The sequence below is a fragment of the Paenarthrobacter sp. CAP02 genome, from assembly GCF_040137855.1.
Taxonomy (GTDB): domain Bacteria; phylum Actinomycetota; class Actinomycetes; order Actinomycetales; family Micrococcaceae; genus Arthrobacter.
Window position 1 is genome coordinate 57,030 of sequence record NZ_JBEEII010000012.1, and the last position, 57,160, is coordinate 114,189.

At 63.0% G+C, this 57,160-nt stretch carries 57 protein-coding genes (2 of these 57 only partly in view); 33 read left to right on the plus strand and 24 right to left on the minus strand.

The genetic code is table 11. The features are described from left to right. The 18 genes from ABHM97_RS18465 to dnaE form a co-directional block, all read left to right on the plus strand. Positions 1-830, plus strand: the final stretch of a protein-coding gene (locus ABHM97_RS18465) for a peptidoglycan D,D-transpeptidase FtsI family protein (protein WP_235520429.1). The gene continues 967 nt to the left of window position 1, outside the view; 830 of the gene's 1,797 nt are visible here — the last part of the coding sequence; its start codon lies beyond the left edge, outside the window; its stop codon occupies positions 828-830. 102 nt (positions 831-932) lie between these two features. Then, on the plus strand, positions 933-2,564 hold the full coding sequence (locus ABHM97_RS18470) for a UDP-N-acetylmuramoyl-L-alanyl-D-glutamate--2,6-diaminopimelate ligase (protein ID WP_235520430.1): 1,632 nt from the start codon (positions 933-935) through the stop codon (positions 2,562-2,564). Between the two features lie 6 nt (positions 2,565-2,570). Beyond that, complete coding sequence (locus ABHM97_RS18475) at positions 2,571-4,061, plus strand: UDP-N-acetylmuramoyl-tripeptide--D-alanyl-D-alanine ligase (RefSeq protein WP_235520431.1); 1,491 nt, start codon at positions 2,571-2,573, stop codon at positions 4,059-4,061. Then, entirely contained in the window at positions 4,058-5,167 is a 1,110-nt protein-coding gene (gene mraY, locus ABHM97_RS18480; protein ID WP_235520432.1) for a phospho-N-acetylmuramoyl-pentapeptide-transferase, read from the plus strand. The genes ABHM97_RS18475 and mraY overlap by 4 nt, the downstream gene beginning before the upstream one ends. Continuing rightward, positions 5,149-6,750, plus strand: a complete 1,602-nt coding sequence (murD, locus tag ABHM97_RS18485) for a UDP-N-acetylmuramoyl-L-alanine--D-glutamate ligase (RefSeq protein WP_235520433.1) — start codon at positions 5,149-5,151, stop codon at positions 6,748-6,750. Before mraY ends, murD begins: the two co-directional genes overlap by 19 nt. A gap of 2 nt (positions 6,751-6,752) precedes the next feature. Then, the gene (ftsW, locus tag ABHM97_RS18490) at positions 6,753-8,054 is read left to right on the plus strand and encodes a putative lipid II flippase FtsW (protein WP_349471782.1); all 1,302 of its coding nucleotides are present in this window, start codon (positions 6,753-6,755) and stop codon (positions 8,052-8,054) included. Between the two features lie 6 nt (positions 8,055-8,060). Next, complete coding sequence (gene murG, locus ABHM97_RS18495; RefSeq protein ID WP_349471783.1) at positions 8,061-9,179, plus strand: undecaprenyldiphospho-muramoylpentapeptide beta-N-acetylglucosaminyltransferase; 1,119 nt, start codon at positions 8,061-8,063, stop codon at positions 9,177-9,179. Further along, positions 9,176-10,546, plus strand: a complete 1,371-nt coding sequence (murC, locus tag ABHM97_RS18500) for a UDP-N-acetylmuramate--L-alanine ligase (RefSeq protein WP_349471784.1) — start codon at positions 9,176-9,178, stop codon at positions 10,544-10,546. Before murG ends, murC begins: the two co-directional genes overlap by 4 nt. Further along, a complete protein-coding gene (locus ABHM97_RS18505; RefSeq protein WP_349471785.1) occupies positions 10,539-11,396 on the plus strand; it encodes a cell division protein FtsQ/DivIB in 858 nt (285 codons plus the stop codon). The genes murC and ABHM97_RS18505 overlap by 8 nt, the downstream gene beginning before the upstream one ends. A 217-nt stretch (positions 11,397-11,613) precedes the next feature. Then, positions 11,614-12,834: a cell division protein FtsZ gene (gene ftsZ, locus ABHM97_RS18510; RefSeq protein WP_235520438.1), complete on the plus strand. Its 1,221-nt coding sequence runs from the start codon at positions 11,614-11,616 to the stop codon at positions 12,832-12,834. Between the two features lie 26 nt (positions 12,835-12,860). Further along, the gene (locus ABHM97_RS18515) at positions 12,861-13,574 is read left to right on the plus strand and encodes a purine nucleoside phosphorylase YfiH/LACC1 family protein (protein ID WP_235520439.1); all 714 of its coding nucleotides are present in this window, start codon (positions 12,861-12,863) and stop codon (positions 13,572-13,574) included. Next, positions 13,567-14,295, plus strand: a complete 729-nt coding sequence (locus ABHM97_RS18520) for a YggS family pyridoxal phosphate-dependent enzyme (protein ID WP_235520440.1) — start codon at positions 13,567-13,569, stop codon at positions 14,293-14,295. The genes ABHM97_RS18515 and ABHM97_RS18520 overlap by 8 nt, the downstream gene beginning before the upstream one ends. An 85-nt stretch (positions 14,296-14,380) precedes the next feature. After that, a complete protein-coding gene (locus tag ABHM97_RS18525; RefSeq protein WP_235520441.1) occupies positions 14,381-14,917 on the plus strand; it encodes a cell division protein SepF in 537 nt (178 codons plus the stop codon). A gap of 130 nt (positions 14,918-15,047) precedes the next feature. After that, positions 15,048-15,335: a YggT family protein gene (locus ABHM97_RS18530; protein ID WP_235520442.1), complete on the plus strand. Its 288-nt coding sequence runs from the start codon at positions 15,048-15,050 to the stop codon at positions 15,333-15,335. Positions 15,336-15,494: 159 nt separating this feature from the next. Next, positions 15,495-16,190 carry a DivIVA domain-containing protein gene (locus ABHM97_RS18535; RefSeq protein ID WP_235520443.1) on the plus strand — a complete coding sequence of 232 codons (696 nt, stop codon included), beginning with the start codon at positions 15,495-15,497 and terminating at the stop codon, positions 16,188-16,190. Positions 16,191-16,289: 99 nt separating this feature from the next. Then, on the plus strand, positions 16,290-16,898 hold the full coding sequence (gene lspA / locus ABHM97_RS18540) for a signal peptidase II (protein ID WP_349471820.1): 609 nt from the start codon (positions 16,290-16,292) through the stop codon (positions 16,896-16,898). Beyond that, positions 16,891-17,817 carry an RluA family pseudouridine synthase gene (locus ABHM97_RS18545; RefSeq protein WP_349471786.1) on the plus strand — a complete coding sequence of 309 codons (927 nt, stop codon included), beginning with the start codon at positions 16,891-16,893 and terminating at the stop codon, positions 17,815-17,817. The genes lspA and ABHM97_RS18545 overlap by 8 nt, the downstream gene beginning before the upstream one ends. Positions 17,818-17,876: 59 nt before the next feature. Beyond that, entirely contained in the window at positions 17,877-21,434 is a 3,558-nt protein-coding gene (gene dnaE, locus ABHM97_RS18550; protein WP_284987256.1) for a DNA polymerase III subunit alpha, read from the plus strand. Positions 21,435-21,454: 20 nt separating this feature from the next. Here the strand turns inward: dnaE and ABHM97_RS18555 are convergent, their stop codons facing one another. Further along, positions 21,455-21,955 carry a flavin reductase family protein gene (locus ABHM97_RS18555; protein WP_349471787.1) on the minus strand — a complete coding sequence of 167 codons (501 nt, stop codon included), beginning with the start codon at positions 21,953-21,955 and terminating at the stop codon, positions 21,455-21,457. A gap of 108 nt (positions 21,956-22,063) precedes the next feature. Between ABHM97_RS18555 and ABHM97_RS18560 the strand changes: the two genes are divergently transcribed. The 3 genes from ABHM97_RS18560 (at position 22,064) to nrdR (ending at position 24,639) form a co-directional block, all read left to right on the plus strand. Beyond that, positions 22,064-22,600, plus strand: a complete 537-nt coding sequence (locus tag ABHM97_RS18560; protein ID WP_349471788.1) for a hypothetical protein — start codon at positions 22,064-22,066, stop codon at positions 22,598-22,600. 4 nt (positions 22,601-22,604) lie between these two features. Next, complete coding sequence (hisD, locus tag ABHM97_RS18565; RefSeq protein WP_349471789.1) at positions 22,605-23,966, plus strand: histidinol dehydrogenase; 1,362 nt, start codon at positions 22,605-22,607, stop codon at positions 23,964-23,966. A gap of 169 nt (positions 23,967-24,135) precedes the next feature. Beyond that, positions 24,136-24,639 (plus strand): transcriptional regulator NrdR, encoded by a 504-nt coding sequence (gene nrdR, locus ABHM97_RS18570; RefSeq protein ID WP_349471790.1) that lies wholly within the window; start codon positions 24,136-24,138, stop codon positions 24,637-24,639. A gap of 78 nt (positions 24,640-24,717) precedes the next feature. Here nrdR and ABHM97_RS18575 read toward each other — a convergent pair whose 3' ends face one another. The 3 genes from ABHM97_RS18575 to map all read right to left on the minus strand — a co-directional run bounded on the left by ABHM97_RS18575 (position 24,718) and on the right by map (position 27,241). Further along, entirely contained in the window at positions 24,718-25,479 is a 762-nt protein-coding gene (locus ABHM97_RS18575; protein WP_349471791.1) for an SDR family oxidoreductase, read from the minus strand. Between the two features lie 6 nt (positions 25,480-25,485). After that, positions 25,486-26,289: a polyphosphate--glucose phosphotransferase gene (gene ppgK, locus ABHM97_RS18580; protein WP_257371333.1), complete on the minus strand. Its 804-nt coding sequence runs from the start codon at positions 26,287-26,289 to the stop codon at positions 25,486-25,488. 73 nt (positions 26,290-26,362) lie between these two features. Beyond that, the gene (gene map, locus ABHM97_RS18585) at positions 26,363-27,241 is read right to left on the minus strand and encodes a type I methionyl aminopeptidase (protein ID WP_349471792.1); all 879 of its coding nucleotides are present in this window, start codon (positions 27,239-27,241) and stop codon (positions 26,363-26,365) included. Between the two features lie 108 nt (positions 27,242-27,349). Between map and ABHM97_RS18590 the strand changes: the two genes are divergently transcribed. Beyond that, positions 27,350-27,514, plus strand: coding sequence for an SPOR domain-containing protein (locus ABHM97_RS18590; RefSeq protein ID WP_235520453.1), 165 nt, complete (start codon positions 27,350-27,352; stop codon positions 27,512-27,514). Here ABHM97_RS18590 and panB read toward each other — a convergent pair. After that, positions 27,511-28,416, minus strand: coding sequence for a 3-methyl-2-oxobutanoate hydroxymethyltransferase (gene panB, locus ABHM97_RS18595; protein ID WP_349471793.1), 906 nt, complete (start codon positions 28,414-28,416; stop codon positions 27,511-27,513). The genes ABHM97_RS18590 and panB overlap by 4 nt on opposite strands. A 191-nt stretch (positions 28,417-28,607) precedes the next feature. Between panB and glnA (ABHM97_RS18600) the strand changes: the two genes are divergently transcribed. Together glnA (ABHM97_RS18600) and ABHM97_RS18605 are read left to right on the plus strand one after the other, a co-directional pair. After that, entirely contained in the window at positions 28,608-29,948 is a 1,341-nt protein-coding gene (gene glnA, locus ABHM97_RS18600) for a type I glutamate--ammonia ligase (protein ID WP_090825698.1), read from the plus strand. A 9-nt stretch (positions 29,949-29,957) separates the two neighbouring features. Next, on the plus strand, positions 29,958-32,969 hold the full coding sequence (locus ABHM97_RS18605; RefSeq protein ID WP_349471794.1) for a bifunctional [glutamine synthetase] adenylyltransferase/[glutamine synthetase]-adenylyl-L-tyrosine phosphorylase: 3,012 nt from the start codon (positions 29,958-29,960) through the stop codon (positions 32,967-32,969). Positions 32,970-32,983: 14 nt separating this feature from the next. Here the strand turns inward: ABHM97_RS18605 and ABHM97_RS18610 are convergent, their stop codons facing one another. Beyond that, a complete protein-coding gene (locus ABHM97_RS18610; protein WP_349471795.1) occupies positions 32,984-34,462 on the minus strand; it encodes an arylsulfatase in 1,479 nt (492 codons plus the stop codon). Positions 34,463-34,522: 60 nt separating this feature from the next. Between ABHM97_RS18610 and ABHM97_RS18615 the strand changes: the two genes are divergently transcribed. From ABHM97_RS18615 to ABHM97_RS18630, 4 genes are all read left to right on the plus strand, one after another. Next, positions 34,523-35,092, plus strand: a complete 570-nt coding sequence (locus ABHM97_RS18615; protein ID WP_235520457.1) for a GNAT family N-acetyltransferase — start codon at positions 34,523-34,525, stop codon at positions 35,090-35,092. A gap of 55 nt (positions 35,093-35,147) precedes the next feature. Further along, positions 35,148-35,363, plus strand: coding sequence for an AsnC family protein (locus tag ABHM97_RS18620; RefSeq protein ID WP_235520458.1), 216 nt, complete (start codon positions 35,148-35,150; stop codon positions 35,361-35,363). 564 nt (positions 35,364-35,927) lie between these two features. Continuing rightward, positions 35,928-36,278 (plus strand): hypothetical protein, encoded by a 351-nt coding sequence (locus ABHM97_RS18625; protein ID WP_349471796.1) that lies wholly within the window; start codon positions 35,928-35,930, stop codon positions 36,276-36,278. A gap of 135 nt (positions 36,279-36,413) precedes the next feature. Beyond that, positions 36,414-36,752: a pyrophosphorylase gene (locus ABHM97_RS18630; protein WP_349471797.1), complete on the plus strand. Its 339-nt coding sequence runs from the start codon at positions 36,414-36,416 to the stop codon at positions 36,750-36,752. Positions 36,753-37,402: 650 nt separating this feature from the next. On the opposite strand, the gene ABHM97_RS18635 is transcribed toward ABHM97_RS18630, so the two are convergent. The 13 genes from ABHM97_RS18635 to ABHM97_RS18695 form a co-directional block, all read right to left on the minus strand. Beyond that, positions 37,403-37,717 carry a hypothetical protein gene (locus ABHM97_RS18635; RefSeq protein WP_349471798.1) on the minus strand — a complete coding sequence of 105 codons (315 nt, stop codon included), beginning with the start codon at positions 37,715-37,717 and terminating at the stop codon, positions 37,403-37,405. Further along, a complete protein-coding gene (locus ABHM97_RS18640) occupies positions 37,714-38,028 on the minus strand; it encodes a hypothetical protein (protein ID WP_349471799.1) in 315 nt (104 codons plus the stop codon). Before ABHM97_RS18640 ends, ABHM97_RS18635 begins: the two co-directional genes overlap by 4 nt. Before the next feature lie 2 nt (positions 38,029-38,030). Further along, a complete protein-coding gene (locus tag ABHM97_RS18645; RefSeq protein ID WP_349471800.1) occupies positions 38,031-38,864 on the minus strand; it encodes a phage major capsid protein in 834 nt (277 codons plus the stop codon). Positions 38,865-38,975: 111 nt separating this feature from the next. After that, positions 38,976-39,161, minus strand: a complete 186-nt coding sequence (locus ABHM97_RS18650) for a hypothetical protein (protein ID WP_349471801.1) — start codon at positions 39,159-39,161, stop codon at positions 38,976-38,978. 11 nt (positions 39,162-39,172) lie between these two features. Further along, positions 39,173-39,658, minus strand: coding sequence for a hypothetical protein (locus ABHM97_RS18655; RefSeq protein ID WP_349471802.1), 486 nt, complete (start codon positions 39,656-39,658; stop codon positions 39,173-39,175). Beyond that, on the minus strand, positions 39,658-40,263 hold the full coding sequence (locus ABHM97_RS18660) for a VG15 protein (RefSeq protein ID WP_349471803.1): 606 nt from the start codon (positions 40,261-40,263) through the stop codon (positions 39,658-39,660). The genes ABHM97_RS18655 and ABHM97_RS18660 overlap by 1 nt, the downstream gene beginning before the upstream one ends. After that, positions 40,260-41,558, minus strand: coding sequence for a phage portal protein (locus ABHM97_RS18665; protein WP_349471804.1), 1,299 nt, complete (start codon positions 41,556-41,558; stop codon positions 40,260-40,262). Before ABHM97_RS18665 ends, ABHM97_RS18660 begins: the two co-directional genes overlap by 4 nt. A gap of 8 nt (positions 41,559-41,566) precedes the next feature. Further along, complete coding sequence (locus ABHM97_RS18670) at positions 41,567-43,027, minus strand: terminase large subunit domain-containing protein (RefSeq protein WP_349471805.1); 1,461 nt, start codon at positions 43,025-43,027, stop codon at positions 41,567-41,569. Positions 43,028-43,445: 418 nt separating this feature from the next. Continuing rightward, on the minus strand, positions 43,446-43,619 hold the full coding sequence (locus ABHM97_RS18675) for a hypothetical protein (protein WP_349471806.1): 174 nt from the start codon (positions 43,617-43,619) through the stop codon (positions 43,446-43,448). Then, the gene (locus tag ABHM97_RS18680; RefSeq protein ID WP_349471807.1) at positions 43,616-44,413 is read right to left on the minus strand and encodes a hypothetical protein; all 798 of its coding nucleotides are present in this window, start codon (positions 44,411-44,413) and stop codon (positions 43,616-43,618) included. The genes ABHM97_RS18675 and ABHM97_RS18680 overlap by 4 nt, the downstream gene beginning before the upstream one ends. 9 nt (positions 44,414-44,422) lie before the next feature. Next, complete coding sequence (locus ABHM97_RS18685) at positions 44,423-44,893, minus strand: hypothetical protein (protein WP_349471808.1); 471 nt, start codon at positions 44,891-44,893, stop codon at positions 44,423-44,425. A gap of 4 nt (positions 44,894-44,897) precedes the next feature. Continuing rightward, positions 44,898-45,146, minus strand: a complete 249-nt coding sequence (locus ABHM97_RS18690; protein WP_349471809.1) for a hypothetical protein — start codon at positions 45,144-45,146, stop codon at positions 44,898-44,900. Next, positions 45,143-45,340 carry a helix-turn-helix domain-containing protein gene (locus tag ABHM97_RS18695; protein ID WP_349471810.1) on the minus strand — a complete coding sequence of 66 codons (198 nt, stop codon included), beginning with the start codon at positions 45,338-45,340 and terminating at the stop codon, positions 45,143-45,145. The genes ABHM97_RS18690 and ABHM97_RS18695 overlap by 4 nt, the downstream gene beginning before the upstream one ends. Positions 45,341-45,437: 97 nt before the next feature. Here ABHM97_RS18695 and ABHM97_RS18700 point away from each other — a divergent pair, with 97 nt between their 5' ends. Beyond that, on the plus strand, positions 45,438-45,998 hold the full coding sequence (locus ABHM97_RS18700) for a helix-turn-helix domain-containing protein (RefSeq protein ID WP_349471811.1): 561 nt from the start codon (positions 45,438-45,440) through the stop codon (positions 45,996-45,998). Further along, the gene (locus ABHM97_RS18705) at positions 45,973-47,061 is read left to right on the plus strand and encodes a site-specific integrase (RefSeq protein ID WP_349471812.1); all 1,089 of its coding nucleotides are present in this window, start codon (positions 45,973-45,975) and stop codon (positions 47,059-47,061) included. Before ABHM97_RS18700 ends, ABHM97_RS18705 begins: the two co-directional genes overlap by 26 nt. On the opposite strand, the gene glnA (ABHM97_RS18710) is transcribed toward ABHM97_RS18705, so the two are convergent. Next, positions 47,058-48,482, minus strand: coding sequence for a type I glutamate--ammonia ligase (glnA, locus tag ABHM97_RS18710; protein WP_211711292.1), 1,425 nt, complete (start codon positions 48,480-48,482; stop codon positions 47,058-47,060). The two genes, ABHM97_RS18705 and glnA (ABHM97_RS18710), sit on opposite strands and share 4 nt — an antisense overlap. 301 nt (positions 48,483-48,783) lie before the next feature. On the opposite strand from glnA (ABHM97_RS18710), the gene ABHM97_RS18715 reads away from it, so the two are divergent. Next, on the plus strand, positions 48,784-49,221 hold the full coding sequence (locus ABHM97_RS18715; protein ID WP_235520461.1) for an RDD family protein: 438 nt from the start codon (positions 48,784-48,786) through the stop codon (positions 49,219-49,221). 94 nt (positions 49,222-49,315) lie between these two features. Here ABHM97_RS18715 and ABHM97_RS18720 read toward each other — a convergent pair whose 3' ends face one another. The 3 genes from ABHM97_RS18720 to lipB form a co-directional block, all read right to left on the minus strand. Continuing rightward, positions 49,316-50,077 (minus strand): DUF4191 domain-containing protein, encoded by a 762-nt coding sequence (locus ABHM97_RS18720; RefSeq protein ID WP_349471813.1) that lies wholly within the window; start codon positions 50,075-50,077, stop codon positions 49,316-49,318. Positions 50,078-50,371: 294 nt separating this feature from the next. Next, the gene (gene lipA / locus ABHM97_RS18725; RefSeq protein ID WP_178995563.1) at positions 50,372-51,379 is read right to left on the minus strand and encodes a lipoyl synthase; all 1,008 of its coding nucleotides are present in this window, start codon (positions 51,377-51,379) and stop codon (positions 50,372-50,374) included. Beyond that, positions 51,376-52,107, minus strand: coding sequence for a lipoyl(octanoyl) transferase LipB (gene lipB, locus ABHM97_RS18730; protein ID WP_255774167.1), 732 nt, complete (start codon positions 52,105-52,107; stop codon positions 51,376-51,378). The genes lipA and lipB overlap by 4 nt, the downstream gene beginning before the upstream one ends. A gap of 78 nt (positions 52,108-52,185) precedes the next feature. On the opposite strand from lipB, the gene ABHM97_RS18735 reads away from it, so the two are divergent. Then, on the plus strand, positions 52,186-53,781 hold the full coding sequence (locus ABHM97_RS18735; protein ID WP_349471814.1) for a serine/threonine protein kinase: 1,596 nt from the start codon (positions 52,186-52,188) through the stop codon (positions 53,779-53,781). 14 nt (positions 53,782-53,795) lie between these two features. Here the strand turns inward: ABHM97_RS18735 and ABHM97_RS18740 are convergent, their stop codons facing one another. After that, on the minus strand, positions 53,796-54,695 hold the full coding sequence (locus tag ABHM97_RS18740; protein WP_349471815.1) for a TIGR01777 family oxidoreductase: 900 nt from the start codon (positions 54,693-54,695) through the stop codon (positions 53,796-53,798). Between the two features lie 85 nt (positions 54,696-54,780). On the opposite strand from ABHM97_RS18740, the gene ABHM97_RS18745 reads away from it, so the two are divergent. Then, positions 54,781-57,160, plus strand: partial view of a S41 family peptidase gene (locus tag ABHM97_RS18745; protein WP_349471816.1) — the 5' portion only. Its footprint extends 1,133 nt past the window's final position; the window shows 2,380 of its 3,513 coding nt (coding positions 1-2,380); the start codon lies at positions 54,781-54,783; the stop codon falls past the right edge of the window.

Here is a 57,160-nt window from a genome sequence, read left to right on the forward strand (position 1 = left end):
CCGCGGCTGTCATCGAAGAGGGCAAGTCCAACCCGCTGGACCATTTCACTATCCCGCCGTCGTACACCATCGATGGCCAGACCTTCACTGACGCGTTCGAGCACGGCACCGAGGAGCGGACATTGGCCGGCATCCTGGGCTGGTCCATGAATACCGGAACCGTGATGGCAGGCAGCCGCCTGACCAAAGAGCAGCGTTATGACTGGCTCAAGAAGTTCGGCGTGGGGGAGCAGACCGACATCGGCCTCCCTGCCGAGGCAACCGGCATCCTCGCCAAGCCGGAGCAGTGGGATGACCGCCAGCAGTACACAGTGCTCTTTGGGCAGGGCGTGTCGCAATCGACGCTGCAGACCGTCCGTGCATACCAGAGCATCGCCAACAACGGCGTCATGCTCCAGCCCAGGCTCATTGACAGCTACATTGCCCCCGGCGGGGAAGAGCACAAGGTTCCCGCCAAGGACCCCCGCCAGGTCGTTTCCAAAGAGACGGCGAAACAGGTTCAGGACATCCTGGAAAGTGCCGTGACCGAGGGCCAGATCAAAGATGCGGCCATCGACGGTTACCGCGTCGGTGCCAAGACGGGAACGTCCCAGGCGCCCCGTGAGGACGGTTTGCCCGGCTTCGATGGTTACACGGCCTCAATGGTGGGTATGGCTCCCATGGAGGATCCCCGTTTCATCGTGGAAGTGGTGCTCCAGCGCCCCAAGGGAAGCATCTATGGCATCACCAACGGGCCGGTGTTCCGTTCCGTTATGGCACAGGTCCTCCGGACGTACAACGTGCCGCCGTCAACGGGCACCCCCGCGCGGCTGCCCCAGTTCGTCAAGTAAGCTTTTTGGGCGTCTGTTTCGGCCAAATATCGATCCACCACTAACGGCCCGGGCGCCGCTGGCCCCCGGCCGGTCGTTCCACGAGCACCAACGGAGAACCACGTGTCAGAGCACAATCAGGCAGATGTCCAAGCCAGCACCCCGGATTCCGGCAGATCGGGCTTCCGGCCCGGGTCCGTTGCTGCGGTGTCCTTGGCCACCATTGCTGAGTCGCTCGGGCTTGCGGCCCCGGACGCCAGCCGTGAGGCCGGCGTGACCGGTATTTCCCTCAATTCGAAGACCGTCGAGGCCGGGGACCTGTACGTTGCCTTGCCGGGTGCCTCGCGGCACGGCGCCGACTTCGTGGCGCAGGCGATCGACGGCGGCGCCGTCGCTGTGGTGACGGACGACGCCGGGGCACGCCAGCTTGCCCTGGCCGGTGAGCAGCCAGTGCCCGTACTGGTCGTCGACCAGCCGCGTACCGTCGTCGGACGCCTGGCTGCACTGATTTACCGTAGCCAGCCCGCCGAGGGTGGTTTCCCCTCCTTGTACGGTGTCACCGGCACCAACGGGAAAACCACCACCACCTACTTCATTAATTCGCTGTTGCGTGCCCTCGGGAAGAAGCCCGGGCTTATCGGCACCATCGAGATCGTCGCCGGCGCAGAGCCTATCCCCAGTCTCCTGACCACGCCCGAATCCACGGACGTCCATGCGCTGCTTGCACTGATGCGCGAACGCGGGCTCGATGCCGCCTCCATGGAAGTTTCATCGCATGCCATCGCCTACCACCGGGTAGACGGAGTGATGTTCGAAGTAGCTGGCTTCACCAACCTCACCCAGGACCATTTGGACCTGCACGGAAGCATGGAAGAGTACTTCCGCACCAAGGCTGAGTTGTTCACCAGCGGCAGGGCCCGACGCGCCGTGGTCACGGTTGACGATGCCTGGGGACGCAAGCTGGCCGATACCGCCGATGTTCCGGTGACCACTCTCTCGGCCAAGGGCGCCGACGCCGACTGGAGCGTTGCGTCCAGCACCGCACGCGGACTCGGCTCGGAATTCGAACTCAGGCACACCGACGGACGTGCCCTGCGCGTCCACACCGGCCTGCCCGGCGGCTTCAATGTGGCCAACGCCGCACTGGCCACCATCATGGTCCTGGAGTCTGGCGTCGACGTGAAGGAGCTTCAGTCTGCCCTGGACTCCCACGATCCTTTCACCGTGGACGTTCCCGGCCGCATGCAGCTCGTCTCCACCGCACCTGCCTCCGTTGTTGATTTTGCCCACAATCCTGATGCCCTTGCCCGTGCCTTGGAAGCGGTTCGCTCGCCCAAGGAGGGATCGCGCGTGATCGTGGTCTTCGGTGCCACAGGCCAGCGGGACCAAGGTAAGAGGCCGACCATGGGCGCCATCGCGGCGCGCCTGGCCGATGTCGTGATTGTCAGCGATGACGATCCCCACGACGAAGATGCGGCGGCAATCCGCGCCGACGTCATGCAGGGCGCCGTGGCGGCACGTGACGCCGAGGGCTTGGCGTGCGAAATCATCGAGTCCTACCCAAGGGATGCTGCCATCCGGTTGGCCGTCGACGAGGCAACAGCGGAAGACACGATCCTTATCGCCGGCCGCGGCCACGAGGTCTGGCAGGAAGTCAAGGGAGTGAACCTGGCGCTGGACGACAGGGTGGAGTTGCGCGCCGCCTTGACATCCAAGGGATTCAGCGTTTCAACAGACCAGCGGATAGAGTCCTAAACCGAGATGATTGCACTTACTGCGGCGGAAATCGCCGACATCACCCATGGCCGCTTGACCGGAGCTCCGGACATCGTGCCCACCTCCGTCGTCACTGATTCACGGGAAGCAACCCCGGGTTCGCTGTACGTTGCCAAGCCCGGCGAGCACGCCGATGGCCACGACTTCGTCGATGCTGCCTTCGAACGCGGCGCCGTCCTTGTCCTTGCCGAACACGAAGTCGCCGGTCCGGACGGAAACCCGATTCCCGCCGTCGTGGTTGAGGACGCGGTCCTTGCGATGGGCGCGTTGGCGGCCGAAGCCGTCCGCCGGATTCGCGCAGCGAGGCAGCAGCGCGGCGAGGAAACCACGGTCATCGGCATCACCGGGTCCGCGGGCAAGACCACCACCAAGGACCTCTTGGCGGGCGTGCTGTCCACTGCGGGACCTACAGTTGCGCCACAGGGTTCCTACAACGGCGAGGTCGGCGTACCGCTGACCGTCTTCTCCGCTGATGAGAACACCCGCTTCCTGGTCATCGAAATGGGCGCCACCGGTATTGGCCACATCAAGTATTTGGCAGACATGGTCAAGCCTGACATTGGCGTTGTCCTGGTGGTCGGCACTGCTCACGCTGGTGAATTCGGCGGCGTGGAAAACATTGCCAAAGCCAAGGGCGAGATGGTGGAGGCCCTCAGCGAGAATGGCACCGCGGTGATCAACCTCGACGACGGCCGCGTTGCCGCCATGCGCTCACGGACGAAAGCCAAGGTCCTGGGTTTCACTGCCTCGCCGGCCACCACCGAAGAGGTGGAGGCCAGGAACGTAGTTGTCAATGACCAGGGCTACCCGGACTTCGACCTCATACTTCCCGACGGCGGCCCCGCCGTTCAGGTGCGCAGCCGGCTGATCGGTGGCCATCACGTGACGAACCTGCTGGCGGCAGCCGCCGCAGCTTTCGCAGCCGGAATTCCGGCCGCTGACATCGCCTCCTCGCTCAGCTCCCAGTCCGCGGCCAGCCGCTGGCGCATGGAACGGACAGAGCGCGAAGACGGCGTCACCATCATCAACGACGCGTACAACGCCAACCCCGAATCCATGCGCGCGGCCCTGCGGACGCTCGCCGACCTTGGACAGGGCAGGAGAACTTGGGCTGTCCTGGGCGCCATGCTCGAGCTGGGGGAGGACTCCATCCGTGAGCATACGGCCGTGGGCACCCAGGTGGTGCGCCTGAACATTTCCAGGCTTGTCGTAGTGGGTCGGGAAGCCCGGGCCCTCTACGTCTCCGCGATCCAGGAAGGGTCCTGGGGGGACGAGTGCTCATTCACCGAAACCGTGGAGGAAGCCTACGAGCTGCTGCGCAACGAGTTGAAACCCGGTGACCTGGTCCTCTTCAAGTCCTCCAATGGGGTGGGCCTGCGGCATTTGGGTGATCGGATAGCATTACCTCCACGGGCCGAGCCCACCGGAGACACCGCGGACGAAGCTTCCGCAAGCGAAGGGAACGAGCTGCTGTGATTGCACTTTTGATCGGCGCCGGCGTCGCCCTCCTGGTCGCCCTCATCGGGACGCCCTTGTTCATCAAGTTCCTTGTGGCCAAGAGCTACGGCCAGTTCATCCGCGACGACGGACCGACATCGCACCACACCAAGCGCGGCACACCCACTATGGGCGGGACCGTGGTGGTGGCTGCTGTCCTCATCAGTTACTTTGCTACCCACCTGGTCATGTGGATGATGAATCCCCGCTCTCCGGGACCATCCGCCTCCGGGCTGCTTCTGCTGTTCCTGATGGTCGGCATGGGCTTTGTGGGCTTCCTCGATGACTACATCAAGATTTCCAACAAGCGGAGCCTGGGCCTCAATGCCCGGGCCAAGCTGATCCTGCAGGCAGCCGTCGGCATCATCTTCGCGATCCTGGTCCTGCAGTTCCCCAACGAAAACGGGCTCCGCCCAGCCTCGACCCAGATCTCCCTGGTGCGGGACATTCCCTGGCTGGACCTTGCCTTCGGTGGCACCGTGGTTGGCGCCATCCTGTTCGTGCTCTGGTCCAACCTGATCATCACCGCTGCCACCAACGGCGTGAACCTCACCGACGGACTCGACGGCCTGGCGGCGGGCGCATCCATCATGGTCTTTGGCGCCTACACCATCATGGGAATCTGGCAAAGCAACCAGGCTTGTGGATCCCCGCGCGAGGCAGGAAGCGGCTGTTACCAGGTTCGCGACCCCATGGACCTGGCCCTGCTGGCTGCCATTCTCAGCGCGGCCCTGGTGGGTTTCCTCTGGTGGAACACGTCACCAGCAAAGATCTTCATGGGAGACACCGGCTCCCTGGCCATTGGCGGAGCCGTTGCAGCCTTCGCCATTCTCTCCCGTACCGAGCTCCTGCTGGCCCTCATCGGCGGCCTCTTCGTGCTGATCACCTTGTCCGTGATCATCCAGGTGGGCTTCTTCAAGCTCAGCGGTGGCAAGCGTGTCTTCAAGATGGCGCCCCTGCAACACCACTTTGAATTGAAGGGCTGGGCCGAAGTGACGGTAGTGGTCCGGTTCTGGATCCTTGCCGGGCTCTTCGTGGCCGCAGGCTTGGGAGTTTTTTACGCTGAATGGGTGGTACTGCTGTGAATGAAAGCCCGGAATCAATCGCGTCCGCCGAAGATTCAGTCGCTGACAGGCTGGACGGACTCACCAGCTGGGACGCCGACTGGAGCGGCCTGCGCGTAGTGGTCACGGGGATTGGCGTGTCAGGCTTCTCAGCCGCCGACACCCTGATCGAGCTCGGCGCGAAAGTGGTGGTGGTTGATGCTGCCACGACAAGCCGTGCAAAAGCCCAGGCCGACACCCTGAAAATCGTGGGTGCCGTCGACGTGCTGTTGGGCGAGGAAGCGGTCAACACCCTTCCCCTGATCGACGGCGAACTTCCCGAGCTTGTTGTGACATCGCCTGGCTGGCGGCCGGACCAGGCCCTCCTGGCCGCGGCCAAGCGCAAGCACATTGCCGTGTGGGGCGATGTTGAGCTTGCCTGGCGCCTGCGCGTCCGGGCGGGACACAAAACAGCCGATTGGCTCGCCATCACCGGCACCAACGGCAAAACGACCACTGTTGGCATGACGGAATCCATGCTTCAAGCAGCCGGGCTGAAGGCCATCGCCGTCGGCAACGTAGGCACCCCGATCCTCGATGCCCTCCGGGATCCCGTGGACTACGATGCCTTCGCGGTCGAGCTCTCCAGTTTTCAGCTGCACTGGAGCCACTCACTGTCACCGGTGGCGAGCGTTTGCCTCAACGTGGCCGAAGACCACGTGGACTGGCATGGTTCGTATGCCTCGTACCTCGCTGATAAGGCCAAAGTGTACGAGAACACCCAGAAAGCTGCCGTCTACAACGCGGAGCAGATCGAAACCGAGCGGATGGTGGAGAATGCGGACGTCGTAGAAGGCTGCCGTGCCATCGGGTTCACCACCAACACCCCGTCGATCAGCATGCTGGGCGTGGTGGATGGTCTCTTGGTGGACCGTGCCTTCATTGCCGAACGCAAGGACTCCGCCGCCGAGCTCGCCGCCATGTCCGATCTCGGTCCGGTGGCTCCGCGCCACATGGTGGCCAACGCCTTGGCCGCCGCCGCGCTGGTCCGCGCGTACGGGGTTGAGCCGGCAGCAGTGAAGCAGGGCCTGGCCAACTACCTGCCGGGCGCCCACCGCATCCAGTTGGTGGCCAAACACAACGACATCCTCTGGATCAACGATTCAAAGGCCACCAATCCGCACGCTGCCTCCGCGGCACTTTCGGCCTTCCAGAACGTCGTGTGGATTGCCGGTGGCCTCTCCAAGGGCGTCAACTATGACGACCTGGTCAAAGAGCATGCACGCCGCCTGAAGGCAGTGGTGCTGATAGGTACCGATACTGAAGCACTGGAAGGCTCCCTGCAGCGACACGCAGCGGATGTCCCCGTGATCGTGCAGCCCAAGGGCGACACTGAAAGGGTGGAGACCGCAGCCGGTAATGCCGCGTCGCCTATCTACGGCGAGGCTGTCATGGCCCAAGCCGTCGCTGCTGCTGCCACTGTTGCAGCGCCAGGCGACACCGTGCTCATGGCACCGGCGGCAGCATCCATGGATCAGTTCTCTTCCTACGCTCACCGTGGCGACGCTTTCGTCCAAGCAGTTCGCGAGCTTGTGGAAGGGCAGGCACCGACCACCGAGGAGTAACAATGGTCAGCACGCCCACCCGCACCCGCGGCAAAGCGCCACGGGACGGGAAACCCGAGGCGTCGCCCGCGTCGGCGAAGAAGCCTTCCGGGCTCCGCCGGCTCCTGCGCAACTTTTGGGACAGCCTCGAGGGCAAGGACAGGGCTCCGAACAGCTTCACCTATTACCTGATCCTCGGTTGCGCCCTGGCACTGACGGCCATCGGTGTCATGATGGTCCTCTCCGCTTCCAGTGTCGAGGCAATTTCCGAAGGCAAGTCACCCTACGCCGATGCCCTGAAGCAGGCCATGTTCGGAGTCCTGGGTGCTTTGGCCATGTACGTCATCTCGCGAACCAACGTGAACTGGATGAAACGGTTGTCATGGTGGGCACTTGGCGCTGTGGTGGTTCTCCTCGCGCTCGTCCAGGTCATGGGCAACAGCGTCAACGGCAATAAGAACTGGATCGACATCGGCGGCGTGACGCTCCAACCCTCCGAGACGGCCAAATTGGTCCTCTGTGTCTGGATCGCCGCCGTGCTGGCCCGCAAGCAGAAGCTCCTGCATCGTTGGTGGCACGTCATCATTCCAGTCGTTCCAGGCGCAGGGCTGGTGATCGCCCTGGTGATGCTCGGAAACGACCTCGGAACGGTGATTGTTATTGCCGCCATCACGGCGGCGGGGCTCTTCTTCGCCGGCGTTCCCGGCAAGATGCTTGCCCTCGCCGGCGCAGTCGGGGTCGCGGGCGCCATCCTGGGGACCGTCAGCAGCGCGAACCGGATCTGTCGTATCACCTCCTGGCTTGGTACTGCCTCCGCCTCCTGCAAGGCCGATTTCGATTTCGACTTCCAATCCACCAACGGCATGTACGGCCTGGCACAAGGAAGTTGGACCGGTCTGGGCCTCGGACAAAGCCGTCAGAAGTACAACTGGCTTCCCGAAGCACACAATGACTTCATCTTCGCCATCATCGGCGAGGAACTGGGCCTGGTGGGCACCATTGTGGTCCTGGTCCTTTTCGCGATCCTTGGCATCGCCATCTTCCGCGTCGTGGTCCGGCAGACGGATCCGTTCCAGCGCACGCTGGCCGGCGGCATCATGGTGTGGCTCCTGGGCCAGGCAAGCATGAACATGGCGGTCGTCACCCAGCTGCTTCCCGTCGTCGGGGTTCCACTGCCGTTCATCTCGTACGGTGGTTCTGCGCTGGTGATGTCCCTATGTGGCGTGGGCGTAGTCTTGTCCTTGGCCCGAAGCCAGTTGCCGCCGCAGCAGCGGCCCCGTTTCCTCCCGCGCCGTTCTCCGAAAACCGCACGAAAGCGTACTTAGCACTTCATGACTCCTGAATCCCTTACTGCCCGCAAGCCCCTTTCCGTTGTCCTGGCCGGCGGCGGAACGGCAGGGCACATCAGCCCCCTGCTGGCTATCGCTGATGCCTTGAGGGACAGGCGACCCGACGCCGCCATCATGACTGTCGGTACGCCGTCGGGCATGGAAACCCGGCTCGTGCCGGCCGCCGGCTACGAGCTGTCAACGATCGACCGGGTCCCGTTTCCGCGGCGTCCTTCCGCTGACCTGCTGAGGCTTCCCGGGCGCATGGGTGCCGCGGTCAAGCAGGCCCGGCGCATCTTGACTGATGCGGACGCGGATGTCCTGGTGGGAGTGGGCGGCTACGTTTGCACACCCATGTACCTGGCAGCCCGGAAACTGGGGATCCCCATAGTCATCCACGAGGCCAACATGAAGGCCGGCTTGGCCAACAAGGTGGGCGCGAGGTTCACCAAATACGTGGCTGTCGCCTTCTCCGGGACCCGCCTCCGGGGCGCACGGCACGTAGGCATGCCCATGCGTCGTGCCATCTCCGGACTCAACCGGGCCGCGGCAGCTCCTGCGGCCAAGGCGTCGTTGGGTTTGGACCCGGTGCAACCGACGTTGATTGTCACCGGTGGGTCATCCGGCGCCCAGAGCATCAACCGTTCCATCGCCGCCTCCTTGCCGGCACTGGCTGCGGCCGGGATCCAGACATTGCACATCACCGGCAACGGCAAGTCGGTATTGGCCGACGACGGCGGTCTCCTCGCCGCTCCCGGCTACCGGCAAGTGGAGTACGTCGACGGGATGGAGAACGTCTATGCCGCTGCCGATGTCCTGTTGGCCCGCGCGGGCGCCGGGACGGTCAGCGAAGTGGCTGCCGTGGGAGTTCCCGCGGTGTTCGTGCCCTTGCCCATCGGGAACGGAGAGCAGGCCTTGAACGCTGCTCCCTTGGTGGACGCCGGGGGAGCCCTCTTGGTTGACGACAAAGACCTGAGTCCGGCGTGGCTGGAAGCGGAACTCATTCCGCTTCTGTCGGACCCAGCACGGCTCAGCGACATGGCCCGCAAGTCCGAGGCCCTTGGTATCAGAAACGCCGATCAGCGCATGGCTGATCTTGTCTTGGAAGCGGTATCCGCATGACCAACAGCATCGCCCCCCTTGAGTCCCTCGGCCGTGTCCACTTCATTGGCATCGGCGGCGTGGGTATGTCCGCCGTGGCCCGGATCATGGTGGCGCGGGGTGTGCCCGTCAGCGGCACGGACGCCAAGGACCTGCCTGTCATGCATGACCTCGCCGCGGCGGGTGCCCGTATTGCAGTGGGCTATGACGCCGGGAACCTGGGCGATGCCCAAACCATCGTGGCCGGTTCGGCAATCCGCGCGGATAACCCTGAACTGGCCGCCGCGAGGGCCGCGGGACTGCCTGTCCTGCACCGGTCCGAGGCGTTGGCAGCCACCATGGCCGGGCACCGCGTGGTCACGGTGGCCGGCACGCATGGCAAGTCCACCACCACCTCCATGATCGCGGTCCTGCTCAAGGAAGCGGGGCTTGACCCCTCTTTCGCCATTGGCGCCAATGTCCCGGCCCTGGGTGTCAATGCCGCCCATGGAGCCTCGGATATCTTCGTGGCGGAGGCCGACGAGTCGGATGGCTCCTTCCTGAATTACCGCCCCCTCATTGCTGTTGTCACCAACGTCGAAGCCGACCATCTGGACCATTACGGCACGCCCGAGGCCGTGTTCGCTTCCTTCGACAATTTTGCCGCGCTCCTGCCGGCCGATGGAGTGCTGCTGGCTTGCGCTGATGACGCCGGTGCCCGCGCCCTGGCGGAACGCACAGCCGCGAAGGGGGCCACCCGCGTTCTCACATATGGAACAGCGGACGACGCCGACATCAGGCTTCACGACGACGGTCCGGGTGCCGTGACGGTAGCGGTTGGCGCCGATACCCACTCGCTGGACCTTCAGGTACCGGGGCGGCACAACGCGCTGAACGCGGCAGCCGCGTTCGCGGTCGCCGTCGAACTTGGTGTGGCCCCCGAAGCAGCGGCAGCTGCACTGGGGCATTTCACCGGAGCCTCGCGAAGGTTCGAACTCAAGGGAGAAGGCAGGGGAGTGCGGGTCTATGACGACTACGCCCACCACCCCACGGAAGTCCGCGCTGCCCTGTCGGCCGCGCGTTCCGTAGCCGGTGGCAGCAAAGTTCACGTCCTCTTCCAGCCGCACCTGTTTTCCCGGACGCGTGAATTCGCCACCGAGTTCGCAGAGGCACTGGCCGCGGCTGACACTGCCCTGGTCCTGGATATCTATCCAGCCCGCGAAGACCCTGTTCCGGGCGTCACCAGCGCATTGATCGCCGATCATTTGACCAACGGCCGCCTTGTGGGGGCCAACGAGGCCGTGGAAGCAGTGGTTGCTGCGGCAGCTGAGGGCGACGTGGTCCTGACGGTAGGGGCGGGCGACGTCACGGCTTACGGGCCAGCGATCGTTGGAGCCCTGGGTGGCTAGCACCCGCAAACCGACGTTCAAGCCCGGGGCGGACTCGCCCGTGGGCAAGAGCGGCGGTCCGCGCAGCGAGGGCCCGGGCGGTGTCATCAGTGCCCAACGGTTCGTCGAGCCTGAAGAAAAAACGTCGGATAACGTCATTGCGTTTCCGGAGCCAAAGGGGAAACGCAAGCGAAGAATCGTGCTGTGGACGGTCTCGCTTGTCGTGGCCTTCGTTGCCGTGCTCATGGCGGCGGCGGTCTTTTCCCCGGCCCTTGCCGTTCGGACCATCACCGTGGACGGCACCACGCTCCTGACACCTGATGCCGTCCAAAAAGCGCTGTCAGGCCTGGACGGCAAACCGCTTCCACAAGTCAACGAGAAGGAAGTCAACGAGCTCCTGAAGCCGTTGATCCAGGTCAGGTCGGCCACCATCGAGGCGCGGCCGCCGTCGGAGTTGTTGGTGCACGTCAACGAACGGGTACCTGTGGCTTTGTTGAAACAGGGTGACAGCTATGTGATGGTCGACGTCGACGGCGTGCAGCTGGGTGCCACCAAGGACCAGGCCGCTGTGGCTTTGCCCTTGATCGACGCTGGCGCCGGCGCAACCAACACGGAGTTGTTCAAGGCGATAGCCGCCGTTTTGGACACACTGCCTCCCGATGTCCTGGCCCGCATGTCCACAGCATCAGCAGCGTCCCCGGATGCGGTTGAACTAAAACTCGTGGACGGAAAGACGGTAGTGTGGGGCAATGCCGAGGACAGGGAACTGAAGGCGAAGGCACTTGAAGCGCTGTTGAAGATGCCTGCGGACCCGAAGGTACCCGTGAGCGTTTACGACGTCAGTGTCCCGCGGCATCCGTTCACCAAATAGAGCAGCACAGGGAAAGTAGACTCGCGCCGGCGGCAGCCTTATTTCACGGCAATGACACGACACGCGCAAGCGGTCATTGCATGTGGGAACCAGAGGAAATACCGTCGCTGTAGAGTTACTTGACATAACTATAACCTTCAACTAGAGGGTTAAGGTCCAAGTATTCAAGTTGGACTCGATCAGTTTCGCTATAGGACACAAGCAAGGGGCACGAAACGTGGCAGCACCGCAGAATTACTTGGCCGTCATCAAGGTCGTCGGCATCGGCGGCGGTGGCGTGAACGCAGTCAACCGCATGATCGAGGTGGGCCTTCGGGGCGTCGAGTTCATCGCCATCAACACCGACGCGCAGGCGCTGCTCATGAGCGACGCCGACGTCAAGCTTGACGTCGGACGCGAACTCACCCGTGGCCTCGGCGCCGGAGCAAACCCTGAGGTCGGCAAGCAGGCCGCAGAAGACCACGCCGACGAGATCGAAGAAGTTCTCCGGGGTGCGGACATGGTCTTCGTCACCGCTGGCGAAGGCGGCGGTACCGGAACCGGTGGCGCCCCTGTCGTCGCGCGCATCGCCCGCTCCCTGGGTGCGCTGACCATTGGCGTGGTGACCAGGCCGTTCACGTTCGAAGGCCGTCGTCGCGCGGGCTCCGCAGAGGCCGGCATCGACGCTCTGCGCGATGAAGTCGACACCCTGATCGTGATCCCCAACGATCGCCTCCTGTCCATCAGCGATCGCAACGTCTCCGTCCTGGACGCTTTCCGTTCCGCGGACCAGGTGCTGCTGTCCGGTGTCCAGGGCATCACCGACCTCATCACCACGCCCGGCCTGATCAACCTTGACTTCGCCGACGTGAAGTCCGTGATGCAGGGCGCAGGTTCAGCCCTCATGGGTATCGGCTCCGCCCGTGGCGAAGACCGTGCTGTCAAGGCCGCGGAACTGGCCATTGCTTCCCCGCTGCTGGAGGCTTCCATCGACGGCGCCCACGGCGTCCTGCTCTCCATCCAGGGCGGCTCGGACCTCGGCCTGTTCGAAATCAACGAGGCCGCCCGCCTGGTCCAGGAAGTGGCCCACCCCGAGGCCAACATCATCTTCGGTGCCGTCATTGACGACGCCCTGGGCGACGAAGCCCGCGTCACTGTCATTGCTGCAGGCTTCGACGACGTCAAGGCAACGTCTCCTTCGATGGACCAGTCGCGCCCGGCCCAGAACCCCGTCCCCGCCGAGCGTCCCGCTGCTCCGAACAGCGCTCCCTCCAGCGCAGCTGCACCGCAGCACGCGACGGCCGGCATCGGTGCCGCAGGATTGGGCAACTGGGGCCAGCAGCGTCCCGCCGCCCTGCCCGCAGACTCAGGTTTCGACGTCGACCTTCCCGCCGTGGTGGAACCGGATCTCACCGGAAGCCGCTCGGATGACCTCGACGTTCCCGACTTCCTGAAGTAAAGCCGCGTCCGGAGAGTCAGTACCTGGTGTTTTGGTGGCGTAATGAAGTACTGCCCGGCGTCTCCGTAGCCTTTACGGACAGGGACGCCGGGAACCTGGCCCTCCACGTCGGGGATGACCCCGGTGAGGTCCTGGACCGGCGGGCCCGCCTCGACCAAGCCGTTGGCTTGGGCGCCGGGCGCTTCCAGTACATGAATCAGGTCCACGGAAACACGGTGGAGTTCATCGAAGTCCCTGGCCAGGGCCCCACCGCGGATGCCATGGTCTCCCGAGGGACTTACGCCCACACGGCACCGCAACCCTTGGCGGTGATGGTTGCAGACTGCGTGCCTGTGGTCCTGGTGGGTGCGGATTCCGGAAACCAGCCCATCATTGCCGCAGCCCACGCGGGGCGTCCAGGTGTCGCCTCGGGCGTTATCCCCGCAACCGTCGCGGAGATGCGCCGGCGGGGAGCTACGAGCATCAGGGCTTGGCTGGGCCCGTCAATCTGCGGTTCCTGCTATGAAGTGCCGGCAGAATTGCGGGCCACCGTGGCCGCTGACGTGCCCGCGGCGTGGGCATCCACGTCATGGGGAACCCCGGCCTTGGATCTTCCAGCCGGAGTGCGCTCCCAATTGGCCGCGGCGAACGTGGCTGTGGAGTATTCGGGGGAGTGCACGTTGGAAAACGACAATCTCTTCTCGTACCGGAGGGACAACCGTACCGGTCGATTCGCAGGTTTGGTGTGGACGCATGACTAGCTCTGACAACGATCCTCGTACCGCGGAACTGGCGGAACGACTGGCCGCCGTGGCGGGCAGGATCGAAACGGCAACCGCGGCCGCCCATCGGACCGATCCGCCGCGGTTGATCGTGGTCACCAAGTTCCATCCCGCCGCGGACGTCCGGCGCCTGGCATCCCTGGGAGTCGCGGATGTCGGCGAAAACCGTGACCAGGAAGCCGCTGCCAAATCAAGTGAGCTGGCTGGCGTTGATGTCCGATGGCACTTTATCGGGCAGCTCCAAAGCAATAAGGCCAAGTCGGTTGTCAAGTACGCGTCGTCCGTCCAATCAATCGACCGCGTCCAACTCGTTGATGCGCTGGCCAAAGCCATGGCGCGCGAACAGGATGGTACGGGCCGCGCGGACCTCGACTGTTTCATCCAGGTCAGCCTGGAGGACGACGCCGGTGCTCACCGTGGCGGTGCCGGCCCGGCCGACGTCGAGGTTCTCGCCGAAAAGATCCAATCAGCCGGCGGCCTGCAGCTCTCCGGCCTGATGGCCGTAGCACCCTTGGGTGCCGATCCCGAGGCGGCCTTCGAAAAGCTCGCAGGGATTTCGGCCGCCCTCACCTCAATCCACCCCGATGCGACGGCCATGTCCGCGGGCATGAGCCAGGACCTGGAAGCCGCAATTAAGTTCGGGGCGACACACCTGAGAATTGGCTCCGATATTCTCGGTTCCCGTCCGGCCGTGGGGTAGCGTCAAAGTATTGGAATGACGGGCCGGGGTTCCGATGTGTCAAGTCATGGCGGCCCGCCTACTGCAGAAACGATAGGAGTGCACCATGGCTGGCGCTCTGCGCAAGACAATGATCTATCTTGGGCTCGCCGACGGCGATGAACACTACGAATCTGAGCAGGCAGCCGCCTCGCACCCCGACGAAGAACGCCCCCAGGCACAGGAACGGGAAGAGCGCCGTGCGCCTGCTCCCGTCCGGGAAGTTGTCCGTGAAATGCCCACTGTTGACGCCGAAGAGGAATACCGCGCACCTGTGACACCCATTAAGCGTGCGGCGTCCAGCCGCGAAGATGCCTCTGGCCTGAGGCAGATCACCACCGTCCATCCCCGCTCGTACAACGACGCCAAAGTCATCGGTGAAAGTTTCAGGGATGGCATCCCCGTCATCATGAACGTGACCGACATGGGCGAAGCGGACGCGAAGCGCCTTGTGGACTTCTCCGCAGGACTGGTCTTTGGCTTGCATGGCAGCATCGAGCGGGTGACCAACAAGGTCTTCCTGCTGTCGCCGTCGTATGTCGAGGTCATCGGAGATGACAAGAAGGCCAGCGAAACGCAGGCCAGCTTCTTCAACCAAAGCTGACAAGAGTCTTTCAAGGATGCCAGGCGGGTCTACCTGCCTGGCATCTGTGTTGCAATAGTAAGGACCGATCGGCGTTGCATACTATGGACCGATCGGCATTCCGGAACAAGTGGGAGATCTGAGCTAACTCGTGGGCATTGTTTTCGGCCTTATCTACATAGTGTTGTTGCTGTTCTTCATTGCCCTGATCATCCGGCTCATCTTCGAGTGGGTGCAGATGTTCGCCCGACAATGGCGGCCCCGGGGTGTGGCGTTGGTTACAGCCCATGTGGTGTACTCCGTAACCGACCCGCCCTTGAGGAGGCTTCGGCGGCTGATTCCGCCCCTGCAAATGGGCGGAATTTCGCTGGATTTGGGCTTTTTGATCCTGATCATTGCGGTCAGCATTGCGATGGCCGTAACCAGCAGCCTGGCCTAGCTGCACCGCGGAACCCCGGACCACCGATGGTCCACAGGCCGCAAATTCTCTCCAATTCAACACGATGGTGTTGAATTGGAGGAACCAGATGATATTTAGGTACCGTAGTTTTGAACGGCCGGAAGGCCTACTGACTAACTAGACCAACGAGGTGACCAGATGGCTTTGACGCCAGAAGACGTTGTCAACAAGCGCTTTCAGCCGACCAAGTTCCGCGAAGGCTACGACCAGGACGAGGTCGATGACTTCCTCGACGAGATCGTGGTGGAACTTCGCCGCTTGAACCAGGAGAATGACGAGCTTCGCAAGAAGCTCGCCGAGGCCGGTTCGGCTGTTCCTGCTGCAACCACTGCGGCTCCGGTCGTCGAGAAGGTGCCGGCTCCGGTCAAGGTCGACAAGGAAGCCGAGGCCAAGGCAGAAGCTGAAGCCAAGGCTGCCGCTGAGGCTGCCAAGAAGAAGGAAGCCGACCAGGCCGCTGCTGCCGCTGCCAAGGCTCCTGCTGCGAACAACAGCCTCACCCCCTCTGCCGAGTCGGCTGCAGGACTGCTTGCCATGGCACAGCAGATGCACGACAAGCACGTCTCCGACGGTGCGCAGCAGAAAGAAAAGATCATCGCCGAGGCGCAGATCGAGGCCTCCAGCCTCGTCAACGACGCCCAGGAGAAGTCCCGCAAGATCCTCGGTGCCCTCGAGCAGCAGCGCTCCGTCCTTGAACGCAAGGTTGAGCAGCTCCGTGGCTTCGAGCGCGACTACCGCTCACGCCTGAAGGCCTACATCGAAGGCCAGCTGCGTGACCTCGACGCCCGTGGTTCCGTCGCTGCCCCTGAGGTCGGCGAAGCAACCGCAGACGTATAGCAAGTATTCTAAAAGCCGGTGGCTGAGGACTCCTCGGCCACCGGCTTTTGCTGTTAACCCACCGCAGCAGGCCACCACGCTTACCGAATGAAAGCCATAATGACCGACGACTTCACCGATGACGCTTCACAGCCGGAGCCCGGCTCACGCCGAAAGCGGCGGCCGGCCGTACTCTGGCTTTTTGCCGGCTTCGCCGTGTTCGCCTACGCCTTTGACCAACTCACCAAGCTCTGGGTAACCAGCACCATGACCGAGGGCGAACGGATACCCGTGCTGCCTCCGTTGCTTCATTGGTATTACATCCGGAACTCCGGGGCGGCGTTCTCCATCGGTGAGAACGTCACATGGATTTTCACGATCGTCATGGCGGCTGTTTCCATTGCGATCCTTTTCCAGCTGCGCCGGCTGGGCTCGGCATGGTGGGCATTGTCACTGGGCCTGCTGCTCGGCGGCGCATTGGGCAACCTGACAGACCGCTTGTTCCGTGAGCCGTCCTTTGCCATGGGACATGTTGTGGACTTCATTCAGTTGCCGAATTTTGCCATTTTCAACATCGCCGACTCGGCTGTGGTGTCCGGGGTGGCCATCATCTGCCTGCTGACCCTCCGCGGCGTTGGCATGGACGGGTCCCGCCATGTCCAGACACCGAAGCCAAGCGGTGAGGCCAAGCCGGCCGGCGGTTCCACAGGGGAGTCCACCAGTGAGTGACTCCGTGGTGGTACCCGAGGACCTGGCTGGAGCACGTGCGGACGCCGGGTTGGCGAAATTGCTGGACATCTCACGGTCTGCCGCGGCACTGCTGATCGCCGAAGGCAACGTCAGTGTCCGGGGCGTGCCCCTCGGCAAATCGGCGAAGCTTGCAGCCGGCACAGTTCTGGACGTCACCGTTCCGGAACGGCCTGACCCTTTGGAAGTCGTGGAGGAAGTTGTGGAAGGCCTGAAGATCCTGCTGGACGACGACGAATTCGTTGTCATCGACAAGCCGGTGGGAGTCGCCGCCCACCCGTCTCCCGGATGGGTGGGCCCCACTGTGGTGGGCGGCCTCGCCGGGGCGGGATACAGGATCTCAACGTCCGGGGCACCTGAGCGTGCAGGGATCGTGCACCGGCTCGACGTCGGCACGTCCGGTGTCATGGTGGTGGCAAAAACAGAGCATGCCTACACGGTGTTGAAGCGGGCGTTCAAGGAACGCACCGTGGACAAGGTCTACCACGCAGTGGTCCAGGGCCTCCCTGATCCACTGGAGGGGACCATCGATGCCCCCATTGGACGGCACCCCGGCCACGACTGGCGGTTCGCTGTCATTGAGGATGGTCGTCCGTCGGTCACCCATTACGAGGTACTGGAAGCCTTCGGCAAGGCGACGTTGGTTGAAGTGCACCTGGAAACGGGACGTACCCACCAGATCCGCGTCCACTTCTCGGCGCTCCGGCATCCCTGCGCCGGTGATCTCACTTACGGCGCGGACCCCCGCCTGGCCGCCACCCTGGGCCTCACCCGGCAATGGCTGCATGCCCGCCAGCTGGGATTCAACCACCCACGCACGGGGGAGTGGGTGGAGGTCAGCAGCGACTATCCTGCGGACCTCCAATACGCGCTGGACCTGCTGGCCAGCGGATCCGCCTAGATTGCCCTCACCGTCCCCGGGGCCACGTTCTGTCGGACCGGGGACGGTAGACTGTCGTGGTGACTTCCAGCAATGATTCGTTCGTCCACCTGCACACCCACACCGAATACTCCATGCTGGATGGAGCCGCCAGGCTGGGTGAGTTGTTTGACGAAACCGAACGGCTGGGCATGCCCGCCCTGGCCACCACGGACCACGGCTACCTGTTCGGTGCGTTCGACTTCTGGCGCAAGGCCACGGACAAGGGCATCAAGCCCATCATTGGCGTTGAGGCTTATGTAACGCCGGGCACGGCCCGCGGCGATAAGGAACGCGTCCGCTGGGGCGACGAAAGCCAGCGCAAAGACGACGTCTCCGGTGGTGGCTCCTACACCCACATGACACTGCTGAGCTACAACAACGTGGGCATGCGGAACCTCTTCAGGGCCTCCTCGATTGCCTCCCTGGACTCCGTGTTCGGCAAATGGCCGAGGCTGGACCGTGAACTGCTCAACACCTACTCCGAGGGCCTTATTGCCACCACCGGCTGCCCATCCGGGGAAGTCCAGACCAAGCTGCGGCTGGGGCTCTACCGCGAGGCGGTGGAGGCCGCCGCGGAGTTCCGGGACATCTTCGGCGCGGAGAACTACTTCTGCGAGTTGATGGACCACGGCCTGGACATCGAGCGACGCGTCACTGGTGACCTGCTGCGCCTGGCCAAGGAGCTGAACCTTCCGCTTGTAGCCACCAACGACCTCCACTACACGCACGAGCACGACGCCAAGGCGCACGAGGCCCTCCTGGCCATCCAATCGGGTTCAACCCTCCTGGAACCGACGTACGACAACGGCGGTTCGAGGTTCGCGTTCTCCGGCAGCGGGTACTACCTGAAGTCACCACAGGAGATGCGTGAACTGTTCCGCGACCACCCCGAGGCCTGCGACAACACCCTGCTCATCGCCGAGCGGTGCGAAGTGTCGTTCAACACCGGTGCCAACTACATGCCGCGCTTCCCCTGCCCGCCCGGGGAGGACGAGACGTCCTGGCTGGTCAAGGAAGTCGATGCCGGACTCAAATACCGTTACCCCCAGGGCATACCGGACAAGGTACGCGCTCAGGCCGACTACGAGCTCGGCGTCATCACCTCCATGGGTTTCCCCGGTTACTTCCTGGTGGTCGCCGACTTCATCAACTGGGCCAAGAACAATGGCATCAGGGTGGGCCCCGGCCGTGGCTCGGGTGCAGGTTCCATGGTGGCTTACGCCATGCGCATCACCGACCTCGACCCGCTGCAGCACGGCTTGATCTTCGAACGCTTCCTCAACCCGGACCGCGTTTCCATGCCTGACTTCGATGTCGACTTCGATGATCGCCGCCGCTCCGAAGTGATCGATTACGTCACCAAGAAGTACGGCGACGAACGAGTGGCCATGATCGTCACCTACGGAACCATCAAGACCAAGCAGGCGCTCAAGGACTCCTCGCGTGTGCTTGGCTACCCGTTCAGCATGGGCGAGACACTCACCAAGGCCCTGCCGCCGGCAGTCATGGCCAAGGACATCCCGCTCGCGGATATCCAAAACCCCGAGTCGAAGCGCTACAGCGAAGCAGGGGACTTCAGGCAGCTCATCGCCACCGATCCCGAAGCCGCGAAGGTCTTCGAGACGGCGTTGGGTATCGAGGGGCTGAAGCGCCAGTGGGGCGTGCACGCTGCAGGCGTGATCATGTCCTCGGACCCCATCATTGACGTCATTCCCATCATGCGCCGTTTCCAGGACGGCCAGGTCATCACGCAGTTCGACTATCCGACATCTGAAGGCCTCGGGCTGATCAAGATGGACTTCCTGGGCCTCCGAAACCTGACGATCATTTCGGATGCGCTGGAAAACATCAAGATGAACCGTGGCGTCGAACTGGACCTGGAAAACCTGGAACTCGACGACGCCGCATCCTACGAACTCCTGGCCCGGGGCGACACCCTGGGCGTGTTCCAGCTTGACGGCGGACCCATGCGGTCCCTGCTCAAGCTGATGAAGCCTGACAACTTCGAAGACATCTCCGCAGTCCTGGCGCTGTACCGCCCGGGTCCCATGGGCGCCAACGCCCACACCGACTATGCCCTGCGCAAGAACGGGATCCAAGAGGTCATTCCTATCCACCCGGAGCTGGAAGAACCCTTGAAGGAGATTCTCGGCGGCACCTTCGGCCTGATCGTGTACCAGGAGCAGGTTATGGCCGTGGCGCAGAAGCTGGCCGGCTACTCACTCGGCCAAGCCGATATCCTCCGCCGCGCGATGGGCAAGAAGAAGAAGTCCGAGCTGGACAAGCAGTTCGCCGGCTTCTCGCAAGGTATGCAGGACAACGGCTATTCCATGGCTGCCGTAAAAACGCTCTGGGACATCCTGCTCCCGTTCTCCGACTATGCCTTCAACAAGGCCCACTCCGCTGCGTATGGCGTGATTTCCTACTGGACTGCCTACCTGAAGGCGCACTACGCGCCCGAGTACATGGCGGCGCTGCTCACGTCGGTGGGCGATGACAAGGACAAGTCCGCCATCTACCTCAATGAGTGCCGCCGCATGGGCATTACGGTGCTGCCGCCGGATGTCAACGAGTCATCGTTGAACTTCACGCCTGTGGGAACGGACATCCGCTTCGGCATGGGTGCCATCCGCAACGTTGGCGTGAACGTGGTGGATGCCATGGTTGCGGCCAGGACATCCGAAGGCAAGTACACCTCGTTCAAGGATTTCCTGCTCAAGGTTCCCGCCGTCGTCTGCAACAAGAGGACCATTGAATCCCTGATCAAGGCCGGCGCGTTCGACTCCCTGGGCCACCACCGGCGCGCGCTGGCAATGATCCACGAAGAAGCCATCGACTCGGTCATCACCCTGAAGAGGAATGAAGCGATTGGCCAGTTCGACCTCTTCGCGGGCTTCGAGGATCAGGAACCCGAAGCATCGCTGACCACCGAGATTCCGGATCTTCCGGAGTGGGAGAAGAAGGACAAGCTCTCCTTCGAGCGCGACATGCTGGGCCTCTACGTCTCAGACCATCCGCTCCAGGGGCTGGAGGGCGTCCTCAGCCAGCACGCCGAACAATCCATCACATCGATCATCGCCGAGGACGGACCGCACGACGGCGCGATTGTCACCATTGCGGGGATGATCACCTCGTTGAGCCGAAGAATCGCGAAGGCCAGCGGCAATGCCTATGCCCGGGCGGAAATCGAGGACCTGGGCGCCTCGATGGAGGTCATGTTCTTCGGGCAGGTCTATGGCCCGATTGCCTCCGTGCTGGCGGAAGACCTGATCGTGGTGGTCAAGGGACGCTTGCAACGGCGTGATGACGGAGCTGTGACGCTGAACTGCATGGAACTCTCCGTGCCGGACCTCAGCGAAAGCGTGAACGGGCCCGTGGTGATCACCATCCCCACGTTCAAGGCGACGGAAGCGGTAGTGACCGACCTCCGTGATGTGCTGCGGACACATAGGGGAAACTCGGAAGTCCGGCTGAAGTTGATGGGCGACACCAAGGTGGAGGTCATGGGGCTGCCGGTCCACATGCGGGTGAACCCCAGCCCGTCACTGTTCGGAGATCTCAAGGTCCTCCTGGGCCCTGCCTGCCTGGATAACTAGGAGGGCGGGCCCGGGAGGGCTCAGATCTCGTAATCGAGCGGCGCCGGCTTGCTGTACGTGCCGCTGTGATACAGCAGGGGAGTGCCGTCGTCGCCTACCTGGCCGTCGTCGACCTCAACCACCACCACCGCGTTGTTTTCGAACGACAAGCGCATTTGGATCTTTCCAACCAGCCAGCCGCTGACGTCCTTGAGGATCGGCACGTCGTGTGGGCCGGGCTCCCAGTGGTCGCCTTCGAAACGGTCGCGGGTCCGGGCGAAGCGATTGGCCAAGGCTTGGTTTTCAAGCCCGAGCATGTGCACGCCGATGTATTCCGCGTTGGCCACTGCCGGCCAGGAACTGGAACTCCGGGCCATGTTGAAAGTGAAGCGCGGCGGTTCGGCAGACAGAGATGCCACTGAGGTGGCGGTGAAACCGAACGGATTGCCGTTGAGGTTGGCGGTAATAATGGCCACCCCTGCTGCATGCCGGCGGAACATCTCCCTGAAGGTCTGCTCGAAGCCGGGTTCTTCGCTTGCCACGTTGTTGTTCTCCTGGACTGGTTGTGTTTCTTTCTCTCAGGGTATTCCCCGGGTGCGCCACCCCCATCTTTTGGGGGGCCAGCGTGAACCTTTGTTAATGTGGGTTGCATGACCGAGCCCAGTGTGAGCCTTCCTTCCGTTTCCGAACCGGCTCCGGCCCGTAGTCCGCGGCAGTTGAAGGACGTACTTTTTTGGGTGGCCTTTCCCGCAGCTTTGGGCGTGGTCCTGGGCGTGCTCTGGTGGCTCCTGGCCCCGGGCGGGCTCAACCTCCTTTCGGGCAACCCGGACCTGGCCAATCCCGCGGACCCGGAGTCGTGGCTTCCGCGGGACTTGGTGCTCGCCGCCCTGGTGCTCCTCGCCGGGTGTGCAACCGGGCTTGCCCTGGACGGAAAGCTGCAGGGCACTGATGCGCCGCGTCAGCTGGCTTTCGCGCTGCTCGGCGGGGCGGTGGGCGCTGTGATCTCCTGGCTTGTTGGCCTGCTGGCCGGTCAGTTGTGGAGCCAGGCCCCGGACCCGGCCCTCGGTGCAGGGTACGGTTTCACGCTGCGCTCTTATGCGGTACTGGTCTTGTGGCCAGGAGCTTTGGCCTTCATGACGTTTGTCCTGGCGCTGTTCGGGGTTCTTTCGAAGAAGCCCGTAAAATAGCTGGGTGACCACTTCCCCGGATACTTCCGCCCCAGCAGCTGCCCTCGATTTCCGCACGATCGACTTCCGGGGCCGCCACCTTTCGCTTGCCGAACTGCGTGAAGCCGTTCCCAGGGCACGCCATCAGACGATGGCCGACGCCGAGCAAAAGGTCCAGGACATCATCTCTGCTGTACGCAGCAAGGGCTTCGCTGCCCTGGGCGAGCTGGCCCGGACGTTCGACGGCGTGGAACAGTCCCACCCCCGGGTCCCCGCCGAAGCACTGACGCAGGCGCTGGAAGAGCTCGACCCCGAGGTCCGTGCGGCCTTGGAAGAATCGATCAGTCGGGCGCGCCAGTTTGCGGACCGGCAGCGGCCCGCCAATGTGGACGTTTCGTTGGGCGACGGTGCAGTGGTCAGCCAGAACTGGATTCCCGTGGGCCGTGTTGGGCTGTACGTCCCCGGCGGCCTTGCTCCTTTGGCGTCATCCGTGATCATGAATGTGGTCCCGGCTGTGGCTGCCGGCGTCGGGTCCATCGCTCTGGCTTCGCCTCCGCAGAAGGACTTTGGTGGGCTGCCGCACCCCACCATCCTGGCGGCAGCCAAGCTCCTGGGCATTGATGAGGTCTATGCCATTGGTGGCGCGCAGGCAATTGTGTCCTTTGCCTATGGCATTCCGGGATCCGGTGAAGAACAGCCGATCGAACCTGTCGATGTTGTGACCGGCCCCGGCAATATTTTCGTGGCCACCGCCAAGCGGCTGGTTAAGGGCGTTGTGGGCATCGACTCCGAAGCCGGGACCACTGAGATTGCGGTCCTTGCCGATGCCACGGCACAGGCACCCCTTGTAGCTGCCGATCTGATCAGCCAGGCCGAGCACGATCCCAAAGCAGCTTCTGTCTTGGTGACGGACTCCGCGGACCTGGCCGACGCCGTCGTGCGTGAGCTTGCACGGCAGGCTGCTGCCACTAAGCACAGTGCCCGGGTTCTTGAGGCGCTGTCCGGACCGCAGTCCGGGGTCGTCTTGGTCGATGACCTGGAGCAGGGGATCGCCGTATGCAACGCCTACGCGGCCGAGCACCTGGAAATCATGACTGCGGACGCGGCTTCGGTCGCGTCCCGGATACGGAACGCCGGGGCGATCTTCGTCGGTGAGTACAGCCCGGTCAGCCTGGGCGACTACTGTGCAGGCTCCAACCATGTTCTGCCCACCAGCGGCACCGCCGCTTTCTCGTCCGGATTGAACGTCACCACTTTCCTGCGCGCAGTGCAGGTCATCAACTATGACCGCGACGCACTGCAGCAGGTCAGCACCCACATCGTCAGCTTGTCGGGCGCGGAGGACCTGCCGGGCCACGGCGACGCCGTGCGGATCCGGTTCGCCTGACCGTAAACCACTACATATAAGGGTGCCTACCACTACATGTAGTAGTTACACGCTTGTCATTACCGTGTGATGGACCGTAAACTAGTGCCGGAAGTTATCTTCCGGCACCTTTGCGTATCCGGCGGCCTGCCGGCAAGTCCCGTGCCGGAGCTGTCAGGGGAGGCCCAGCGTGTATTGTCCGTTCTGCCGGAATCCTGACTCCCGTGTTGTTGACAGTCGAATGGCTGACGACGGCTCTTCCATTCGCAGGCGACGCCAGTGCCCGGAATGCGGCCGCCGCTTCACGACCGTGGAAACCACCAGCCTCTCCGTCATCAAGCGTTCCGGCGTGGGCGAGCCTTTCAGCCGCATCAAGGTCATCAGTGGCGTCCGGAAAGCATGCCAAGGGCGTCCGGTAACTGAAGATGATCTCGCCATGCTGGCACAGGAAGTCGAAGAGAACATCCGTTCGTCGGGCGCAGCAGAGATCGACGCCCACGAGGTTGGCCTGGCGATTCTCGGACCGCTGCGGAATCTGGACGAGGTAGCGTACCTGCGCTTTGCCAGCGTCTATCAGGCATTCGAGTCCTTGGAGGACTTCGAATCTGCCATTTCCTTGCTCCGCCACGAGGCCGAGGCCCACGCCAAGGCAGGCACCAAGCAAGCCAAAGGCTCCGAGAAGAGCCCACTCTAGCTCCGGTGGCGGCAGCGGAGGGGAAGCCGCAGCCGCCACCGGCACCAAGCAGCGACCGTCGCGTGGCAAAGGGCGCGTCTATCGCCCGCCCGAAACCGGAAGAACGGCCCCGGTGATGTAGCCGGCTTCGCTGGACATCAGCCACATCACTGCGGCAGCGACTTCCTCGGGTTCGGCACCGCGCCCCATGGGAATGGTTGGATTCAGCTTCTCCACACGGTCCGGCATACCTGCTGCCGCATGGAGCCCAGTGTTGGTGCTGCCGGGAGCCACTGCGTTGACCCGGATTCCCTCCTTGGCCACTTCGGATGCCAACCCCACCGTCAGGACATCCACAGCCCCTTTGGTTGCGGCGTAGTGCACCCAGGTGCCGGGCGAGCCGGCTTTGGTGGCTGTCGAGGAGATGTTGACTATGTTCCCACCGCTGCCGCCATGATCCGTTGACAGCGTCCGCACAGCCTCCTGGCACATGAAAATCATGCCCGAGACGTTGACGTCGACAACCCGCTGTACCTTCTCGGCAGGCACCTCCACCAGGGTGCCGATCTGGTCGCCGGTGATGGCAGCGTTGTTGATGACCGCGGTCACCGTGCCCCAGGTCGCGGCTTGGTCAAACAAGCGAACGACGTCGGCCGGTTGGCTGACGTCGGCTTGTACGGCCAGTGCGCGGCCGCCTTGGGAAACGATGCGACGGACTACAGCGTGGGCGCCGTCGGCATCAGCTGAGTAATTGACCACGACGCCATAACCGGCCGTTGCCGCGGCATGGGCGACTGCTGCGCCGATGCCACGGCTGGCACCGCTGACAATCGCGACGCCGTTCCCAGACTTTTCGGGCATTCGCCCCTACTTGGCGAGTTTGTGGTGCAAAGCCACCTCAAGTGCAGCGCCAACAATGCCGGCGTCGTTTTTCAACTTGGCAGTCACGATCTTGGTGCGCAACTGCAGGTGCGGGAAGTATTCGTCGGAGCGCTTGGAGATGCCGCCGCCCACGATGAAGAGCTCAGGGGAGAACAGGAACTCCACGTGCTGCAGGTAGCGGTTCAGCAGGACACCGTATTCGTCCCAGCTCAGGCCGTCGCGTTCGCGTGCAACAGCCGATGCCTTGGTTTCGGCGTCGAACCCGTCCACCTCGAGGTGACCCAGTTCGGCGTTGGGGACCAGCTGGCCGTTGAAGATGAAAGCAGATCCAATCCCGGTGCCCAGGGTGATCACCAGGACTGTTCCATCCACGCCTTCGCCTGCGCCGTAACGGGCCTCGGCAAGGCCGGCGGCGTCGGCGTCGTTGATCACCTCGACGGGGCGTCCCAGGCGCTTGGTGAAAGCGGCATCGATGTCGGTATTGAGCCAGGTCTTGTCGACATTGGCCGCTGAGTGGACCACGCCATGCTGGATGATGCCCGGGAATGTCACGCCCACCGGGGATTCGGCTGCAGGTGCGTCGGGACGGCTGGACAGTTCTTCAACGATCTGGGCGACGACGTCGGCGACGGCCTCGGGCGTTGCGGGCTGCGGAGTGGGGACCCGGAATCTGTCACCTATCAGCTTGCCCTTCTTCAGGTCGACGATGCCGCCCTTGATGCCGGTGCCGCCGATGTCGATTCCGATCAGCGGGGCGTTCTTGTGGGTCTTCTCATCCTTCTTGGACAATGCATTTCCGATCGTGGCAGGAGGGGATGGGCATGGCGCAGCCTCCCGGGCTGCTGGGACCTTCCGGAGGGGCTCAGGGAAGGGTCAGGATTTCCGCGCCGGTCTCTGTGACCAGCAGGGTGTGTTCGAATTGGGCCGTGCGCTTGTGGTCCTTGGTGACGACCGTCCAGTCGTCGGCCCACATATCCCATTCGATGGTGCCAAGGGTCAGCATGGGTTCGATGGTGAACACCATGCCTGCCTCGATCACGGTGTTGTACGCCGGGGCTGCGTCGTAGTGGGGGATGATGAGGCCGGTATGGAACGCCTCACCCACGCCGTGGCCAGTGAAGTCGCGTACAACGCCATAGCCAAAGCGTTTTGCGTAGGACTGGATGGCCCGGCCGATGACGTTGATCTCGCGGCCCGGGGCCACAGCTTTGATGGCCCTGTTGAGCGACTCCTGCGTGCGCTCAACCAGCAGGCGGGATTCTTCGTCCACGTCGCCAACCAGGAATGTGTAATTGGTGTCACCATGGACTCCGCCTATGAAGGCCGTGATGTCGATGTTCAGGATGTCGCCGTCCTGCACCACCGTGGAATCCGGGATGCCGTGGCAGATGACCTCATTGAGTGAGGAACACAGCGACTTGGGGAAGCCCCTGTAGCCGAGGGTTGAGGGGTAGGCACTGTGGTCCAGCAGGAACTCATGCCCGACCTTGTCCAAGTGGTCGGTGGTCACTCCGGGTTGGATGTGCTTGCCAACTTCCACAATCGCCTGTGCCGCGATCTTGCCGGCAATCCGGATCTTCTCGATGGTCTCGGCAGACTTCACTTCGGAGCCCGTGAACTTGGCAGGTGCCTTCTTGCCGACATACTCGGGCCGGGGGATCGACGCCGGGACGGGTCGTTCAGGGCTGATGGTTCCCGGGGTGAGGGCGCCAATGGGTGCAGTCGAAGCTAGAGAAGGCATAGATTGATCATATAAGGCACGCAAGAGACGCAAGTAACAAAATGTGATTGGGTTCCTGTGACCCCGCCAACGTTACGCGTCCAATAGCCCGAGGACCGAGGAGGAGACGTGACGGAGTACTGGTACAACGTCAAGACGCACGAGATCGAAGAGGACGCAATGTCCGACTGGACCCAGCTGATTGGCCCCTATAAGACCAGGGAAGAAGCCGAGCACGCCCTGGAGAAGGTCAAAGCGCGCAATGACGCCTGGGACGCCCAGGACGAGGACTAGAAGGAGTGTTCCGGTCCGGGGAACTGCCCGGACCGGACGTCCTCCGCGTACGCTGCTGCGGCATCGCTCAATGTGGTGCGAAGGTCCGCGTACTGCTTGACGAACTTGGCCATCTTTCCGCCCCGCAGGCCTGCCATGTCCTGCCAGACGAGTACTTGGCCTGTTGTGCTCCTGCCCGCTCCGATGCCGACAGTGGGAACCCGAAGGGCAGCGTCCACGGTTGCCGCGGTGTCCGCCGGGACCATCTCCATGAGGACGCTGAAGGCGCCCGCGTCCTGGAGGGCCACAGCGTCATCGACCAGGCGCTGTGCGTCGTCCCCGCGGCCCTGGACCCGGTAACCACCCAGGGAGTGCTCGCTTTGGGGTGTGAACCCGATGTGGGCCATGACGGGGATGCCCGCCTGGACCATTGCCTTCACGGTGTCCGCGTAGTAGGCAGTGCCCTCGATCTTGACGGCGTGCGCGAGGCCTTCCTTGAGGAACCTGACACCCGTGGCGACCGCCTGCTCAGCTGAAACCTCGTAGCTTCCGAACGGAAGGTCAGCGACGACCAGAGCGCGCTTGGCCGACCTGGCAACGGCACGGCACAACGGCAGGAGTTCATCGACGGTGACAGGAAGGCTGGTCTCGTTGCCGAAGACGTTGTTGGATGCAGAGTCACCCACCAGGAGGACTTCGATGCCGGCCTGGTCAAAAATCTCGGCGGTGTACTGCTCATAGGCGGTGAGCATGGCGAAGTGCTCGCCGTTGTCCTTGGCCTGCTGAAGGTGGTGGATCCGGACCCTGCCCGCGGGCTTCCTCCCGGCTGCCGACGGCTGCTGTGCCGCTGCCGAGGGGCCGTTGCCGTAGGGGGCGGGAACTTCGGCGGGCGTGTTGGACTCAGGAAGGTTGCTCGGGGCCATGGATAGAGCCTAAGCCGTGCCGACGACGCCTGCCACCACTGTGCCCGGCGTCACCTTGTGTAAACGCTGTGTTACGCGCAGCTACTGCTGCGGCATTAGCACGGAACTCTTAGTAGAGTGAAGGCTGAGCTGCCGTGGCTTCACTCCAAGTGAAACCAGCGGCATGGACACCGAATCGGAAAAGAGGCCCTATGGACCGCCAGCAAGAGTTCGTTCTGCGGACAATCGAAGAGCGTGACGTGCGCTTCGTACGCTTGTGGTTCACCGACGTCGTAGGTTCGCTTAAGTCCGTTGCGCTGGCGCCTGCTGAAGTGGAAGGTGCCTTCGAGGAGGGCCTTGGCTTTGATGGTTCAGCCATCGAGGGCCTGGCCCGCGTGTTCGAGTCCGACATGCTCGCGCAGCCTGACCCGTCGACCTTCCAGATTCTTCCGTGGCGCGGTGAAACCGAGCAGACGTCCAGGATGTTCTGCGACATCCTGACGCCGGACGGCGAGCCCTCCGCTGCCGATCCCCGCAACGTCCTCAAGAGGACCCTCGCCAAAGCCGCCGACATGGGTTTCACCTGCTACACCCACCCGGAAATTGAGTTTTACCTGCTGAAGTCCAAGGACCTCGGTCCTGACGGATCGCCGGTCCCCGTGGACGAAGGTGGGTACTTCGACCACGTTCCCGGCGGCGTAGCGCAGGACTTCCGACGCACTGCGGTCACCATGCTCGAGTCGGTTGGCATCTCAGTGGAGTTCAGCCACCACGAAGGCGGACCGGGACAGAACGAAATCGACCTCCGCTATGCGGATGCGCTTCAAACCGCGGACAACATCATGACGTTCCGCACCGTGATCAAAGAGGTCGCCCTGCAGCAGGGGACATACGCCACCTTCATGCCCAAGCCGTTTACCGACCACCCGGGCTCCGGCATGCACACGCACTTCTCCTTGTTCGAAGGCGATACCAACGCCTTCTTCGAGGCCGGGGCGGAGTTCCAGCTGTCCAAGACGGCGCGCCAGTTCATTGCCGGCATCCTCAAGCACGCACCCGAATTCACGGCTGTGACCAACCAGTTCGTGAACTCCTACAAGCGCCTTTGGGGCGGCGGCGAGGCACCAAGCTACCTGAGCTGGGGCCACAACAACCGTTCTGCCCTGGTACGCGTGCCGCTCTACAAGCCCGGCAAGGGCCAGTCTGCACGCATCGAGTACCGCGGCATCGATTCAGCCACCAACCCTTACCTGGCCTACGCCGTCCTGTTGGGCGCCGGCCTGAAGGGGATCGAGGAAGGCTATGAGCTTCCCGCCGCAGCCGAAGATGACATCTGGTCGCTGACCACGGCCGAGCGCAAAGCCATGGGCCACGCACCGCTGCCGGCCAGCCTCCACGATGCCATCCGCGCCATGGAAGAGTCCGAGCTGGTGGCTGAGATCCTTGGCGAGCAGGTGTTTGAGCACTTCCTGCGCAACAAGCGTGCGGAATGGCAGGACTACCGCCTCCAGGTCACGCCGTACGAGTTGCAGCGCAACCTCGGCATTCTGTAGGCGGGGCCAATGAGCCTCGCACGTCGGCTCATCTCAGCCGGATTCAGTGACCTCGAAAAGGGCGAACGCTTCCTCGCTGCCCCGGAGCTTGAAGGGATTGACGAGGACGCGCTGTTTGTCGGGCTTGCCATGGCGGCCAGCCCGGACACGGCACTCCAATCGCTGGTCAGGCTCATTGAGAAGAATCCCGGACTGAAAAAGCTGGCCGCAGCACACCAGGATGCCAGTGAGCCCATGTACCGGCTTCTGGGCGCCTCGGAAGCCCTGGGGGAGTTCCTCATCCGGCACCCGGAGCACCTGGATGTGTTTGATGTCCGCGTCAGCCCGGAGCCCCTTCAGGCCTCCAGTGAAGATCTCCGGACAATGCTTCTGCGCTCGGTCAAAGCCGAACCCGGTGCCCAGCGTCCGATTGCTGGAATCACCGGGATGCCGGCTTACGCCGCTTTGCGCACAGCGTATCGGCGGGGGCTGACAGAGCTTGCCATCAAGGACCTCTGTGCTGCCTCGCCACAGGATTTCATGCCATCGGCCGGTGCCGAGCTGGCGGATCTCGCTGGTGCCGCGATCGAGGCGGCGCTGGCTGTATCCCGGGCCGAAGCGGCAGCCCAGTACGACCCGGCGGAGATTGCCGACGTCGGACTTGCGGTCATTGGGATGGGCAAATGCGGTGCCCGCGAGCTGAACTATATTTCCGACGTCGACGTCATTTACGTCGTTGAATCAGGAGAGCTCGACGACGCGCGCGCCTCAACCATCGGTACGGCCCTGGCGTCAGGGATCTCCCGGGCCATCTCGTCGTCCGCTCCCGAGCCCGGGCTGTGGGAGGTCGATGCCAACCTGCGGCCGGAAGGCAAGTCAGGGCCCCTGGTCCGCACCCTACCATCGCACTTGAGCTACTACGCGCGGTGGGCCGAGAGCTGGGAATTCCAAGCACTTCTCAAGGCGCGTACCATCGCCGGGGACCGTGAACTTGGCCAGCGCTACGAGAAAGCCGTGGAGCCACTGGTGTGGTCCTCCGCGGGGCGTGACGGCTTTGTTGAATCCGTGCAGGCTATGCGCCGCCGGGTGACCGACTACATTCCAGCGGCCGAGGAACAACGCCAGATCAAACTGGGTCGCGGCGGACTCCGGGATGTCGAATTCACCGTGCAGCTGTTGCAGCTGGTCCACGGAAAGTCCGATGAATCCCTGCGCTGCAGGGACACCACCTCCGCCATCGCCGCGCTGTCCGCCGGAGGCTACATCGGCCGCGCCGACGCCGCTGCTTTCGACAACGCCTACCGGTACCTCCGCCTGCTCGAACACCGCATCCAGTTGTTCCAGTTGCGCAGGACCCATCTGATGCCGGCCACTGAAGACGCCCAGCGTTTCCTCGCCAAGGCTGTCCTGGGGCCATTCTCGCTTGAGCGCCCGCATCCCGACCAGTTGATGGGGACGTGGCAGAAGACCAAGAAGTCGGTCCGCGAGTTGCACGAAAGGATCTTCTACCGGCCGCTGCTCAATACCGCGGCGAAGCTGAGCAGCGAGGACGCCAGGCTCAGTCCTGAGGCAGCCCAAGGCCGCCTCGCCGCACTCGGTTACCTGGATCCCCAGGGGGCGATGCGGCACATCGAGGCGCTTACCGCAGGAGTCAGCAGGCGCGCGGCGCTGCAGCGCCAGCTGCTTCCCATCCTTCTCGGATGGCTGGCCGAAGGAGTGGATCCCGACGCCGGGCTACTCGCCTTCCGTCGTGTCAGCGAGGCCCTTGGAACCACGCACTGGTATTTGGGGTTGCTTCGCGATTCCCAGGCGGCCGCCGAGCGGCTGTGCCAGGTCCTGGCCAACAGCAGGCTGATTTCGGACCTGTTGGAGGTTTCGCCGGAGTCCGTGGCGTGGCTTGGGAGCGACAAGGAACTTGCGCCAATCCGGTTTGAGGCCCAATGGCAGGAAATCCAGTCCAAGCTGTCCCGCCACCCCGACCCTGAAAGCGCCATGCGGCTTATCCGGTTGATCCGGCGTCGGGAAATCCTGCGGACCGCCATTGCGGACAGTGCCGGGTTGCTGGATCAGGACGCCGTTGGGCTCGCTCTGGCCGAGACGGACCGGGCAGCCGTCCTTGGTGCTTTGCATGTCGCGGAATCGGTGGTGTCAGCGGAAGGTCCGTTGAAGACGGATGTCCTGGTGGTCGCGATGGGTCGGCAAGGCGGACGCGAGATCGGTTACGGCTCAGACGCGGATGTTATGTACGTCCACCGCGCCCGCCCCGGTTTCAGTGATGCGGAGGCCCAGGAACAGGCGACGACGATTGTCGCCAAGATCTCCAGTTTCCTCACCCAGCCGCTCAAGCCGGCCATCATGGCGGAGCGGGTCCTGATGGTGGACGCCGATCTCCGGCCCGAGGGCAAGAACGGTGCCATGGTGCGTTCGCTGGACTCGTATGCAGAGTATTATCGCCGGTGGTCGCTGATCTGGGAGGCCCAGGCGCTGTTGCGCGCCCGCCCCATGGCAGGCTCGGATGAGCTCGCCGCAGATTTCGTCAAGCTCATCGATCCCATCCGTTACCCGGAGGAACTTGCCGAGCAAGATGTTCGGGAGATTCGCCGTGTCAAGGCACGTGTGGAGTCCGAACGGTTGCCTCGCGGTGCTGATCCGGCGCGGCATGTGAAGCTGGGCCGTGGTGGGCTGAGCGACGTTGAGTGGTTGGTGCAGCTGATTCAGCTCCAGCATGCCGGAAAACACCCGGATCTCCGGACCAGTTCAACCGTGGAGGCACTGGCGGCCGCCGAAAAACTTGATCTCATCGACGGGGACGACGCCGCGCTGTTGCGGGAGGCATGGCAGCTTGCCAGCCGAATCCGTTCCGCGAACGTCATCGTGACAGGCCGGGCTTCGGACCTCCTTCCGTCCTCGCGTAAGGACCTGGAAGCGGCAGCACGCTGGTGTGGGTACGCACCCGGTAACGCGGGGCAGTTCGAGGAGGATTACCTACGGCTCAGTCGTCGTGCCAGGGGAGTGTTCGAAAGACGGTTCTACGGCAACTAGCTCTGCCGGCCTTTTCACCGGCACGCCGCTGCCTTCTCCCTGGCATGCCGCAACATGGCCACCACCGGGGCTCCAGGCGTCAGCTTGCCATTAACGACGAAGCCCTCTTCGCGGTCACGCAGCGTCTCCACCATGCGTTCGCGCCACAGCTGGAGTTCTCTGTGGCTGGCCGTGTCATCAGCGAGGTTGAAGCGTTCCTGGGGATCGGCGTCGAGGTTGAATAGTTCTTCCGTTCCCTGGCCGGAACCCCAAATGTATTTATGATGGCCGTCCGTCAGCCAGTGCAGGTTCTGTCCCCAGTACACGTGCTCGCCGTGCAGGATGTCACGGACAGCGTGGCTGCTTTCGCCTCGGACGATCGACGCCAGTGACTTGCCATCGACGGAGTCCGGGATCGGCAGTCCGGCGAGGTCCAAAAGAGTGGGCATGATGTCCCGGAGTTCCACCACGTGCTCCACGACTATCCCACGCGCAGCGGTTTCCGCAGCAGGGGATTCGGCGATGATGAAAGGCACCCGGGCGGAACCCTCGTACGGAACTGCCTTACGGAACATGTGGTGGTCACCCATCATTTCGCCGTGGTCGCTGGTGAATGCAATGACAGTGTTCTCCAGCAACCCGAAGTCAGCCAGCGACTCCTTGATCCGGTTGATCTGCAGGTCGATCTGGGCCATCAGCCCGTAATATCCCGCTCGTGCCCGGTGCACCACGTGGTCGGGAATCTTGCCGTAGCTGGCCTGATAGTCCCCGTCCTGGCGGTGCTCGTCCCAATGATGTTCCCAGTCGCCCGTGACGGCTTCATAGGGAGGAAGGTTGAGGTACTGCTCAAAGGCCCACGACGGCGGGTCGTACGGCGGATGCGGCCGATGGAACGAAAGGTAGAGGAAGAAGGGCTTGACGGGGTCCCGCCGGTGCATCCATTCGATGGCCTGCGTGCCGATCCAGTGGGTGGGATGCAGATTCTCTGCCTTGTCCCACGGCCGGGCGACAATCGAATTGCAGTTGACGCCGTGGTCGAAGTACTCGGCGTCGGGGCCCATGCCGGGTTGCCTTCGGAGCCAGGGGACGTAGTCGTCGAACATGCCGAACTGTTGTCGGTGTTCCTGACGGGCGTGGTGAAGGTATCCGTCATGCAGGATGACGTCGTCGAAACCGAGTCTGGAACGTTCGGGCCACACGTGCATCTTGCCTATGGCCTGCGTGTGATAACCGCCTTTCCGGAACTCATCCTGTACGGTCACCGGGTGGACGGCGTGGAAAGGTACGCCGTCGTTGTAGCCAACCCGGCCATGCCGTTCCTGTGACTGTCCCGTGAACAGGGCTGCGCGAGCGGGAACGCACGACGGGGTAGCAGAATAGCCTTTGGTGAAGCGAACGCCGTGCCTGGCCAATTCGTCCAGGTGCGGAGTTTCCACGAAGGGGTGCCCGTCCGCGGACAGGCAGTCGCCCCGCCACTCGTCGACGCAGATCAGGATGACGTTGGGCTGGTTCACGACGCGATGCCTCCGTTGCTGGACACTGTTGGGATAACCCTACGGGGAGAAAAGACGAAAATGCTCGAAGATGACTCCAAGGAACAGATTTCAATCGGCAGCGATCAGGACTGGCTGGGTGATGTGTGGTTGATTCCCCTCAAAATGCTCGACGACGACTCCCGCGCCATTCAGTTGGGCGCGGTGGCTGCGATGTCGGTCGACGACTCACAGCGCAGCTTCGTGGGCGATCCGCTGCGCATGATGCTGATTGGCCTGGAAGAAGATTCTCGGTTTCCTTACGTGATCGAATCCGGGGGAGCGGCAGTGGGCGTGCTGACGCTTCAATCCGGGGCGGCGAGCCTCGCTGGCTGGGCAGGCGATGAGTCTGCGTGGCTATTGAGGGGCTTCCTTATCGACTCGCGGAGCCAAGGGCGCGGCCTGGGCTCCCTGGCCGCGCGCGCCGCGGTGGAGGAGGCGCGAAAGCTGACGGCAAGGCTGGGTGGCGGCCAGGCCGGCGTCGTACTTTCCGTCAACGAGCGCAACCCGGCGGGGCTTGCCGCGTATGGCAAGGCGGGCTTCGTGGACACCGGGCAATACCTCGGGGGCACCGCCGGTCCGCAGCGGACCATGTACAGGGAATTGGGCTAACGGAGGCGTCAACGTTGATTGACGACTTCCGCCTCCGTCAACTATGGTTGACGGCATGGAGGTGGATCGAATGAAGACGCTTGTGGGATCGATGGACGGAATGGGGCCGGCGGAGGCACTCTACGCCGTGGCGGAGTTGCAGAAGGAAGTGGGCCGTACCGAGGCCTCGCTGGTTCGTTCTGCCCGGCAAGCGGGGTTGTCGTGGGAAGCGATAGCCCTCTGCCTGGGCGTCAGCAAGCAGGCTGTGCACAAGAAGTACGGAAAGCAGTAGGCGGGCTTCAGTGGCCTGTCCCTGGACCCACCGAGTCACCTAGACTTCTTCCGTGACAGTGATGCTGGATGCTGAGGGGGCTGCCTTCTCCGACTCGTGCTGCTTTCGCTGCAAGCAGGCGGGGCCGCACTGGGCATCGCGCCACAGTCCGGGCGGGACATTTGCTTGCCGGCGGTGTTTCGCAACCTTTGCCGACGCCGAGGCAAGCACTGGTGGCGAGGGGGCCGGCGCCGGCAGTGTGCCGGGAGGCCAGGGGGTCCGGTTGTTCGAATCCAAGTAGTCGCGGCCAGCCGTAACGAAAAAAACGAGTACACACTACTCGTGTCCCGAAGGGGCGCAGGCGGGCAGCATGGTCCCTATGACAGCCTATGTGATCGAATCAGCGGCCCTGCTCCATCGCTGCCAGTGCTGCGGCGAAGAAACAGACCAGGTGTTCTGTGCGGACTGCGCAGCCCCAGAGCAACCAGGACAAGCCCCTACCACCAAGCACTGATGTGGGATGCCTGACGCTAAGTAACCTTATAGACTTCTTCTGTCACTGATCTCGACGCATAGGGGAAGTACATGGAATACAACGGAAGTCCTACCGAAAAGGCGTTCACCGCCGGAGAGCTGGACCGGCGCCACGTCGGACAGTCCGTGAGCTTTCAGCCCAACGACTTCACTGTTGTCTTCGGGACGATCGCAGGCATCGCCCGGACCGAGGCGCTGGTCTACCTGTCCCTCAACGGCGTTGGTGGCGGCACCCATCTGAAGGACGAATACGACCTGCCCATCGACAAGCAGGTCTACCTGCAGCTGGACCCGCTCGGCAGCGCTGAAAAGGGTTTGACGGACGCCGCCAGTTTCGTCAAGGACAAACTCGACGAAATCACCCGGAACATCCGCGAACGTGAGCACGAAAAGTCCGAGTAGTACTTGCACACACGGAGAAGGCCAGGGCCAGTCCTTTCAGACTGGCCCTGGCCTTCTTCTGCGGCATGCGTGCACCAAGGGCGAGCAATTTCCCCAGTTGTTGGATTTATTGGTTGGGTATTGATAGTGTCGGGCATGTCCAGCCCGGTGGTGTTGCGCCGCCGGTTTACTATTTTCACTTTGGGGGTTTCTATGTCGCGTGTCTTGTCTACTGAGCAGGCCAAGGCTGCTATTGGTCAGGTGCAGTCGATTATTACTGGTGGTTTTACGGATCAGATTTCGGCGTTGGATGCGCAGGGTCGTGTGTTGTCGGATCCGAATGTGTGGGATGGTCCGTTGGCTGCTGAGTTCCGTGGTTCGACGTGGCCGGAGACGAAGGCTGCGTTGGATAAGGCCAAGGAGGAGTTGGAGCAGTTGCGGGGTCAGTTGCAGAAGATTTCGCAGGATATTTTCTCGGCTGGCGGCGGCGCGTAGCTGTCTAAGGTGGGAAGGCTCCGGAGTCCTTCTTGTCGGTCCTCCGGGCTGAGTTCGATACTGATGCATCTGACAAGTCGTACAGCGTTGATGCTACTGCTCCCTGCTCGCGAGACGCTTGGGAGCTCAACGTTGAAGACCAAACCAAGCGGGATCAGGGGAAGGTACTCCCCGGGGACGAAGGCGTCGTGGTTCGAAAGGAGCCGCCCATCCGAGAATAAAGCTGGAACGCCTGTCAGTAGAAGGATCCCGCCAAAAAAGGCCGGCCTCAAGTAGTGAAACTTGGGGCCGGCCTTTCGTGTGTCTTGATTCGTGCGGGCGGTCTGCGGACTAGGGTCGCTTCTGCCGCGCGATCCAGTTAGACGCCGTAGTAGAGCTCGAAGTCATAAGGGGGCATTGGTTACTGTTGATAGTGGCTGAATTCCGCGTGATTTCGGGGTTTTTGGTGTTGGGTCTGCACGGCTGAATTTGCCCGTTTGCGGACCTCTTGCGGACTTTTTGCGGACTAAAGCAGTAGGACCCTCATTTCAAGTGAGGGTCCTACTGCTTGGCGCTGGGTGCCTGGCGATGTTCGGGGGATAGGCTCCCATCGTTTCCCTGATCCGGCTAAGAAAGAGCACAAACAAGCCGGGGGTGACGTTGACGCCTGGCTATCCCAGCTTCAGAGTGGCCTCGTAGTGGTGCAGCCGGCCGTTTACCATCCAGGGCTCAACATCACCTTGGACGGACAATTTCCTGCCCCGCCATTTCACCTGGCCGGTGGACGTGAGTTTGCCGCCCGCCTTACTCCCGATCAGCAGCCGGTAATAGGCCGTCAGGGGTGCAACGCCGTGCTGGACAGACTCGCTTGAGTTGAGTGGGTTCACCTGTGCCGGGTAGGGGCCGTCCTCGATCACCGGCAGCGGGTTGCCCTTGGCATCCTTGCCGCCACCAGTCAGAAGAATGACCCGGTCCTTGTAGATCACTTCGCCCGCTTCCGGTAACGGTTCAAGACGAAGGTCTCCGCCAGGGTCCAGCTGTTGAAGCTGCCCCGGACACTGACCTGCCCGACCTGTTCACTGAGCTGCCCCGGATTGGTCAGGAGCCGTGCTGTCGCGGTGGTGATGACCGCGGCCACGTCGGCGTCCGGAGCCGTGCCAGTGAAGCCCTTACCCCGCGTGTAGGCCTGAGCCATTGCCGTGACGATAGCGACGTGCTGCCCGGCCAGGGCGACAAGTTCTGAACTGTCGCCCTGGCCGAGGAAGTCGGCCACGTCTTTGCCGGTGACCGCAGCCATAGTTACGCGGCCTTCGTGAGGATGACCACGCCTTCGGGGTGCAGGAGGCCGAGGTCGTAGCGGGTGACCACGCGGATGGCCTGCTGGTCGTATTCCGCGAATCGCTCGGAGAGGACGGTCACGGAAGGGGCAATGTCCCGGACGACGGCGACCTGTGACATGTCCGCCAGTACAGCCTTGCCGGTTTCCAGCTTGTTGGTGACCGTGACCGGGATCCCGAACAGCCGGTACGTGGTGCCGGCGGTGATGTCGGATTCCAGCAGGTATTTGCCGCTCAGGTCCCGGAGCTTGCGGACCGCGAAGAAGTCAGCGCCGGACATGAACCAGCGGTTCGGTGTGACTTCGGCGGCGGCGGCGAGGGCCAGCGCGTCCAGGAACGAATCGGCGTCCGTGGCGTCCAGGACTGCCTGCTGGGTGCCGGCCTGCTTGGTAAGGCCGGTCACGGTCTTGGTTGCCCCCGTGCCATTCAGGAGGGCGGTGTCCAGCTTGTCCGCCACGTCCTTGACGATTCGGGCCTTCAGGACGGCGTCCAGACCGATGTTGGACTGGCGGGCCATCTCGTTGGAGAACTTGGTCAGCGCCTTGATGGACTTCCGGTCCGATGGCATGAGGTTGATTTCCCCGAACGTGACGGCGGAGTCCGGGATCAGTTCATTCTCAGCGACCCAGGACGGATCGGTGGAACCGGTCAGGGTAGGGATCTTCAACGGCTCGGAGGAGTCAAAGATCCGGGGGCCGGCGGCGAGGACCACAGACGCGGCCTCAAGGGGCTGTACCAGGATGTTGGCGACCTGTTCGCGGATGAGGGTCTGGCCGGTGGTGGTGTCGAGAGTCATAGCTTTTTCCTAACGTGAAAGTGATTTCTGGTTTTCACGCTGGCCGCCAGGACAAGCGAAGGGGCCGGGCGCCTGGCCCGACCCCTCAACTATACCCCCATGGGGTATTTCCTACCAGTCTTTGCTGTGGTCCAGCTCTACCGTTCGTACCTTGGGCGTTGCCCGCGCCGGGGAGGCTCCCTGTGGCTTGTCGTACTCGCCGTTGCGGATGCAATTGATGTCCCCTTGCATGAGGCCGACCGTGTCATGAAGTCGTTTCACTTCGTCAATGAGTTCCCGCAATAATTTATCGGACATGTTGCTTCCCCTTAGCTTGCGCGTGACCGGAGGATACCGGCGAGGTCCACGGTATCTGATGCGCCCGATGTCGGCCCCTGCCCCACGTCGCCGCGTGGCTTGCGGCTAGCAAGGTGCGGCTTGCGGGCCAGGAGGTCGTCCACGGCGGCGGTAAGGGCCGCGGCGTCGTCCAGGTGGCCGTCCTCGAATGGCAGGTCTGACGGGTCAGCGAGGCGTCCTGTAGCAGCCACCAGTGCTGTGTGGAGGCGGCTGGCGAGGTCGTCGGCCTGCTGGGCACGCTGCCGGTACTTGGCAGACTCGGTCCGCAGCTTCTCCACGTAGGTGCGCGGGAACGTGTCGCCGTCCTCCAGCGGGGCCTCAGCGTCCCCGGCGTCCTCCAGGGCGGCCGGGTCCGTTTCGAGTGCCACGGCGGCGTCCTGCGGGGTCTCCGTGGCCTCTGGAATAACTTCTTCGGTCTCGGTGGTGTCGTCGGTCAAGGGAATGGTGGGAGTCGTCATTATGCTGCAACTTTCTGTCCATGGCCTGCCTGAGCGCGGGCCAACTTTCTGGTGTAACCGGTGGATTCGATGGAATTGGAAACGGTGGGGATCGGGGTGCAGGCGCAGCCCTTATGCGTCGGCATGGGGTGGTCCTTGGGCCAGGTGCGCCCTTCACGCCACCACCAGACGCACAGCTGGCAGGCGTCGCCTTCCAAGCCACGGACCCAGCCCGTCGCCTTCGGACTCCGGGCGATACCTTCAGTGAACTGCCGGGCCGCTGCCTCCATCGGTTCCGCCTTGGCAACGCGGGCCAGCTGCATGACGGTGTCCAGATTGGAGGCGGTAATCGTCTGCATGGCCTTCACCAGCCGTCCGGCGTCGTCGACAGCATCCACCAGGATGGTTCCGGGTATGACCGCCTCCCCAGTCGCGGCCGTCAGGAAACCGGACAGAGCCAGTTCAGCGGCGGCGCGTCCCTGCTGGTTCGCCAAGGCGATGGCCTGAGCTGCAATGTCGTGGAAGTCGTCCAGACCCAGCCGGCCGTCCTGTACGGCCTGCCACAACTGCAAGATGATCTTCTCCGAGCCAGCGCCCAGCGCCTTGATGGTCTCCTCGTAAGTCACGCCAGCAGCCCCTTCAGGTCAGTGCCGGCCATGTCCAGAGCCTCCGCCCGGCGTGCCTGCCGGATAGCGCGGATCTCGTCCTCCGAGTAGCCCAGCCGGTCCAAGGTGATCGACGCCGGAAGCAGCCCAGCGGCAAACAGTTTCACCGCGGCGTCCGCCTCCTGCGCGACGGACCGGGTCGACGTATCCGCCCACTTGATCCTTACGTCCACGGCCAGGGGATCCAGGCCGGTGCGGACTGCCACCACCAGCCGTGCGACGTCCTCCCAGCCCCGGCCGAACTGTGACTGACGTGCCGCTGCTCGAGCCGCCAGCGAGGCCTCAGCAGCGCGCATGGAGTCCGCGGAAGTCGGCGCGGAAGCCAGGGCCCCGATGTAGTGCGCCGGAAGACCTGAAACGGCCATGATCTGACCCAGCAGCACCCGGACCGACGCCTCATAGGCTGCCAGGTCAGCAGGTGGAAGCTGCCCGAACTTCCCGGCCGGGTCCTCGTTCACCATCATGCGGTGGTCCTCCGCAATGGGGTTTACCGCGTTCCCGTCATCGTCCTCCGCAAGCTCCAAGCCCGATGCCCAACGGCGCGGCCGGGCGAAATACTCCGAGGCCACCATCATGTCCGCCAGCAGCTTGTTCAGCGCGTCCACCAGCGGGATAAGGTCTGCCATCTCCGAAACGCCGTTATCGAGCAGCCGGTCACTGTTCTGCAGCTCCACCACCGGGGGCACGCCCAGAGGGTTGTCCAGTACCTCCAGCGTCTCAAACTGACCGAACGTCGCCGCGCCCGCCATGTTCGCCCGCAGCCGCGTAATCCGGTCCGCCTCATAGACCACAGCCTCCGTCGCCTTCGCCGTCTCCCAGCGCTTCAGGGCCGCGACGATACGGCGGGTTCCCGGATCCCGGACCACAGCCACTTGGCGGGCGGACTCCACCGTGACCTGAGGAGCCCCGGCCGCATTCGCCCAAACAACCACGTAACTGGTACCCAGGGTCAGGGCCTCCCGGTGCGCCACCGCTCCGAGTTGGTCTAAGTCATTGCGGATCCAGTCCTGCCACAGTTGCGGGTCCGGTGCCCCGTCCCGGTGGAAGCCGATGATCCGCAGGCGCTCGGCCAATGCGGTGACGGCCAGCCGGGGGATATTCGAGCACATGCGCCCGAATCGGGTGCCCAGCGCGGCGCGGGCCTCCGGCGCCAGGAACGCTAGGGACTGTTCCCCGGCGTAGTACTTATCCAGTTCCGCGTAACGGCCGGCCGGCGCGTCGAGCTTCTGGAGCAGGGTGTTCAGCAGGTCATTCATGGATCCTCCTAGAATCCGGCCGCACGGCGGCGGACGTTCTTTTTCGTATGGAACGCCGCCCGGTCCAGGGCGACGATGGCCGCGACTGCGGCGTCAATCTTGCGGGGGGAATTGCGTTTGTCCTTGACGATCAAGTCGCCCAAGGTGGTGGACTTCGCCACCGCGTGAGAAATGTGCTTGGAGAACCGCGGGTCTCCGTCATGGTTGACCGTCCCTTTCACCACGGCCTGATACATGCGGTCTGTCGCCGGGGCCATCCGTTGCGCGTGGGCGGTGTTCCACTCCATAACGTGCTTAGCCCCGAACGTGCCAGCCCACTCTTCAAGCTCAGACCTCCAGCCCCAAGGATCGGCGGCCAGCTCCATGACCTCGTACCGGGCGAACGCCTCGGCCACGGTCTCGGAGACCTCCCGGCGCGGTACACGCCACCGAGGATCGCCGGGGTTCTCCCACAGCCCAATAATGAACAGGTGCGGATCCGGTCCGACCGTGCAGCCCACCAGCGCGGTGGAGTCGCCCGATGCTGAGCCGTCGAAGGCCATCACGATGCGTTCCCCGGCCTCTACGGTCAGCCCAGCCTCGGCCAGCTTGTCCCACGCACCGAAGGGCAACCAGGAGTCCACGCCCGCTATCCACTGGCCCAGGCGAAGCTGCCGGAAGACCGGTTCCCGGATGGTCTTGCGGACGGCGTCGAGTGCATCCTCAGCGAGGAAGGGATCCCTGCAAGCCAGCGCGGGGTTGGCGATCCTCCACGCCTCCCGGTCGGTCACGTCGCAACCGTCCGGTGCCGCGTATTCCTTCAGGTAGAACTGCGGGTCATCGCCCTCCCGGCCGTGCTTCACCAGCGTCCACATGATGCTGTCCTCAGACGCTGCCGGGGTGCTGATAGCCAGGGTCAGCGACTCCGGGCGCTTACCGGCTGCCGTCGTCGCCGCCTCCCAAACTGCTTCGGTGACGACGTGCAGTTCATCCACGATCAGGAGCGATGGGTCAAAGCCTTGGAGTGCCCCGTACTCGGCTGGCAGCGGCGTCAAGGTTGCGTCATTCTCCGGGACATAAAGCCGGTCCTGATACACCTGTACCCGCTCGGCCAGTTCCGGGTTCAGTTCCACCATGCGCTTGGCGAGTTTGAACGTGATGTTTGCCTGGCGCTGGTCCGATGCCACCACCAGAACCTCAGCGGACGGCGGACCGACAAACAGTTCAGCCAAACCAACCATTGCCGCAAACGCCGTCTTACCGTTACCCCTGGGGAGCGACACCAAGGCCGTCCTGATGCCCGGTGCGAACGCTCCACGGATAATCTCCTGCTGGAAGTCCCGGAGCTTCACAGGCTTGCCAGCGCCGTGGCCGCGAGGGATCACTAGAAAGTCCCGGATGAACCGCTCCCGACGCTTAGCCCGGTCCTTCGGCCAGCCCTTGAAGTCCAGCGGCTCGGCCGTAATAGCCCGCTTCGGTCCAGCTGCCACTACTTACCACCGCCAGCCGGGTTACCTGATACCGGGAGTATCGGAAACTTTGCCTTCGTAGGTGGGTGGAGCGGCGTGTCGGTTACCCCTACCCCCCAGGTCTGTGCTTCACCGCGTGCGGATCCGCGCTTGGAGTTGCAACTGACACAGACCACGTCAACGTCCTGAAGCCGGATAGGAAGCCCCTGTTCCTTCCGTTCCCATGCCTCTGGTGAGTGGTCCGTGGTCAGGCGTTTGGTGGTGCCACAGTCTGAGCAGAAGGTCTGTATGGACCGCGCCCTTTTGGAGAGCTTGCGCCATGACCAGTCGTAGCCGCGCTCCTCACGTGATGCCTTGGCAACGACGGGCTTAGGGCGGTGCAGTTGACAGCGTGGTCCGTCCGTTGGTTCGCCGCAGACCAGGCAGGACTTGAGCAGACTCACGATGCGGCCTTGAGGGCGGCCAGTTGCTCTTCAGCGGCCAAGCACCGGTTCATCCATACGCGCATGTCTTGGTGGGCCTGCTGGGCCTTGTCCCGGAACCGGTCACAGAGTTCGATGTACTCGGCCTTGGACAACTTCATGACGGCGACGGATGGGGTTGTGGTGATCAAGATGCTTTCCTTCCCTGCTGCTTTTCGTATTCGGCCATTCGTTGCTTGAGTCCGGCCGATTGCCTGTTTCGTTCATCGTTGAGGGACAAATTTCCAATCAAGGCGTCGGATTTTTCCCTCGCCCCCTCGCGTGCGTGCGTTACGGAAGGTGACGACGACGCATGAAGATTTGATTGATGTGGATTTGATTCATGAGGAGGTAATGAGGAGGTAGGCGGAAGCTGGCTTCCGGTGTTCTTGTCATTCACTTCCGGTGATATGTCATTAACTTCCGGTGATATGTCGGCAACTTCCGGTGATACCGTCCATTCCGGCTCACTATCAGCGGAAGCCAGCTTCCGCTCTTCGGACTTATCAGCGGAAGCTGGCTTCCACTGATCTTCGACTGCTCGGACCGTGTTGAGGATGTCGAAATCCCAAACGTCCAGGCTGTCGTCGGCTGTCTTGATCCAAGCGTCCAGTTGCTCTGGCATGGTGAGCTGGTAGATGGTTGCCATGCCCTTGCCTGAGCGGCCGAAGCTACTGCCGGTGATTAGTAGCTTGATCAGTCCAAATTCCTCCAAGTCCCGGAGGTGGTCACGGACTGCCCGGTCCGAAATGCCGGCGTGTATCGCCAGCCGCTTTTGCCCCGGGCGAACGTTCATGCCTGTCTTGGTATCGGCATAGGTTGCCAGGACGAACGCCACGAGCTTGGTGTACTTCTTCGGGAACACGCATTGGCGCACGACGCGCTCCCACTCGAACCGGCCGACGTGGATAAGCTGGCCGCCCCAATCCGTGTACCGTTCAGACATCTGTGCTGCCTACTTCCCCTCGGTAGCGCCGGCAGCCTTGCTGGCTGACGCTGCGGTCGTGATGTAGGCACCCATCTCCAGCATGGCCGTGGCGTACTCGTTGGCTTCGGCTGCGGTCATTGGGTCATCGTCGGCCGTCCAGAAGGTAAGCGAGAATTCCGCGGTGTGCGGAACGTATTCGGAGACGATCGTCCACCGGGCACCTTCCATGCGTTTGCCCACGTACAGATCACACACGATGTCTGATGGTGTGAAGCCAGGCGGCACAGATGCCGGTGTTGTCTTCGGGCCGAAACTGTCAGTTCGGGCAGGCCACGGCAAGTCGGTGGTGATGATGAGGTCGTCGTGGTCCTCGTTCCACCAGTTCGCCCCAAGGGCATCGTCGAGCAGCTCCAGGAGCTCTGTAAGTTCCATGTCCAGCTGGTCTGCCACGTCCCCGAACTCTCGAACGGTGGTCGGTACTTTGATAGTGTGCTTCATGGATCTACTCCTTGTTATTGGTGGGTTCTGAGGCAGTGGCGGATTCTTTGACGGGAACGCCGCTGCCTTTCTCTGTTTTCAGGGCAACCTTGCAAGCTTTTGCCGGCGTCGTCCCCTGAGTTTTGTGCGGGTTCTTTGCGGCCACCGCGGCATCGTTCAGTGGGCCCTCATTGCTGGTGCCCTGCCAGTAGCCGGACTCCCACGCCTCAGCCATCGCCGCGTTGAGGTCGGCCTTCGTGTAGGCCCGGCTCATGCTGACTCGCCAGTCTCGAAGGCATCCCGAATCCATGCGTCGACGCTTTCGCGGGAGTACATTAATTTGCCGCCGAACCGAGCGCCTTTCGGGCCGATGCCTTTGTGACGCCAGTAGCGCAGGGTAGCTACCGGGATGCGGGTGATCTCCGAGACCTCCTGAATGGTCAAAAGCATGTAGACAACAGCTGCCACTTTTCTCTCCCTATACGTCCATGTTGGGCTTTCCCAACAATGACGACTGTAGTTGAGGATCTTTGCCAGTGCAACACTGATGTGGGACCATCGCTACATGGACGAATTGGTATCGAATGAAGTGGTGCGTGTTTTCGGCGCGAACCTTCGTCAACTGCGAGAGGAAAAAGGGTGGTCCCAGTCCGAGCTGGCACGCCGTATGCAGGAGACAGGGTGGCCGAAATACAGCCAAGTAGCGGTTTCCAGGACCGAGGAAGGAACGCGGGCCGTAAGACTCGATGAAGCGATAGACCTCGCCGCGTTGTTCGATGCGCCCGTCACGCGCATGATTAGCACGTCCTCTACCCGAGCGGGCCAGATATTCGAGTTGCAGCGACAAATTGCTGCCGTGGCGTCAGCGACCCGCGAACTGCGTGCGGCTGCCGAAGCTTACGAGCAAACAAGACGCCAAGCGTGGGCAGTGCAACGTGACTTAGCTTCTACTGTTGGCGGTAAGTGGCCCTCCAAGAACCTCAAAGACACCTTCGAGCGTGAACTGGGGTTGCTCGAAGGGGTCTTGGACATGGACGCGATCGCCATGCTGGAGTGGGTCGAGGACCGCGAATTCGACGAAGAAGAGGGGCGCTTCTACCGTGGCGAGCATCCAGAAAAGGCCTGACGGCCGGTGGCGTGCCCGGTACCGCGACGAAACCGGGAAGGAGCACGCCCGGCACTTTGCCCGGAAGATCGACGCGCAGCGGTGGCAGGATGAGGTCACGGCGTCGGTTGTCACTGGGATGTATGTGGATCCGAAGTCCGCGAAGAAGACGGTGGGGGAGTGGGCAGATTCGTGGCTGGCTGGCTATGCGCAGAACAGACCGTCCACAGTCCGCCAGGCGAGGGTGCATATTAAGCACATCAAGGAAGCCTTCGGCAACCGGGTGCTTGCGTCGGTGCGGCCATCCGAGGTCAAGGCTTGGACGGTCAGCTTGAAGGATGCCGGTCTGGCGGACTCTACGGTCTACGCCATACACAGCCGTTTGGGTCAGCTCTACTCTGACGCCGTCCACGACGGGCTGGTGGCTAAGTCTCCGGTCTCCAGGCGCACGTCTCCGGGCGGTGGTAAGCAGCGGCCCTACGTGGCTACAACAGATCAGGTTTGGGCGCTCCACGAGGCAATGCCGGAAGGGCTGCAGCCGGCCGTCCTGCTGGCAGCTTTCGCCGGTCTCCGGGTTGCTGAAGCAGTTGCTTTGCGGGTCCACGACGTCGATTTCATGCGCGGTGTCATCACGCCGGCCATTCAGTATCCTGCTGAGCCGCTGAAGACGGAAACGTCCAAGACGTCGATTCCCATTTCCAGAGATTTGGCTGTGGAGTTGAACCGAATGCCGGTGAGGTTCGGTTCGGAGACGCTTGTGGTTTCGGAGTGGGGACGGCCGATTGCCCCGTACACACTGGAAACACACTTCCGAAGTGTCAGGACCACAGTGAAGGGTTTGCCGGAAGGCTTCCGGTTTCACGATCTGAGGCACTATTACGCCTCCCTACTGATCGCTTCCGGGCTCGACGTGAAGGTTGTGCAGCGGTGTCTCCGCCACGCCTCAGCTAAGACGACGCTAGACACTTATGGCCACATGTTCCCGGACAAAGAAGAGTCCGCACGTGCTGCCATCACCGAAGTGTTGACCGCTCGTGCGGACTCCCTGCGGACTAAACCCCGTTTAGCCGCGGATTCTAGCTAGACGCCGTAGTAGAGCTCGAACTCGTACGGGTTCGGGCGCAGCGACAGCGGGCGGATCTCATTCTCGTACTTGTAGTCGATCCACGTGTCGATGAGGTCCTGGGTGAAGACACCGCCAGCCTGCAGGAACTCGTTGTCCTCGCGCAGGGCCTCAAGAGCTTCCTCCAGGGAGCCCGGAGCCTTGGGGATGTCCTTGGCTTCCTCGGCAGGAAGCTCGTAGAGGTCCTTGTCGATGGGAGCCGGGGGTTCAATGCGGTTGCGGATGCCGTCGATGCCGGCCATCAGCTGGGCAGCGAATGCCAGGTACGGGTTGGAGGAGGGATCCGGAGCGCGGAACTCGATGCGCTTGGCCTTGGGGTTGGTGCCCGTGATCGGGATACGGATACCTGCGGAGCGGTTGCCCTGCGAGTAAACCATGTTCACGGGAGCTTCGAAGCCCTTGACCAAGCGGCGGTAGGAGTTAACCGTCGGGTTGGTGAAGGCGAGGACGGCGGAAGAGTGCTTCAGCAGGCCGCCGATGTACCAACGCGCGGTGTCGGAGAGGCCTGCGTAGCCCTTCTCGTCGTAGAACAGCGGATCGCCGTTGCTCCACAGCGACTGGTGGCAGTGCATGCCCGAGCCGTTGTCACCGAAAACAGGCTTCGGCATGAACGTGACGGACTTGCCCCAAGCGTCAGCGGTGTTCTTGATGACGTACTTGAACTTCTGCAGGTCATCGGCAGCGGCGGTCAGCGTGGTGAACTTGTAGTTGATCTCAGCCTGGCCGGCAGAACCGACTTCGTGGTGGGAGCGCTCAACCTCAAGGCCGGCCTTGTCCAGCTCAACGCACATGGCGTCGCGGAGGTCCGCCTGCTTGTCGGTGGGGGAAACGGGGAAGTAGCCGCCCTTGACGGGGGTCTTGTAGCCGAGGTTTCCGCCCTCTTCCTTACGGCCGGTGTTCCAGTGTGCTTCCTCGGAGTCGATCTTGTAGAAGCTGCCCTGGGGGGAGGACTCGTACTGGATGTTGTCGAAGACGAAGAACTCGGCTTCGGGAGCGAAGAATGCGGTGTCGGCGATGCCGGTGGATGCCAAGTAGGCTTCGGCCTTCTCAGCAACGCCGCGAGGGTCGCGGTGGTACGGGTCGCCGGTGCGGGGGTTCACGATGGAGAAGTTCAACGCGAGGGTCTTCTCGATCCGGAAGGTGTCGACGAAGGCAGACGTTACATCCGGGATGAGCTGCATGTCGGACTCAGCGATGCCCTGGAAGCCGCGGATGGAAGATCCGTCGAAGAGCTGACCGTTGACGAAGAAGTCGAGGTCAACGCTCTTGGCCGGCACATTGAAGTGCTGCTGGACGCCAGGAAGGTCTGTGAAGCGGATATCGACGAACTTGACATCTTCTTCTTTGATGAACTTGAGGACTTCGTCCGCAGTCTTGAACATCTATGCTCCTTATGCATATCAAGTAACAGGCCCGGAAGGCCGCGTGGTGCAGCCAAACCGACGGCAGGCGGCACAAAAGTGTCCCCTTGCCATGGTGGCTGGCAACTCATACCACCTTAGGGAGATGGGATTTCCCGGGGGTGTCAGTATTGTTTCCGGCAGGTTACAGAATCGTCTGTTGTGTAAACGGTAGTCGGCTTGCGGGTGTTCGGTCCAAGCGGGTCCATTGGGCGAACATGGGAGGTGTTTTTGCTGCCCGTCCCGGTCGGGCACAACCTACACCAGACGTTAGGCTTGATAGGTGGTAGATCGAAAAGACATTGGTTCGTGGTTGACAGGCCCGGACACATCCGGCATCTCCAAATATCCAGGCGAAAGGCTCGGCCTGCCCGAGTCCGGCCCTGGCTCCATTGCCCGTGCCGGGCGCCGCATCTTCGGCATCGTCATCGACTGGACCATAGCGTTGGTGATCAGCAATTTCGCGTTCGGCGGTAACCAGTGGGCGACTCTCGCCATCTTCGCCATCGAACAGATCCTTCTGATCGGCACGCTGGGGTACAGCATCGGTCACAGGATCATGGGTATCCACGTGGTACGCCTTGGGGGAGGGCCTGCAGGTCCACTGGCCGCTGTGGTGAGGACCCTGCTGCTTTGCCTGGTTATCCCAGCTGTCGTCTTCGACCCGGACCAGCGTGGACTCCACGATAAAGCCATGAACACTATCCTCATCAGAAGGTAGACGGGTCGGCCCTCGACCTTGACAACACATAAAGAAAAGCGCGCTTCCCCGCAATGGGAAAGCGCGCTTTTTCGTTCTGCTGGGTCCTGCCGGGTCAGCGGCCGCGGGCGGCTTTGCGGTCCGGGCGGGCCTTGTAGGGGTCGATGCCCTTGGGGATCGGCAGACGGTTGCCAAGGGAGTTGATCCGCTTGCTGACGGCGTTGACTTCAACCTTGGTGAGCTCGTTCTTCATCTTCCCCATGGTCTTGGCCAGCTGGTTCAGCGGGACCTGGCCCTCGCCGCGACCCGACTCCAGGACACGGATGGTGACGTTGGGGAGAATACGTGCAAGGCGCTTGCGTTCGGCGTCCACCAGCGGCTTGACACGGTGGCTCGGTCCTTCACTGACCAGGACGATACCGGGCCGGCCGATGGCCATGAAGACAGCATCCTGGGTGCGGGGGTTCACTGCAACCGGCTGATCCTGCGTGATCCAGCCTCGCCGGAGCGTCCCCAAAGCAGCACCGGAGGCACCAGGCTGGTTCTCGATCTGCGCAAATGCTGCCTTCTCGGCGCGGCGCGAAAGGATGAAAACGGCGGCGAGCAGCCCCAGAGGGATGCCGATGATAAGGCCGGTAACCCAGTTCTCCAGCAGGTAGCCGATGAGGAAGGCAACCGCGACGACTGCAAGGAACGCCAGCACCATGATCCAAACAACCTGGGGATCATTCCGCCGGGTCATTTTGAAGACTTCAGCGATCTGCTTCAGCTGGCTCGGCTTCTTGGCCTTCGTTTCCTTGGGCTTGCGCTGGAACAGCCCACGCTTGGGTGCGTCGGCCGATGGGGTCGATTTGCTGGAATCAGGGGAGTTCGCCATAGTGCCTCAATTCTACGTGATATCCGGTAAGCCCCAGGACGTTACACCGAAACTTAGCCGCCAGACTCAGGTGATCAATCAACCCCTGTGCCGGTGAGCGGAGGTATACCCATGCCGTTCGGGCCCACCGATTTTCGAATTCCACGTCATGATTCTGCGGCGTCCTGCACTTGAACTTCGCGAGCCGTTGCCGCTGAAAGCACCCAACTGGACCAGTTGGAAGGCAAGAACCGCTTCTACCTCGGTTAAACCGATTCTGCCGCACCGCACTGTCCGTGCGGTGCGGCAGGCCGGTTAGCTGTGGGCTGCGAGGATGGTGGAGGCTTCCTGGCGGGTGGTCCCGGAGGACTCGATGTGGGCCAGGGCGGCGGGGATTTCCCAGCCTTTCTTGCGCATCGCGGTGGCCCACAGACGTCCGGCACGGTAGGAGGAGCGGACCAGCGGGCCGGACATGACGCCGAGGAATCCGATCTCCTCGGCCTCGTGCTGCAGGTCCACGAACTCCTGCGGCTTGACCCACCGGTCCACCGGAAGGTGCCGTTCGGAGGGGCGCAGGTACTGGGTGATCGTGATCAGGTCACACCCGGCCGCGTGCAGGTCACGCAGGGCCTCGGAAATCTCCTCACGGGTCTCGCCCATGCCCAGGATCAGGTTGGACTTGGTCACCATGCCCAGGTCCCGGCCCTGGGTGATGACATCCAGGGACCGCTCATACCGGAACGCCGGCCGGATCCGCTTGAAAATCCTCGGCACGGTCTCGACGTTGTGCGCGAACACCTCGGGCTTGGAATCGCAGATCGCCGCGATGTGCTCGGGCTTGCCGGAGAAGTCCGGGATCAGCAACTCCACCCCGGTTCCCGGGTTCAGTTCGTGGATCTTCCGCACCGTTTCGGCGTACAACCACACACCCTCATCGGCCAGGTCATCCCGGGCCACCCCGGTCACCGTCGCGTACCGCAACTGCATGGCCTGCACCGAGCGGGCCACCTTCGTGGGTTCGAACATGTCCACCGGGGAGGGTTTGCCGGTATCGATCTGGCAGAAATCACAGCGCCGGGTGCACTCGGACCCGCCGATCAGGAACGTCGCTTCCTTATCTTCCCAGCACTCGAAAATGTTCGGGCAACCGGCCTCTTCACAGACCGTGTGCAACCCTTCCTTCTTCACCAGGTTCTTGAGCTGGACGAACTCAGGACCCATCTGGACCTTGGCCTTGATCCACTCAGGCTTACGTTCAACCGGTACCGCCGAGTTACGCTGCTCAACGCGCAGCAACTTACGGCCTTCAGGTGCCAAGGTCACTGGAGTGCTCCTTCGGGGGTGGAAACGAGTGCTTCTTCGTGCTTGCTGAATTCTTCAACGAAGCGGTCAACGATATCGGCCGGATTGATGGTTTGGCCTGTTTCCAGCGACATGGTGGTGACGCTGGCGTCGGTGATGCCGCACGCAATGATCTGTGCATAGGGTGCCAGGTCATTGCTGCAGTTGATGGCCACGCCGTGCATGGTGACGCCGTCGAGTACTCGGATCCCGATGGCCGCAATCTTGCGGTCCGGACCCTTTTCGTCGGCGAGGATCCAGACCCCGGCCCGGCCCTTGACGGTCACAGCGTTGATGCCGTAGTCCTTCATCACGGCGATCATGATTGCCTCAAGGCGCTCAACGTAGTCGCGGATTCCGGCACGGTTCTTGAGCTTCAGGATGGGGTAGGCGATCAATTGTCCCGGCCCGTGCCAGGTCAATTTGCCACCCCGGTCCACGGGAACGACAGGAGTGCCGTCAAAGGGACGCTCGTGGTCCTCCGTGAGCTTGCCGGCCGTGTAAACGGCGGCATGCTCCAGAAGCAGTACGGTGCTGTTCTTCTCGCCCGCAACAACCTTGTTGTGGATCTCGCGCTGCAGGTCCCAGCCCTGCATGTAGTCAACGAAATCAGGGGCAAGACCCAGTTGTGAAAACTCAAGAGTCATGCGTTCAAGCTTAGACCCCGCAGCAGACTGGCCATGGTTTTGTGGTGAACCTCTCAGTCGCATCGCCGCTATTGGACAGTGACGAAGGTGGCCCTGTGGATAACTTCTGCACCGATCCCGGGTCTCCGGTAGACCTTATCCATGGAAACTCTCGATTCTGCTGATATGCCTCCCAACCTGCCGGGGTATCGGATCAGCCGTCAACTGGGCACGGGCGCGAGCTCCACGGTGTGGCTGGCGAGGAGAAACGGAGACGGAGAGCGGTTCGCCATCAAATGCGTCACGGTGGCCGCCCATGGTCCCGCGGAGGCGCAGGGGATTGATGGCGGCGTTTCCCGCGAGGCCGGCATCTTGTTTGGGGTAAAACACAAGCACCTGGTTGGCATTCACGACGTCGTCCAGTTCGAGATCGATGGACATGGAGCCCAAGGAATTGTCATGGACTATGCCGCGGGGGGCTCGTTGGCGAACCTGCTGTCCGGTCGGGGCCGGCTCCGGGTGGGGGAGGTTGTAACTGTTCTGGGGCCCCTTGCCCAAGCCTTGGACTACCTCCACTCCCAGGGACTGGTGCACGGGGACGTCTCGCCGGGAAACGTTTTGTTCACGGCCGAGGGAATGCCGCTGCTGGCGGATTTCGGGATCACGTCCAGGGTGGGCGACGCCCAAAACAGCCTGGACGTGGGTACGCCTGGTTTCATTGACCCTGAGGGCGTCGTTTCCGAGGGCCACGACGAGGGGGCATTGCGGCCGGAACGCGACGTGTATTCCCTTGCGGCTGTCGGATGGTTCTGCCTGACGGGCTCGGTCCCCGAACAGGCAGCGGACCGACCGCCTTTGTCATTTGTAGCCGACGATGTTCCCCGGTCCATCGCCGGCGCGTTGGAGGCCGCTTTGGATCCGGACCCCCGGATGCGGCCATCCGCTAGGGAATTTTCGACGGCGATTTTCCGCAGTGCAGCCCCGGAAGGAGTGGACCTGGCAGGGGCGGTGCACGCGTCCGTCATTCCGGAATTGCTGACCCGGCGGCAGGCGCTGGATCGAAAACCACGCCAGCGTGCCCGGAAGTTCGGGAAGCTGCACTCGCCCCGACGGTTGGTAAAGGCTGCGACACCCCGGCCACGGCGGACGCCCAAGCCACGCAAAAACATGGGGCGCGTACGGGCAGCCGTGGTTCTCGGGATCGGGGTCCTGGTCGGCGCCGCTGCGTGGGGCCTGTGGGCGCAGGGGAAGCCATCGGCGACGCCGTCCGGAGTGGGGAATGGTGCTCGCGCGTCCAGTGAGGGCCTGACGGCGGACATTCTGGAGTCATCCCGCCTCCAGGAAGGCCTCAAACAGGAGCTTCGGTCCGATGACCTGGCGGTCGTTGTGCCGGCGTTGGCGACTGTGCGGGATGTGGCGTTGCGTGAAGGCCCTGTGGAGCTGCTGGCTGTGATCAACGCACCGGGTTCACCGGCCGAAGCCGCCGACCACCAAGTGGGGGACCACCTTCGAACAGCCGGCACGGTGTTTGCCGGACTCGCCACCACCGTGACGGCGGTGACCATCGAGGAACCCCCTCAGCCCGACCACGCAATGGTGGGGCTCGTAGCCGCTACGTCGGCCTATGAGGAGCGACTCTCCTCAGGTTCGGTGGTCCGTTCAGAGCCGGCGGGGACGCCGCAGCATCTCCGGCTGCATCTGGAGCGTCGCGACGGGCGATGGCAGATCGTAGAGATCCTGGCCGGCACCACGGGCTGAGCTTGCTGAAGTCCCTAGTGGTCCTTTGCCGATGTCAGCCATTCCATCGCTTGAGGAAGCGAGGGGTGCTGCCACATGAAGCCGGCGTCCGCCAGGCGTCCGGCGTCCATCCTTTGGTTCGCCAGCACGAGTTCGTCCGCCAGCTTTCCGAGGACCAGCCGAAGCGCCGGACGGGGGACCCGGCAAAACGCCGGCCTGTGGAACGCTTTTGCCAGGTGGGACACAATGGTGTTCACATCAGCGCTTTCGGGAGCGCAGACATTCACCGGTCCGTCGATGTCGGCCGTCAAAAGGTACGCCAACGCGGCAGCTTCATCGGCCAGCGTGATCCACGGCCAGTATTGGCGTCCGTTGCCAAAGGGGCCTCCGAGCCCGAGCTTCAGGAGGGGGAGCAGTGGCCCCAGGGCTCCACCTGACAGGCTGAGAACCACGCCGGTCCTCGGCGTTACTACGCGCACGCCCGGCGGCGCGGTCCTCGCAGTCCGCTCCCACTCCACGCAGAGGGGGCCTAGGACGCCTCCGCCGGGGCCCGAGTCCTCCCGGAGTGGGCCATCTGTCGTTGCGCCGTAGTAGCCGGACGCGGATTGGCTGATGAACACCGATGGCGGTTCGCTTAGCCGCCCCATGGCCTCAGTCAGGGTGCGGGTGGGCTGGAGGCGTGAATCCCGAAGCACCTGGATTCGCTTCTTCGTCCACGGGCGGTCACCTATGCCGGTCCCGGAGAGGTTAACCACGGCATCGACGCCCTGGAACACTTTTTCGTCCAGCTCTCCAGCGGCGGGGTTCCAGGCCCACTCCGCTGCATTCCTGGCAGGCCGGCGGACCAGCCGGACGACGTCGTGGCCCTGGCTGGCCAGTTGCTCCGACAGGGCCGTCCCGATCATTCCCGACGCTCCGGACATCACGATTCGCATGACCCATCTCACCATGACGAAGGCACGCGGGGGAAACGCCCGCCGATGCCCGGGACGTCGGGTGGGTCTTGACTATGATCGAACAATGACCTCTTCCAGCTACCTCCGTTTCCCGCATGTGCACGGCGATCTGGTCACCTTCGTGGCCGAAGACGACATCTGGGTCGCGCCCCTTTCCGGCGGCCGCGCCTGGCGGGTTTCCTCCCAGCAATTGCCTGCACGGAACCCGCGGTTTACCCCGGACGGCCAGCGGCTGGTATGGACGGTTATCGTCGGAACGTCACCGGAAGTGGTGACGGCGGATGTCGACGGCGGCGGGTACAGGCAGCTCAGCTACTTCGGGCACAGCACCACCAAGGTCAAGGGTTTCACCCCCTCGAGCCACGTCATTGTCACCACTGCGTTTCAGCAATCCGAAAGCCGCCACACGTACGCCTACAGCCTTCCGCTGGACGGCGGCTCCGCCGTCGAACTTCCTTTCGGACCGGTCGAGGCCGTTGCCTATGGGCCCGAGGTCGGTGACGAGAAGCCAGTGGTACTGGCCAGCGTGCTGTCCCGCGAGCCGGCTTGGTGGAAGCGGTACGGCGGCGGCACGGCGGGCAAGCTATGGATCGACGCCGACGGCAACGGAGAATTCGAACGGCTGCTTCCGGAGATCGAAGGCAACCTGACGGACCCTCTGTGGATCCAGGGCCGCATTGCCTTCCTCTCAGACCATGAGGGGTACGGAAATCTGTACTCGGTTTTGCCTGATGGTTCAGAACTGCGGCGGCACACCGATCACGAGGATTTCTATGTCCGGCATGCCAGTACCGATGGCCAGCGGGTCGTCTTCGAATCCGCTGGCGAGTTGTGGATTCTTCCGTCGCTCGACGCTGATGTCCAGGCCACAAAGCTGGACATCAGCCTGGGTTCGGCGTCCCCGGCACGCCGCGCGGCGCCCCTGAAAGTGTCCGCCCACCTTGGCGACGTTGTGCCGAACCTGACCGGAACTGCCAGCGCCGTGGAATCGCACGGCACCATACATTGGCTTCGGCATAAGGACGGTCCCTCGCGCGTGGTTGAGGCTACTCCCGGTGTCCGTGCCCGTTTACCTCGCCCGCTGACAGAGGGACGGATCGCCTACGTCGCAGATCACGGTGGAGTGGAGGCGCTGTACATCAAGCGCATTGCCAGACCTCTGTCGGCTGCAGTCGAAGTGCCCAAGGCGGCCGTTGAGCAGCCCAAGCCCACAAACGACGCCGACCCGTTGCCGAAGCCGGTATCGGCGTCCAACGTCCTGGGGCAGGACAAAGTTGCTGCGGGAGTCGAACAGGGCGCCCACGGGGTGGCCACCGTTGGAGCAACGGGCAACGCCGGCGATGACGCCAGTGCGGGCCAGTCCGCGGACACTGTGGGCGGCACGGAAGCGCCGGCAGCCCCAGCTGCGGAAAACACCGCGCAGCTCCGGATCGAATTTCCGGCCCTGACCCGGACAAGTGCGTTGGAGGCCAGCCCGGACGGCCAGTGGCTTGCTGTGGGCACGTCGTTTGGTGACGTCTTCGTTGCCGATACCTCCACCGGGGCGCTGACACGTCTCGTAAGCGTCGGAGAGGGGAGCATCGATGAGTTGTCGTGGTCTGCCGATTCGGAATGGCTTGCGTGGTCCGAGCCGGTGACTTCGTTCGGGTCGCGGAGCAAGCTCAGGATGACCCGCCCCGGCGGGAAGAAGTCCGCAATCGTGGATGTCACGGATGGCCGCTTCTGCGATACCTCGCCGCGGTTTACGCCGGACGGAAAGTTCCTCGCGTTCCTGTCCAACCGGAGTTTTGACCCCGTCTACGACGGCCACTCCTTCGATTTGTCCTTCCCGAGCCCCATCAAGCCGTACCTGGTGGCGCTGGCGGCAGACACGCCGTCGCCGTTTGGACCCTCGATCGACACGCTTGAGGATGAGGTCCCCACCCAGGAGAAGTCCGACGACGGCGCTGTCGCCACCGTTCGCGTCGACGCCGACGGGCTGGCGCACCGCGTTATCACCGTCCCGGTTCCGCAAGGCAACTATTCGGACCTTTCCGCCGCGGACGGTGCACTGTTGTGGTTGGACACTGAGCTCGCGGGTGTCACCGGTGAGGGCAAGGGAACACTGCAGGACAAGAAGACGGCACCGTCCCTGGTGCGTTACGACCTCGCCAAGCGCAAGCAGGCCCCTGTCGTTAAGGCCGTGGACAGCTACCGCTTGTCGGGGGACTTGAGCCGCATCGTCTATGTCCTGGACAAGCAGGTCACATCAGTGCCTGCGGACAGCAAAGTGGACGACGATTCCGCCGAGCTGGTCAAGGTGGAGCTCAACAGGATCCGCGTCATCCTGGACCCCGTTGCTGCCTGGGGCCAGGCATTTGAGGAGGCCTGGAGGTTGCAGCGCGATTTCTTCTGGACCGCAGACATGGCCGGGCAGGATTGGGATTCGGTGTACAAGCTTTACC

Bases quoted from the DNA above. Each gene is read 5' to 3' on its own strand.
- ABHM97_RS18680 (WP_349471807.1), bottom strand. From the start codon at position 44,413: ATGTCTGAACGGTACACGGATTGGGGCGGCCAGCTTATCCACGTCGGC.
- ftsW (WP_349471782.1), top strand. From the start codon at position 6,753: ATGGTCAGCACGCCCACCCGCACCCGCGGCAAAGCGCCACGGGACGGG.
- ABHM97_RS18740 (WP_349471815.1), bottom strand. From the start codon at position 54,695: ATGCGAATCGTGATGTCCGGAGCGTCGGGAATGATCGGGACGGCCCTG.
- ABHM97_RS18645 (WP_349471800.1), bottom strand. From the start codon at position 38,864: ATGACTCTCGACACCACCACCGGCCAGACCCTCATCCGCGAACAGGTC.
- panB (WP_349471793.1), bottom strand. From the start codon at position 28,416: ATGGCCCCGAGCAACCTTCCTGAGTCCAACACGCCCGCCGAAGTTCCC.
- lspA (WP_349471820.1), top strand. From the start codon at position 16,290: ATGACCGACGACTTCACCGATGACGCTTCACAGCCGGAGCCCGGCTCA.
- ABHM97_RS18650 (WP_349471801.1), bottom strand. From the start codon at position 39,161: ATGTCCGATAAATTATTGCGGGAACTCATTGACGAAGTGAAACGACTT.
- ABHM97_RS18605 (WP_349471794.1), top strand. From the start codon at position 29,958: ATGAGCCTCGCACGTCGGCTCATCTCAGCCGGATTCAGTGACCTCGAA.
- ABHM97_RS18690 (WP_349471809.1), bottom strand. From the start codon at position 45,146: ATGAGCCGGGCCTACACGAAGGCCGACCTCAACGCGGCGATGGCTGAG.
- ABHM97_RS18655 (WP_349471802.1), bottom strand. From the start codon at position 39,658: ATGACGACTCCCACCATTCCCTTGACCGACGACACCACCGAGACCGAA.
- ABHM97_RS18640 (WP_349471799.1), bottom strand. From the start codon at position 38,028: ATGGCTGCGGTCACCGGCAAAGACGTGGCCGACTTCCTCGGCCAGGGC.
- ABHM97_RS18475 (WP_235520431.1), top strand. From the start codon at position 2,571: ATGATTGCACTTACTGCGGCGGAAATCGCCGACATCACCCATGGCCGC.
- ABHM97_RS18625 (WP_349471796.1), top strand. From the start codon at position 35,928: ATGGAATACAACGGAAGTCCTACCGAAAAGGCGTTCACCGCCGGAGAG.
- murC (WP_349471784.1), top strand. From the start codon at position 9,176: ATGACCAACAGCATCGCCCCCCTTGAGTCCCTCGGCCGTGTCCACTTC.
- map (WP_349471792.1), bottom strand. From the start codon at position 27,241: ATGCCTTCTCTAGCTTCGACTGCACCCATTGGCGCCCTCACCCCGGGA.
- glnA (WP_211711292.1), bottom strand. From the start codon at position 48,482: ATGTTCAAGACTGCGGACGAAGTCCTCAAGTTCATCAAAGAAGAAGAT.
- ABHM97_RS18685 (WP_349471808.1), bottom strand. From the start codon at position 44,893: ATGAAGCACACTATCAAAGTACCGACCACCGTTCGAGAGTTCGGGGAC.
- lipB (WP_255774167.1), bottom strand. From the start codon at position 52,107: ATGCGACTGAGAGGTTCACCACAAAACCATGGCCAGTCTGCTGCGGGG.
- ABHM97_RS18575 (WP_349471791.1), bottom strand. From the start codon at position 25,479: ATGCCCGAAAAGTCTGGGAACGGCGTCGCGATTGTCAGCGGTGCCAGC.
- ABHM97_RS18525 (WP_235520441.1), top strand. From the start codon at position 14,381: ATGGCTGGCGCTCTGCGCAAGACAATGATCTATCTTGGGCTCGCCGAC.
- ABHM97_RS18630 (WP_349471797.1), top strand. From the start codon at position 36,414: ATGTCCAGCCCGGTGGTGTTGCGCCGCCGGTTTACTATTTTCACTTTG.
- ABHM97_RS18720 (WP_349471813.1), bottom strand. From the start codon at position 50,077: ATGGCGAACTCCCCTGATTCCAGCAAATCGACCCCATCGGCCGACGCA.
- glnA (WP_090825698.1), top strand. From the start codon at position 28,608: ATGGACCGCCAGCAAGAGTTCGTTCTGCGGACAATCGAAGAGCGTGAC.
- ABHM97_RS18535 (WP_235520443.1), top strand. From the start codon at position 15,495: ATGGCTTTGACGCCAGAAGACGTTGTCAACAAGCGCTTTCAGCCGACC.
- ABHM97_RS18615 (WP_235520457.1), top strand. From the start codon at position 34,523: ATGCTCGAAGATGACTCCAAGGAACAGATTTCAATCGGCAGCGATCAG.
- ABHM97_RS18560 (WP_349471788.1), top strand. From the start codon at position 22,064: ATGACCGAGCCCAGTGTGAGCCTTCCTTCCGTTTCCGAACCGGCTCCG.
- murG (WP_349471783.1), top strand. From the start codon at position 8,061: ATGACTCCTGAATCCCTTACTGCCCGCAAGCCCCTTTCCGTTGTCCTG.
- ABHM97_RS18620 (WP_235520458.1), top strand. From the start codon at position 35,148: ATGGAGGTGGATCGAATGAAGACGCTTGTGGGATCGATGGACGGAATG.
- ABHM97_RS18520 (WP_235520440.1), top strand. From the start codon at position 13,567: ATGACTAGCTCTGACAACGATCCTCGTACCGCGGAACTGGCGGAACGA.
- murD (WP_235520433.1), top strand. From the start codon at position 5,149: ATGGGTGGTACTGCTGTGAATGAAAGCCCGGAATCAATCGCGTCCGCC.
- ABHM97_RS18735 (WP_349471814.1), top strand. From the start codon at position 52,186: ATGGAAACTCTCGATTCTGCTGATATGCCTCCCAACCTGCCGGGGTAT.
- ABHM97_RS18700 (WP_349471811.1), top strand. From the start codon at position 45,438: ATGGACGAATTGGTATCGAATGAAGTGGTGCGTGTTTTCGGCGCGAAC.
- ABHM97_RS18665 (WP_349471804.1), bottom strand. From the start codon at position 41,558: ATGAATGACCTGCTGAACACCCTGCTCCAGAAGCTCGACGCGCCGGCC.